This is a genomic window from Sphingobacterium corticis (assembly GCF_042684745.1).
In the GTDB taxonomy this organism is placed as follows: domain Bacteria; phylum Bacteroidota; class Bacteroidia; order Sphingobacteriales; family Sphingobacteriaceae; genus Sphingobacterium; species Sphingobacterium corticis.
Window position 1 is genome coordinate 1 of the sequence record NZ_JBHUMA010000008.1, and the last position, 57,671, is coordinate 57,671.

General features: G+C 41.7%; 42 protein-coding genes (1 of these 42 running past the window's edge). 24 read left to right on the forward strand and 18 right to left on the reverse strand.

Annotated elements, in window-relative coordinates; all coding sequences use genetic code 11:
* Positions 1-729 precede the first annotated feature (729 nt).
* The 11 genes from ACFSQ3_RS13945 (at position 730) to ACFSQ3_RS13995 (ending at position 19,146) form a co-directional block, all read left to right on the forward strand.
* Positions 730-1,746 carry a LacI family DNA-binding transcriptional regulator gene (locus tag ACFSQ3_RS13945; RefSeq protein WP_380870182.1) on the forward strand — a complete coding sequence of 339 codons (1,017 nt, stop codon included), beginning with the start codon at positions 730-732 and terminating at the stop codon, positions 1,744-1,746.
* A gap of 273 nt (positions 1,747-2,019) precedes the next feature.
* Positions 2,020-4,977: a SusC/RagA family TonB-linked outer membrane protein gene (locus ACFSQ3_RS13950; protein WP_380870183.1), complete on the forward strand. Its 2,958-nt coding sequence runs from the start codon at positions 2,020-2,022 to the stop codon at positions 4,975-4,977.
* A 22-nt stretch (positions 4,978-4,999) separates the two neighbouring features.
* The gene (locus ACFSQ3_RS13955) at positions 5,000-6,589 is read left to right on the forward strand and encodes a RagB/SusD family nutrient uptake outer membrane protein (protein WP_380870184.1); all 1,590 of its coding nucleotides are present in this window, start codon (positions 5,000-5,002) and stop codon (positions 6,587-6,589) included.
* A 34-nt stretch (positions 6,590-6,623) separates the two neighbouring features.
* Positions 6,624-7,679, forward strand: a complete 1,056-nt coding sequence (locus tag ACFSQ3_RS13960; protein WP_380870185.1) for a SusE domain-containing protein — start codon at positions 6,624-6,626, stop codon at positions 7,677-7,679.
* A 69-nt stretch (positions 7,680-7,748) separates the two neighbouring features.
* Complete coding sequence (locus ACFSQ3_RS13965) at positions 7,749-9,614, forward strand: glycoside hydrolase family 13 protein (protein WP_380870186.1); 1,866 nt, start codon at positions 7,749-7,751, stop codon at positions 9,612-9,614.
* A gap of 19 nt (positions 9,615-9,633) precedes the next feature.
* Positions 9,634-10,287 (forward strand): beta-phosphoglucomutase, encoded by a 654-nt coding sequence (gene pgmB / locus ACFSQ3_RS13970; RefSeq protein ID WP_380870187.1) that lies wholly within the window; start codon positions 9,634-9,636, stop codon positions 10,285-10,287.
* Positions 10,288-10,350: 63 nt separating this feature from the next.
* On the forward strand, positions 10,351-12,669 hold the full coding sequence (locus ACFSQ3_RS13975; protein WP_380870188.1) for a glycoside hydrolase family 65 protein: 2,319 nt from the start codon (positions 10,351-10,353) through the stop codon (positions 12,667-12,669).
* A gap of 138 nt (positions 12,670-12,807) precedes the next feature.
* Positions 12,808-14,640, forward strand: a complete 1,833-nt coding sequence (locus tag ACFSQ3_RS13980; protein WP_380870189.1) for an alpha-amylase family glycosyl hydrolase — start codon at positions 12,808-12,810, stop codon at positions 14,638-14,640.
* A gap of 17 nt (positions 14,641-14,657) precedes the next feature.
* Complete coding sequence (locus ACFSQ3_RS13985; RefSeq protein ID WP_380870190.1) at positions 14,658-16,001, forward strand: MFS transporter; 1,344 nt, start codon at positions 14,658-14,660, stop codon at positions 15,999-16,001.
* Between the two features lie 565 nt (positions 16,002-16,566).
* Positions 16,567-17,811, forward strand: coding sequence for a TlpA family protein disulfide reductase (locus ACFSQ3_RS13990; protein ID WP_380870191.1), 1,245 nt, complete (start codon positions 16,567-16,569; stop codon positions 17,809-17,811).
* A gap of 240 nt (positions 17,812-18,051) precedes the next feature.
* Positions 18,052-19,146: a thioredoxin-like domain-containing protein gene (locus tag ACFSQ3_RS13995; protein WP_380870192.1), complete on the forward strand. Its 1,095-nt coding sequence runs from the start codon at positions 18,052-18,054 to the stop codon at positions 19,144-19,146.
* Between the two features lie 399 nt (positions 19,147-19,545).
* On the opposite strand, the gene rimK is transcribed toward ACFSQ3_RS13995, so the two are convergent.
* The 5 genes from rimK to purN all read right to left on the reverse strand — a co-directional run bounded on the left by rimK (position 19,546) and on the right by purN (position 24,392).
* Positions 19,546-20,484, reverse strand: coding sequence for a 30S ribosomal protein S6--L-glutamate ligase (gene rimK / locus ACFSQ3_RS14000; RefSeq protein WP_380870193.1), 939 nt, complete (start codon positions 20,482-20,484; stop codon positions 19,546-19,548).
* A gap of 41 nt (positions 20,485-20,525) precedes the next feature.
* Positions 20,526-20,957, reverse strand: coding sequence for an ATP-dependent zinc protease family protein (locus tag ACFSQ3_RS14005; RefSeq protein WP_380870194.1), 432 nt, complete (start codon positions 20,955-20,957; stop codon positions 20,526-20,528).
* Positions 20,958-20,975: 18 nt separating this feature from the next.
* On the reverse strand, positions 20,976-22,154 hold the full coding sequence (locus tag ACFSQ3_RS14010) for an AIR synthase related protein (RefSeq protein WP_380870195.1): 1,179 nt from the start codon (positions 22,152-22,154) through the stop codon (positions 20,976-20,978).
* 90 nt (positions 22,155-22,244) lie between these two features.
* The gene (gene purH, locus ACFSQ3_RS14015) at positions 22,245-23,771 is read right to left on the reverse strand and encodes a bifunctional phosphoribosylaminoimidazolecarboxamide formyltransferase/IMP cyclohydrolase (RefSeq protein WP_380870196.1); all 1,527 of its coding nucleotides are present in this window, start codon (positions 23,769-23,771) and stop codon (positions 22,245-22,247) included.
* A gap of 45 nt (positions 23,772-23,816) precedes the next feature.
* Positions 23,817-24,392: a phosphoribosylglycinamide formyltransferase gene (gene purN, locus ACFSQ3_RS14020; RefSeq protein WP_380870197.1), complete on the reverse strand. Its 576-nt coding sequence runs from the start codon at positions 24,390-24,392 to the stop codon at positions 23,817-23,819.
* Between the two features lie 616 nt (positions 24,393-25,008).
* On the opposite strand from purN, the gene ACFSQ3_RS14025 reads away from it, so the two are divergent.
* The 5 genes from ACFSQ3_RS14025 (at position 25,009) to ACFSQ3_RS14045 (ending at position 30,650) form a co-directional block, all read left to right on the forward strand.
* Complete coding sequence (locus ACFSQ3_RS14025) at positions 25,009-26,046, forward strand: sensor histidine kinase (RefSeq protein WP_380870198.1); 1,038 nt, start codon at positions 25,009-25,011, stop codon at positions 26,044-26,046.
* A complete protein-coding gene (locus tag ACFSQ3_RS14030; RefSeq protein WP_380870199.1) occupies positions 26,036-26,734 on the forward strand; it encodes a LytR/AlgR family response regulator transcription factor in 699 nt (232 codons plus the stop codon). The genes ACFSQ3_RS14025 and ACFSQ3_RS14030 overlap by 11 nt, the downstream gene beginning before the upstream one ends.
* A gap of 152 nt (positions 26,735-26,886) precedes the next feature.
* Positions 26,887-29,484: an outer membrane beta-barrel protein gene (locus ACFSQ3_RS14035; protein WP_380870200.1), complete on the forward strand. Its 2,598-nt coding sequence runs from the start codon at positions 26,887-26,889 to the stop codon at positions 29,482-29,484.
* 215 nt (positions 29,485-29,699) lie between these two features.
* Positions 29,700-30,083 carry a VOC family protein gene (locus ACFSQ3_RS14040; RefSeq protein WP_380870201.1) on the forward strand — a complete coding sequence of 128 codons (384 nt, stop codon included), beginning with the start codon at positions 29,700-29,702 and terminating at the stop codon, positions 30,081-30,083.
* A gap of 69 nt (positions 30,084-30,152) precedes the next feature.
* Complete coding sequence (locus ACFSQ3_RS14045) at positions 30,153-30,650, forward strand: peroxiredoxin family protein (protein ID WP_380870202.1); 498 nt, start codon at positions 30,153-30,155, stop codon at positions 30,648-30,650.
* Positions 30,651-30,661: 11 nt separating this feature from the next.
* Here ACFSQ3_RS14045 and ACFSQ3_RS14050 read toward each other — a convergent pair whose 3' ends face one another.
* Genes ACFSQ3_RS14050 through ACFSQ3_RS14070 form a run of 5 tightly spaced genes read right to left on the reverse strand, consistent with a single transcriptional unit; the run spans position 30,662 to position 36,744 of the window.
* A complete protein-coding gene (locus ACFSQ3_RS14050; protein WP_380870203.1) occupies positions 30,662-32,110 on the reverse strand; it encodes a serine hydrolase in 1,449 nt (482 codons plus the stop codon).
* Between the two features lie 38 nt (positions 32,111-32,148).
* Positions 32,149-33,102: a hypothetical protein gene (locus ACFSQ3_RS14055; RefSeq protein ID WP_380870204.1), complete on the reverse strand. Its 954-nt coding sequence runs from the start codon at positions 33,100-33,102 to the stop codon at positions 32,149-32,151.
* The gene (locus tag ACFSQ3_RS14060; protein ID WP_380870205.1) at positions 33,102-34,106 is read right to left on the reverse strand and encodes an ATP-grasp domain-containing protein; all 1,005 of its coding nucleotides are present in this window, start codon (positions 34,104-34,106) and stop codon (positions 33,102-33,104) included. Before ACFSQ3_RS14060 ends, ACFSQ3_RS14055 begins: the two co-directional genes overlap by 1 nt.
* A 42-nt stretch (positions 34,107-34,148) precedes the next feature.
* Entirely contained in the window at positions 34,149-35,978 is a 1,830-nt protein-coding gene (locus ACFSQ3_RS14065; protein WP_380870206.1) for a flavohemoglobin expression-modulating QEGLA motif protein, read from the reverse strand.
* The gene (locus ACFSQ3_RS14070; RefSeq protein WP_380870207.1) at positions 35,962-36,744 is read right to left on the reverse strand and encodes an N-formylglutamate amidohydrolase; all 783 of its coding nucleotides are present in this window, start codon (positions 36,742-36,744) and stop codon (positions 35,962-35,964) included. Before ACFSQ3_RS14070 ends, ACFSQ3_RS14065 begins: the two co-directional genes overlap by 17 nt.
* Positions 36,745-36,856: 112 nt before the next feature.
* Between ACFSQ3_RS14070 and dinB the strand changes: the two genes are divergently transcribed.
* Positions 36,857-37,948 (forward strand): DNA polymerase IV, encoded by a 1,092-nt coding sequence (gene dinB / locus ACFSQ3_RS14075; RefSeq protein WP_380870208.1) that lies wholly within the window; start codon positions 36,857-36,859, stop codon positions 37,946-37,948.
* Positions 37,949-38,176: 228 nt separating this feature from the next.
* On the opposite strand, the gene ACFSQ3_RS14080 is transcribed toward dinB, so the two are convergent.
* Positions 38,177-38,596: a hypothetical protein gene (locus ACFSQ3_RS14080; protein WP_380870209.1), complete on the reverse strand. Its 420-nt coding sequence runs from the start codon at positions 38,594-38,596 to the stop codon at positions 38,177-38,179.
* 177 nt (positions 38,597-38,773) lie between these two features.
* On the opposite strand from ACFSQ3_RS14080, the gene ACFSQ3_RS14085 reads away from it, so the two are divergent.
* The 3 genes from ACFSQ3_RS14085 (at position 38,774) to ACFSQ3_RS14095 (ending at position 45,632) form a co-directional block, all read left to right on the forward strand.
* Complete coding sequence (locus ACFSQ3_RS14085; protein WP_380870210.1) at positions 38,774-40,807, forward strand: glycoside hydrolase domain-containing protein; 2,034 nt, start codon at positions 38,774-38,776, stop codon at positions 40,805-40,807.
* 169 nt (positions 40,808-40,976) lie between these two features.
* Complete coding sequence (locus ACFSQ3_RS14090; protein WP_380870211.1) at positions 40,977-44,090, forward strand: SusC/RagA family TonB-linked outer membrane protein; 3,114 nt, start codon at positions 40,977-40,979, stop codon at positions 44,088-44,090.
* 42 nt (positions 44,091-44,132) lie between these two features.
* Entirely contained in the window at positions 44,133-45,632 is a 1,500-nt protein-coding gene (locus ACFSQ3_RS14095) for a RagB/SusD family nutrient uptake outer membrane protein (protein WP_380870212.1), read from the forward strand.
* A gap of 47 nt (positions 45,633-45,679) precedes the next feature.
* On the opposite strand, the gene ACFSQ3_RS14100 is transcribed toward ACFSQ3_RS14095, so the two are convergent.
* Complete coding sequence (locus ACFSQ3_RS14100) at positions 45,680-46,786, reverse strand: pyridoxal phosphate-dependent aminotransferase (RefSeq protein WP_380870213.1); 1,107 nt, start codon at positions 46,784-46,786, stop codon at positions 45,680-45,682.
* A 183-nt stretch (positions 46,787-46,969) separates the two neighbouring features.
* Between ACFSQ3_RS14100 and ACFSQ3_RS14105 the strand changes: the two genes are divergently transcribed.
* Positions 46,970-47,671 (forward strand): hypothetical protein, encoded by a 702-nt coding sequence (locus ACFSQ3_RS14105; protein WP_380870214.1) that lies wholly within the window; start codon positions 46,970-46,972, stop codon positions 47,669-47,671.
* 78 nt (positions 47,672-47,749) lie between these two features.
* Positions 47,750-48,934, forward strand: coding sequence for a class I SAM-dependent rRNA methyltransferase (locus ACFSQ3_RS14110; RefSeq protein ID WP_380870215.1), 1,185 nt, complete (start codon positions 47,750-47,752; stop codon positions 48,932-48,934).
* Positions 48,935-48,961: 27 nt separating this feature from the next.
* Here ACFSQ3_RS14110 and ACFSQ3_RS14115 read toward each other — a convergent pair whose 3' ends face one another.
* Entirely contained in the window at positions 48,962-50,242 is a 1,281-nt protein-coding gene (locus ACFSQ3_RS14115; protein ID WP_380870216.1) for an AI-2E family transporter, read from the reverse strand.
* A gap of 62 nt (positions 50,243-50,304) precedes the next feature.
* Positions 50,305-51,060 carry a TrmH family RNA methyltransferase gene (locus ACFSQ3_RS14120; protein WP_380870217.1) on the reverse strand — a complete coding sequence of 252 codons (756 nt, stop codon included), beginning with the start codon at positions 51,058-51,060 and terminating at the stop codon, positions 50,305-50,307.
* 6 nt (positions 51,061-51,066) lie between these two features.
* On the opposite strand from ACFSQ3_RS14120, the gene tamL reads away from it, so the two are divergent.
* Positions 51,067-53,418: a translocation and assembly module lipoprotein TamL gene (gene tamL / locus ACFSQ3_RS14125; RefSeq protein WP_380870218.1), complete on the forward strand. Its 2,352-nt coding sequence runs from the start codon at positions 51,067-51,069 to the stop codon at positions 53,416-53,418.
* On the opposite strand, the gene ACFSQ3_RS14130 is transcribed toward tamL, so the two are convergent.
* Positions 53,415-53,942: a hypothetical protein gene (locus ACFSQ3_RS14130; RefSeq protein WP_380870219.1), complete on the reverse strand. Its 528-nt coding sequence runs from the start codon at positions 53,940-53,942 to the stop codon at positions 53,415-53,417. The genes tamL and ACFSQ3_RS14130 overlap by 4 nt on opposite strands.
* A 188-nt stretch (positions 53,943-54,130) precedes the next feature.
* Here ACFSQ3_RS14130 and serS point away from each other — a divergent pair, with 188 nt between their 5' ends.
* The gene (gene serS / locus ACFSQ3_RS14135) at positions 54,131-55,402 is read left to right on the forward strand and encodes a serine--tRNA ligase (RefSeq protein WP_380870220.1); all 1,272 of its coding nucleotides are present in this window, start codon (positions 54,131-54,133) and stop codon (positions 55,400-55,402) included.
* Positions 55,403-55,484: 82 nt separating this feature from the next.
* On the opposite strand, the gene ACFSQ3_RS14140 is transcribed toward serS, so the two are convergent.
* The 3 genes from ACFSQ3_RS14140 to pncB all read right to left on the reverse strand — a co-directional run.
* On the reverse strand, positions 55,485-55,823 hold the full coding sequence (locus tag ACFSQ3_RS14140) for a hypothetical protein (RefSeq protein ID WP_380870221.1): 339 nt from the start codon (positions 55,821-55,823) through the stop codon (positions 55,485-55,487).
* Between the two features lie 162 nt (positions 55,824-55,985).
* The gene (locus ACFSQ3_RS14145; RefSeq protein ID WP_380870222.1) at positions 55,986-56,696 is read right to left on the reverse strand and encodes a class I SAM-dependent methyltransferase; all 711 of its coding nucleotides are present in this window, start codon (positions 56,694-56,696) and stop codon (positions 55,986-55,988) included.
* A 12-nt stretch (positions 56,697-56,708) separates the two neighbouring features.
* A protein-coding gene (pncB, locus tag ACFSQ3_RS14150; RefSeq protein WP_380870223.1) for a nicotinate phosphoribosyltransferase crosses the window boundary here: on the reverse strand, positions 56,709-57,671 show its 3' portion. Its footprint extends 462 nt past the window's final position; 963 of the gene's 1,425 nt are visible here — the last part of the coding sequence; its start codon lies beyond the right edge, outside the window; the stop codon is at positions 56,709-56,711.

Consider the following 57,671-nt stretch of genomic DNA (forward strand, 5'->3'; position numbering starts at 1 on the left):
TAGTTAAGCCCGCCAGAGCCGATGGTATTGCCGTAACAGGTGGGAGAGTAGGTCGGTGCCTAATTTTATACTAAAAGCCCTTGCATAATCGCAAGGGCTTTTTTGTGTTTATAGGCTTACATTTCTATATTCGAATGATAGAAGTTATTCGTGACCGGCGGTAATAGTTAAAGAGGTAGACAGGTTATTTTAGCGTAGAGTAAATGCCTTTAATGCCCGTTATTATTTCAATACCTACCTTCAATAGATAGTTTCCTACTTGGCGAAGATTACCGATTTCGTAGGGAGGCAGTATTTATAAAATAAACTAACGCTTGAAGTTACTATTACTTCTTGCTATGTTGACCATGTCAATCCGTCCATTCTGATAATGGTACTTCGCGTAGCCAATGTTACTAGTCAACACCTTTTTTGTCTTAACACTTTACCAATCATCAACGCGATCAACCTTATCTGTTTTGTCGATCTATTATTTATTTTTAACGTAATTACTTAACGCGTATTAAATCGTAAATAGCTTGGCTTGATTGTTTGCCGCGTTTTGCATTTGTATACGTTTTAAAGAGAAAGCAATGCCGCATTTTTAATTGTGTTGTAATAACTATGAATTATGTTGAGGGTTTTAAATTGTTAACAGCGAATTCCTCGTGACGCAAAGGAGCTTACAGGTCCTTCAATTATATGCACAAAATCGACTTGTTTTTGATTATGTTTGTGCATTCATTTATTATGGCGAGTAACATCACAATCGTAGAATTAGCATCAGCTTTGGGGCTATCCAAATCAACGGTATCGCGCGCGTTCCGAGATAACCAAGATATCAACCCGAGGACTAAGGAGCGTATTTTGGAAAAAGCAAAGGAATTGGGCTTTTCACCGAATCTTTACGCCAGCAATCTGCGTGGAAGCAAAAGCCAAACTATTGCTATTATTATTCCCGAATTCGGAAACAAATTTTTCTCTCAAGCTATAAAAGGCATTGAATGGGTGGCACGTAGTAATGGCTACCATGTGCTTATTTATGTGACGGATCATAATGCGGTAAAAGAAGCGGAAATTATACAAACATTAGTTAATGGACGTGTCGATGGCGTAATCATGTCTGGATCTGGCGAAGGTAATAGCCATGAGTATTTGAAGCTGCTCGAATATAATAAGGTACCGATTGTATTCTTTGATCGCTATTATGAGGATGTTCCAACAGCTTGCGTTACTGGTAACGATTTTGATTCCAGCTATGAGGCCACCAAGCATTTAATCGAGAATGATGCAAAGCGAATCGCTTACTTGGCGGTTAACAAGGATGTTTCTATCGGTCGGATTCGAATGGAAGGATATAAAAAAGCTTTACACGACGCTGCTTTACCGATTGATGACCGACTGATTCTCGATACCTCAAATGAAGCGGTTATCAATTATGAAGATATTCGAGAACTCATTCTCAATGAAAAGCCAGATGCTATATTCGCATCGGTAGAACGATTGGCAATGAGCACTATTCGCGTAGCAAAGGCATTAAACCTTACGATTCCAAATGATCTTAAATTGATTTGTTTCTCTTGTTTGGATATTGCCGATATGTTGCAACCAGCTTTGAGCGTAGTAAAACAGCCAGCTTACGAAATGGGGATCCAAGCCACCACGCAACTTTTCGATATACTTTGTGGACGGAAGCAAGGAGGTGTACGGGAAATAGTGTTTTTAGATTCCGAACTAATTTTCCAAGCTTCGAGTACGAAAGCGTGAAAAATCTCAAATAGTTTTTTGGCGTAACTCGAATTTTATATTACCTTAGCTTCCGTTATGGGAACGTTCCCGGGAACGATCTCAAATTGATGATATGAGCTTAATGCTCCAATTATAAATAAACAGAATACAAACCGTGCGCGAATTTGATCGATGCTTTTTCCAAATTAGGAAAGAGCGTAGAAAGAAGTCTTCAAGATTTCATACCTGCCATGGCTTTTTGCTTTTTGAAAAACACAAACAACAAATACAAATATAAACCCAAGTAATGTTATGATGAGCAAATTTACATTGCGTGCAGCCTCGATTTTTGGCCTGCTAATGGTGCTTATGGTATCTGCTTATTCGCAAACGAGTCAATTGACTGGACGTGTAACCACACGTGGCGGAGAAGCAGTACAAGGAGCAACCGTTCGCGTTCTCGGATCTCAATCAGCTGCTTCTACGGATCAAGCGGGAGCTTATTCCATTAATTCTATTGCTACAGGAAATCGTAGCGTCAGCGTGGAGATCGTTGGTTTCGAAACCATGACCAAATCCATTTCGATTGCCGCCGGCGCTAATAATTTGGATTTTCAGTTGACGGAATCTTCCAGCGAACTGGAAGAGGTCGTTATTATCGGTTACGGTAGTCAACGCAAAGATCAATTGACTGGATCAGTAACGGCGATTGGATCAAAGGATTTCCAAAGCGGAGTTATTACCACGCCGGAACAACTTATACAAGGTAAAGCTGCTGGTGTGCAAATTACCTCCTCAGGCGGTCGTCCAGGTTCCGGAAGTACTGTGCGTATTCGGGCAGGAGCTTCCTTGAATGCAAGTAACGATCCGCTTTACGTAATTGATGGAGTGCCATTCAGCCCTACCGTGGTAAGTGGTACAGCCAGTCCCATGTCGTTAATCAATCCGAATGATATCGAATCATTTACTGTTTTGAAAGATGCCAATGCAACCGCTATTTATGGTTCTCGCGCCTCGAATGGGGTTGTTTTAATCACCACAAAAAAAGGTGCTAGCGGTGCGCCACGCATAAACTTTAGTACGGTAAATTCCTTGTCAACGATCAGTAAATATTACGACGTGATGTCGGCGGATTCGTTACGCTCCTATGTAAACACCTATGGTACTCCTGCACAAATTGCGCGTCTTGGTGAAGCAAATACAGATTGGCAAAAAGAGATTTATCGTACATCATTTACAACCGATAACAACCTAAGTATTGCTGGAGCGTACAAAGGTGTGCCGTACCGTGCGTCAGTAGGTTACCTCAATCAACAAGGTGTTTTGCTACGCGATGTGATGGATCGTACTAGCGCAAGTTTGTCGGTAACCCCTAAATTCTTTGATAAGAGTTTGAAAGTAGATGTGAACCTAAAGGGATCGTTGCAAAACGCCATGTTTGCTAACGACGGTGCGATTGGTGCAGCTATGGTTTTCGATCCTACACAGCCCGTTTATCAGGAGAATGCATATGGGAATTACTTTGAGTATATGCAAGGAGATGTGCCACATCCATTAGCACCTCGTAATCCCGTGGCAATGCTTCAACTTAAAGACGACAACTCAAAGGTTGCGCGCAGTTTTGGTAACGTACAGCTCGACTATTCCATGCCTTTCGTTTCCGGTTTGCGAGCAAACTTGAATTTGGGTTACGATGTGTCTCGTGGAAAAGGTAATGTATTTGTTCCTGCATTTGCGGCGCTCGAAAATAGCACGCAAGGTCTACAGACGCGTTACATGAACGATTACACAAATTTGGTTGGTGAGTTCTACTTAAACTATAACAAACACTTCTCCAATATCAATGGTCATTTGGATGCTACCGCTGGATATGGATATTACGATTACAAAACACTTACCAGAAATTACGACAGATTAAGAGCAGACGGCTCTGTGCTCACTGAGCCAGTATTTCCTCGTGATATCCAACAGAATCGCTTAATTTCCTATTTCGGACGTGCAACATATACAGCGAATGAGAAATACATTCTTTCTGGAACATTACGTGCAGATGGTTCATCTCGTTACAGCCCAGAAAATCGTTGGGGCTTTTTTCCATCAGCAGGTGTTACTTGGAGAGTAAATAAGGAATCTTTCTTGGAAGATGTTGCGACACTGTCAAAACTTAACCTTCGTTTGAGTTATGGAGTTACCGGGCAACAAGATGGTATCGCCAACTACTCGTACTTGCCAAATTATTACATCAGTGTAAATGAGGCACAATATCAATTTAGTGATGAGTTTTATCGCACGTACACACCAATCGCCTACGATAGCGACCTTCGTTGGGAAAGTACAGCTACTTATAATGCTGGTATAGATTTCGGAATTCTTGGCGACCGTATCGATGGTAGCGTTGATATTTATCGCAAGAAAACGAGCGATTTATTAAGTACTATTCCAATTCCCATCGGTACCAACTTTAGCAACTTCTTGTTGACAAATGTGGGTAATATGGAGAACACGGGTGTCGAGTTTAATTTGAATGCCATTCCTGTCCGTCGTGATGATTTCAGCTGGAATGTGAATTTCAACTTTACCTATAATACCAATAAAGTGACCAATCTGACTGCAGTGCCAGACCCCAACTATTTTGTAGAAGTGGGTGGTATTACCGGAGGAACTGGACAGAATGTACAAGCACACGTTGTTGGTCACACCCCATTTACCTATCGATTGCAACAACAAGTTTATGATGCGGACGGACGTCCTTTGGAAGGTGTTTACGCAGATTTAAATGGTGATGGTGTCGGTAACGATGCCGATCGAAAATTATTCGGATCACCACTTCCGCGCTATTTGTTAGGTTTTTCTACCGGCATCGATTACAAAAATTGGACATTCAGCACGGTACTACGCGCAAATCTTGGACAACGTATTTATGATAACATCGGCTCTAATTTAGGTATTAAAACCAATGTGTTGAGTCCGATTGGAATCATCAATAATGCGCCGAACAACATCACAAATAGCAATTTTGCCACAAATAGAGCACTTAGTGATTTCTATTTGCATGACGGATCATTCTTACGTATGGATAACATTTCGGTAGGATACAACTTCCAAGATGCTTTGGGACAAGGACGAAACATTCGTGTTTCTGGAAATGTACAGAATGTTTTTGTGCTAAGTGGTTATCACGGGATTGATCCTGAAGTACAAAAAGGTATCGACAATAACCTTTACCCACGTCCGCGCACTTTTGTATTAGGGGTTAACCTTGATTTTTAATCGTATTAAAAAAGAAGAAATTATGAAACGCAATTTTCTAAAATATATAGTAGCAGTTTCCATATTATTAAGTGCATCTGCATGTCACGATAAATTGGATTTAGTGCCACTGAATGATGTTACATCAGATGTAGTTTATCAAACCGTCGGCGGATACAAGCAATCTTTGGCTAAAGTTTATGGAAGTATGGCTATGGGTGGCGGTAAAGGTATTTCTGATGACACAGGTGCAGATATTAAAGGTATCGATCAAGGAGCTTCTGACTTTCTGCGTTTGTATTTTAACTTACAGGAAGTGGCTTCAGATAATGCTATTTGTGCTTGGGTACAAGATCCAGGAGTTTCGGAAATCAACAATTTGACGTGGTCGTCCAATAACGTTATTCTTTTGGGTATGTATGCTCGTTCAATGTATCAAATTACTGTTGCGAACGACTTTATCAGAGAAAGTGCTGATGAGAAGCTTGCAGCTCGTGGTATTGTTGGCGAGGACGCAGATGCTGTACGTGCTTTTCGTGCGGAAGCACGTTTCTTGCGTGCTTTCCAATATTGGGTGATGATGGATTTGTTCGGAAATCCGCCGTTCGTTACCGAAGAAAATGCGATTGGAAAAACGCCGCCAACGCAAATTTCTCGCGGTGAATTGTTTCAATATGTAGAATCGGAATTGTTAGCTGTGCAAGAAGAATTGGTTGCTCCACGCCAAAACGAATATGGTCGTGCAGATCAAGCTGCAGCATGGATGTTGCTATCCAAACTTTATCTGAATGCTGAAGTGTACACAGGAACAGGTCGTTATGCAGATGCGTTGACTTATGCATCTCGCGTGATCAACTCTGCTTACACGTTGAAAACAAACTATGCGCATCTTTTCTTAGCCGACAATAATATCGGACAAGATGAGGTTATTCTGTCGATCAATTATGATGCGATTAGAACGCAGAATTTTGGCGGTACAACTTTCTTGGTAAACTCCTCCAGCGGTGCAGGAATGGATATGGCAGCATTGGGTATTCCGCGTGGCGGATGGGGTGGAAACCGTAGTCGCCGTACTTTACCAGCCAAATTTTCTGACCCAAGCGGACGCACAGATCGCCGTGCAATGTTCTTTGGCGAGAATCCAGCGATCAGCGACCCGAGCATATTTCAACAAGGATTGGCAGTTACAAAGTTTAAAAATATAGACCGTGCGGGCCAAGCGGCTCCATCGAACGATGGTACACAAGTTTCTATCGATTTTCCTTTAATGCGTTTAGCGGATGCTTATTTAATTTATGCTGAAGCCGTACTACGGGGTGGCGGTGGCAATATGGGCGAGGCTATCAATTATGTAAATGAAGTTCGTCGTCGTGCATACGGCAACGATTCCGGAAACGTGAGCAGCATCGACTTGAATTTTATTTTGGATGAGCGTGCGCGCGAATTCTATTGGGAAGGTTATCGCCGTACAGACTTGATTCGCTTTGGTCGATATACCGGCAATGCATACTCATGGCCTTTCAAAGGTGGAACTGCTGCGGGAACATCGATTCCTGAATTTAGAAGTATTTATCCATTACCAGCATCTGATGTTATCGCGAATCCAAACCTAACACAGAATCCAGGCTATTAATCAACCATATTTGAAATTTTAGGAATAAATAAACATGAGATTCACACCATATTTAGCTGTAGCTATTGCCAGTATGGCGATATTCAGCGCTTGTGAAAAAGATAGTGAGATGGTTACTGTCAATATCGGAGAATTGCCGACATTGACCGCTTCGACAGATTCGTTGATCTTACTACAGGAAAACGCAGCGGATACAGCGGTGATTTTTAACTGGTCGCCATTGGATGTCAATTGGTCGAATAATGAAGTCAGTACAAATATTTTAACTTACGCAGTCCAAATCAGTACGAAAGAGCGTAATTTTCAAGGTGCACCTATCTTGACGATCGACGCGCAAGGTACCACAGCGGCAGCGACGGTTCAACAACTAAATACAGCGATGATTGAAGCTAAACTTCCATTGGAAGAACAGTCCAATCTCGTTGCTCGGTTGGCGTTAACATTGGCGCCTAATAAGGTTCAATATTCCAATGTATTGGAGTTGAAGGTTACACCTTACGAAGATGTGGTTATGCTTCCGTCGTTATTTATCGCTGGAGCGTTAAATAATTGGGTACATAGTAACGATTTTCGCGTCGGATCGATCAATAGCGATACGAAGTATGAAGGCTACGCGAACTTTACTGCAGGAAATTTAGCATTCAAATTCTCTAGTCAGGCGAATTGGGGTGGTACGAACTACGGAGGAACAACCGGAAAGTTAAGTAATGCTGGCAACGCAGATAATTTAGAAGTACCCGCAGGTGGTTATTACTTGTTGAAAGCGGATACTGAAGCTTTAACATGGACTGCTACTCCAGTAACTTGGGGGATCATTGGTGCCGCAGCGAAGGGTTGGGGCGATAACGATGATGTTGCTCTAACATACGATGAAAAGGAAAACGTTTGGACGGCCACTGTAGATTTCTCGGCCGGACCTTTCAAATTCCGTGCTAATAAAGCATGGACTATAAGCTTTGGAGCTGGAGCACGAGCTGGCGTTCTAAGTTACGGCGGGGGCGATTTGCAAATTACCGAAGCCGGGCGCTATCTAGTAACGCTCGATCTACGAAATGCGGGATACTACACCTACACGATCGAAGCACAATAATTAATAATTTCATGGTGTCCTCGCAGCGATAGCAAGGGCACCTTTTTTTAGCTATAAAACGATAGAAATATGAAGTTAACGAAATTCTTTGCCGCTGCTGCAATCATAGGAAGCACTTGGCATGCTGCAAGTGCGCAGGAAATGCGCGCTAGCGATGCGCCACGTATTGCGCCGATAAGCTGGTGGGTGGGCATGAATAATCCCAACGTACAGCTTATGGTTTTTCATCCCGATCTAAATGGTCGTACGCCGAAGATCGATTACAAAGGCGTTGAGCTGTTGAAAGTAAATCGCGTAGACAGTCCGAATTATTTGTTTTTGGACATTAAAATCGATCCAAGTGCAAAAGCTGGTGATGTTAAAATTACGTTTTCTGCAAAAGGGAAAAAGGATTTGGTAATGCCATATACATTGGCTGCTCGCGATGCTAAACAGAAAAAAGCACAAGGCGTAACCAACGAAGATTTTATTTATCTGATTATGCCCGATCGTTTTTCGAACGGCGATCCAAACAACGATGTGATCAAAAACGCGCGCGAAACGGCCATGAATCGCGATTCAATGTATTATCGTCACGGAGGCGACATTCAAGGTGTAATCAACAAGTTGGATTATCTAAAAGATATGGGAGTAACCGCCGTTTGGTTGAATCCAGTGTTGACCAATGACATGGAAAAAGCATCATATCACGGTTATGCCGCAACGGAATTTTATCAGGTTGATCCACGTTTAGGCACCAACGAATTATACCGCAAACTGGCAGATGAATTGCACAAACGCGACATGAAATTGATTCAAGATTTGGTGCATAACCACGTCGGATCGGAACATTGGACCGTGAAATCGCAACCTACAAAAGATTGGTTGAACCACTGGGATGAGTACACTAATACGACCTATAAAGATCAGGTTTTGTTCGATCCATACGCATCACAATCCGATAAGTTGAAAATGACCGATGGATGGTTTGTTCCATCGATGCCAGACCTCAATCAGCGCACCGAATTTATGCAAAATTATATCACGCAAAGCCATATTTGGTGGATCGAGTATGCGGGTGTAGATGGATTTCGGTTGGATACGTATGCTTATAACGATGCCGATTACATGGCGAAATGGGCGCAGGATATTACTGCAGAATATCCGAGCATGACTTATTTCGGGGAAACTTGGGTGCACGGTATTGCTAATCAGGCAGCATTTACCGAAGGTAAAACGATCAACCAACCTTTTGATACACATCTTCAGGCGGTGACGGATTTTCAAACCTATCATGCTATCAACAAAACCTTCAATGAACCATTCGGATGGACAGCGGGCGTGAATAGTTTGTATAGCGTTTTGGCCAATGATTTTGTCTACAAAGACCCAACACGCAATGTGGTCTTTCTAGATAACCACGATGTGAGTCGCTTTTTATCGGTCGTCGATGAAGATATCGATAAATACAAATCGGGATTAACTTGGTTACTGACCACACGCGGAATTCCTCAACTTTACTACGGAGCGGAGATCGCGATGAAAAATTTTGCCGATCCTGACGGTAAAGTGCGAGAAGATTTCCCAGGCGGTTGGGAAGGTGATAAGCAGGATAAATTTGTTGCAGATGGTCGAAATGATGTCGAGAATGACGTATTCGATTTGGTGAAAAACCTTGCTGTATATCGTCGAGAAAATGCCGTTTTACAAACCGGAAAAATGATGCAGTTCGTGCCGGAAGATGGCGTTTATGTGTATTTCCGCTACAATGATGAAAAAACGGTCATGATTGTGATGAACACAAACGAAAGTGAAAAATCCATCAAAACAAATCGTTTCGCAGAACGCATTCAAAAATATACCAAAGGATGGAACATCGTTTCGGAAGACGAAATGGATATCACCAACGAAATCACAATTGCGGGTCATTCGGCGGTGGCATTGGAATTAAAATAGCGAAAGAAACAACACAACAATGAGTTTAGGAACTACAACAATATTAAATCGTCCAGCCTACATTTTCGATTTGGACGGCGTGCTGGTCGATACAGCGGTTTTCCATTATGAAGCTTGGAAACGTTTAGCAAATGAATTGGGATTCGATTTTACGGTGGCTCAAAACGAGCAGTTGAAAGGCGTCAGTCGCGTAGAATCGTTGGAGAAAATTTTAGCGTGGGGTGGCGTTGAAAAAACAGATGCCGAGAAGTTGGAATTGGCGAAAAAGAAGAACGACTGGTATTTGGAAATGGTGGCTAAAATGACGGCTTCCGATCTGCTGCCGGGTGTTTTGGCATTCTTGGAACAAGCGCGCGCTGAAGGTAAGAAAATCGCTTTGGGATCCGCCAGTAAGAATGCGCCGCTGATTCTTGATAAGACAGGGATCGCTCGTTTTTTTGATGCGATCGTCGATGGGAACGAAGTGAGTTTATCGAAACCGAATCCAGAAGTTTTCCTTTGCGCAGCAAGAAAATTGGAGGTTCAACCTGCCGATTGCTTAGTATTTGAAGATGCAGAAGCAGGCGTTGCTGCGGCAATCGCTGGCGGAATGGCCGTAGTTGGAATTGGTGAAGAGGGCGCCTTGCCGGACGCCGACGCATTGGTCGCCAATTTAGGGAAATTAGTCAAGTAAGCATGCCATTATCATCGGCGATTTCGTGCCGTAAATGATGCGATATTAACAAGCACAAAACGAATGAAAGATTATATAGTTAAAGATTCTTGGCAAATTATCGAAGATCAATTCCGCCCAGAGTACAATGAGATTTCGGAAAGTATTTTCTCCATCGGAAACGGCCGAATGGGGCAGCGCGCTAATTTCGAAGAGGATTATTCAGGTAAATCATTGCAAGGAAGCTACATTGCAGGGGTTTACTATCCAGATAAAACACGCGTAGGTTGGTGGAAAAACGGTTACCCAGAATATTTTGCGAAAGTGATCAATTCTACGAATTGGATTGGTTTGCACCTGACGGTAAATGGACAGCTTGTCGATTTAGCGCAAGCAAAAGTTACGCGTTTCGAACGCCGTTTGGATATGAAATCCGGCGTGTTACATCGTCAAGTTGAATTGACGTTGGCCGACAACACCGAACTGGCGATTACTTCTCGTCGGTTATACAGCGTCCATGAATCGCAAACTGCCGCTTTGGCTTACGAAATAAAGGTGCTTCGTGGCCGCGCAGAAATTCAATTGGAATCGGGTTTGGATGGCGATATTAGCAATCGGGACTCGAATTACGAGGAGAAGTTTTGGGATGAGGTTTCGCGTTCCGCGGATGATCAACACATCGCTTTGCAACTTCGCACCAAGAAAACTGGGTTTGAGGTGCTTTCTCGTGTTTCACAAAATCTGGTTTCGGCTGATCAAAACATCGTAGTAAGCCAAGTCATCAATCAGGAAAAATATGTAGCGCAACAATTTGATTTCCATCTTAACGAAGGACAAACGGCGACATTATATAAAAAGGTGGCGATTGTTACCAGCGAAAATCATCCGATTGAAAACCTGTTAAAAGAAGCGACTGCATTATCTGAAAATTTCAATGCGCAAAGTTTTGCCGATTTGCTGGCGAAACAGGAAGAAGGTTGGTCGAAAATTTGGAAGGATAGTGATATTCAGATCGATGGTGACGTCGCTGCGCAACAAGCCATCCGTTTTAATATCTTTCAATTGTATCAAACCTACACGGGAGAAGATGCGCGCTTAAATATCGGTCCGAAAGGATTTACCGGCGAAAAATACGGCGGTGTCACTTATTGGGATACCGAAGCATATTGTTTGCCGTTTTACATGGCGACTACAAAACCGGAAATCGCTCGCAATTTGTTGGTTTATCGCCACAAGCATTTGCAAAAAGCGATCGAAAATGCAGAAAAGCTAGGTTTCAAAAATGGCGCAGCGCTGTATCCAATGGTAACGATCAACGGTGAGGAATGCCACAACGAATGGGAAATTACCTTCGAAGAAATCCACAGAAATGGTGCAATCGCATTCGCCATTTATAATTATGTGCGTTATACGGGTGACAGTAGTTATTTGCAAGAATACGGTTTGGACGTACTGATCGGCATTGCTCGCTTTTGGGCACAACGTGTTAATTGGAGCGAGCAAAAGCAACAATATGTGATGCTTGGCGTAACCGGACCAAACGAATATGAAAACAACGTCAACAATAATTGGTACACCAATCGTATTGCCAGTTGGTGTTTGAAATACACGCTGCAAGCTATTCAGCATGTGGAATCTGAAGATGTGAACCGATTGGAAGACATTTTCAAAACATTAAACTTCGATGCTTCGGAGAAAGACAAATGGCAACATATCATCGATAATATGTACTATCCGGAGGATGCGGAGCGCGGCGTGTACTTGCAGCAGGACGGATTTTTGGATAAAGAATTAATTCCGGTGAGTGAATTGCCGGCATCCGAGCGACCATTGAATCAAAAATGGAGCTGGGATCGTATTTTGCGTTCTTGTTATATCAAACAAGCGGACGTATTGCAGGGGCTTTACTTTTTGGAAGATCAATATGATTTGGAAACCATCCGTCGCAACTACGATTTCTACGAACCATTAACTGTGCATGAAAGTTCTTTATCGCCATGCGTGCATGCGATCATGGCAGCGAAGCTCGGTAAGGAAGATAAGGCTTATGAATTCTATTTGCGTACGTCGAGATTAGATTTAGACGATTATAACAACGACACGGAAGATGGATTGCATATCACTTCCATGGCCGGAACGTGGATGACGATTGTTGAGGGATTTGCCGGATTGCGTGTGCGCGATGGCAAATTACATTTCCAACCGATTCTGCCAAAAGAATGGAATGGTTACAACTTCCGTATTCATTTCCGCGGTGCGGATTTGCAGGTTGCTGTTAGCAAAAACCAACTGAAATTCAAAAATTCGGGAGATTCAACAGCTAATTTGGTTGTAAACGGCCAATCGCAGAATGTAGAAGCTAATGGAGAAATTACGTTGGAAAACATAGCGATTTCGGAATAATAAAATGGTCTAAAAAGGTTATCATCGCGAATGGTAACCTTTTTTTGCTGTTGCATAAATTGAACAGCAAATACAGAAGTGCCAAGGTAAAACAAAGGTCGACCGCCGGAAGGTTGTCCATCTTACATAAAAGCAGAAATGAAGTATATTGCAAAAGGTGGCGGATATTGGCCGTTGCTATTTACATTAATAATGGGATCATCCTGTGCCTCGCATATGAACAAATTAGAATTGCTCGATAAAAATAATACGCTAAACGAACCTACCGAGAATAACAAGTTGGTTATTTATCAATCCATGGTTCGTCATTTCGGTAATCAAAATACGACTAACGCGTACTACGGTTCTCTGGAACAAAATGGCGTCGGAAAATTCAATGATTATTCGGAAAAGGCATTGCGAGAATTGAAAGATCTTGGGATTACGCATATGTGGTACACGGGCGTTTTGGAGCATGCAACCATGACGGATTACAACGGTATCAAAATGGATGATCCGGATGTGGTAAAAGGTCGTGCAGGTTCGCCGTACGCGATCAAAGATTATTACGACGTGAATCCGGATTTTGCGACAAATGTCGATAATCGGATGCAGGAGTTCGAAGCGTTGATTAAACGCACGCATCAATCGGACATGAAAGTGCTTATGGACTTTGTGCCGAACCATGTCGCGCGTTCCTATCATTCCGATCAAAAGCCGGAAGGCGTTCGCGATTTGGGCGCCGATGATAATACATCCGTTGCTTTCTCCGCGAACAATGATTTCTATTATCTGCCGGATCAGCATTTGCAGGTTCCACATGGTTATAATCCGGGAGGAGACGATTTTCATGCGCCGAACAAAGATGGCCAATTCGATGAGTTTCCGGCAAAAGCAACCGGAAACAATGTGTTTTCCGCTACGCCATCTAAAGATGACTGGTTCGAAACGATCAAGCTAAATTACGGCGTAGATTTTCAGCAAAATGGCAACAAACATTTTGAACCAATTCCACCGCTGTGGAATAAAATGCGCGATATCCTATTGTTTTGGGCGGCGAAAGGCGTGGATGGTTTCCGTTGCGATATGGTGGAAATGGTGCCAGTAGAATTTTGGAGTTGGGTAGTTCAAGAAGTGAAAACGCAATATCCGAATGTGTTATTTATCGGGGAAGCCTATAACAAAAACGAATATGCCTCTTTTTATGACGTAGGTAAATTTGATTTCTTATATGATAAAGTAGGACTTTATGATACGCTGAAAGTGCTGACACGCCATGAGGATCATGCCGGCTCGCAAGGTATTCAGGATGTTTGGCGTCATGAAGTAAAAGGATATTCATCGAAGATGTTGCGATTTTTAGAGAATCACGACGAGCAACGAATCGCTTCGCCTAATTTTGCAGGAAATGCATGGAAAATCGTTCCCGCCATGGTTGTTACAGCAACGTTGTCGACCAGTCCGGTGATGATTTATAGCGGGCAAGAAGTTGGCGAACCGGGAGCGGGGAATTCTGGCTTCAGCGGAGAAGATGGACGTACCACGATTTTCGATTATTGGGGCGTGCCACAGCATCAGAAATGGATGAACGGCGGTGCTTTCGATGGCGGAAAATTGAACGATTCGGAGAAGGATTTACGTCAGTTTTACAAAACATTGTTACGTTTAGTACGCGAAGAAAAAGCGATTAGTGAAGGTGGATTCTATGATTTGATGTCTGCGCAGTACGGTAATGATCAGATGCCACGACGCGTGTATGCATATATTCGTTTCACCGAAAAGGAGCAGGTTTTGATCGTCAACAATTTCGAAAAAAACGAACAACATGTTCGTATTAATCTGCCGGAAGATGTGCGCCAAGCTTTTCATTTACAAGGAAAATCGTTACAAATGAAAGATTTGTTGAGCGGACAGGAAATAACCACTTCAGCGATTGAAGATCATATTTCAGTACATCTGCCAGCGAATCAATCGCTGATTCTAAAGTTTTAAAGTAGATCGATAATAGCATGGAAACGACGATAAAGAAACCTAGATTGACCATTGCGGAAATCTTTCACATGAGCTTCGGCTTTCTAGGTATTCAAATGGGTTTTGCATTGCAAAACGGAAATGCTTCACGCATTTTGCAAACCTTCGGCGCAGATGTAGAACATTTGTCGCTCTTTTGGCTGGCTGCGCCTTTAACGGGGATGATTGTACAGCCGATTATTGGGCATTATAGCGATCGTACTTGGAATCGCTTAGGTCGACGTCGACCATATTTTTTTGGTGGTGCGCTGTTCACAGCCATCGCATTGATATTTATGCCGAATTCTGCCGTTTTGGCTGCGATGTTACCGCCCTTGTTAATCGGTGCGGGGATGTTGATGATTATGGATGCATCCATCAATGTCACCATGGAACCTTTTCGTGCATTAATAGCTGATAATTTACCCAGCGAACAGCGAAGTTTGGGATTTTCCATGCAAACTTTCCTGATCGGATTGGGTGCGGTTTTGGGATCCTGGTTTCCTTATATTCTTGCTGAATATGGAGGCGTTTCCAAGGTAGCAGAAACAGGCTTTGTGCCGAATAATGTAATTTATTCTTTTTACGTTGGTGCGGCGGTTTTGCTGATTAGCGTGCTATGGACGGTATTCACAACGAAGGAATATTCTCCCGAAGAATTGGAACGTTTTGAATCCGGCGAAGGGCAAGCAGAAATGGATAATACAGTTAAACGCGGATTTTTCGTTGGGTTAGCAGAAGATATTAAAAACATGCCAACTGCTATGCGCCAACTCGGCGTGGTGCAATTTTGTTCTTGGTTTGCGTTATTTCTGATGTGGGTTTTTTCTACGCCAGCAATTGCTGAACATATCTACAATGTGCCTGCCGGAGATACTACTTCGGTTGGTTATGCGGATGCGGGTAATTGGGTTGGTGTTTTGTTTGGGATTTATAATGCGGTATCGGCGGTGTATGCTTTGTGCTTGCCGAGCATTACGCGAAAGATCGGTAGAAAAGCTACGCATGCATTGTCATTAACGATCGGAGGATTAGCGCTCGGCTCCATTTACTTTATGAGCACACCGGAAATGCTGATTCTTTCTATGGTTGGAATTGGAATTGCTTGGGGAAGTATTTTGGCAATGCCGTATGCGATATTGAGCGATAGTTTGCCGGCGCGGAAGATGGGCTTGTATATGGGCTTGTTTAATTTCTTTATCACCTTTCCACAAATCGTTAGTGGATTAACCAGTGGATATTTAATCAAATATGTGTTTCAAGGGCAAGCCATTTATGCATTGCTTGGGGCAGGATGTTTGATGATTATCGGAGCGATCAGCGTACGAAGGATTAAGGCGTAAAATAGGAAATCAGAACAAAATTTGGTAGATGATACCGCATTCGCTTGAGTAATAGCAAAGGATCGAAATTTACTAAAAATTTCGATCCTTTGCTATCTGGTTAGTTTAGATTTGAAAACCAAATTGTTATGAAATAGCTAAAATTGATTTTTGAGATAGATGCTTTTTGAAGGGTAGTTGTAATTCTGATGATGATTTACACATGCCTATATGGTTAGAAATTGAAATGTATTTATTCGTTATTAACTTGTTCTGTTTTTATATTCTTATAATTATGAAAAAATACAATGAGATGCCGATAAGTATATTATTGATTACAGATGGCAGTAGAGTCGGTGTAAAGTACATGAACAGATTACTGAGATATTAAATGACAGTTAAAAATGTTATTTCAAGTACAAATTTATGCTCCGATTTTACTTTTTAAATTTCCACTATTTGATTAATAGAAGTATAATTAAGGTTTTATAAAATCTAAATTTTGTGAAGTCTAGATGAAAAAAAATATTTAACGATAATTTTCTCTATATTGTGCTATAATGAATAAGCCACAAACCTTTATACTGTGAAAATTATATTGATACCAATTCGTACAACTACAATTATTAAAGTAATTCCCTACTTATTATTAGTTATCACAACAGCAATATGCATGAACACTAGTTTTGCATGTGACAAAGAGATCCGTAACGAAGGGGATTCAGGACTCTTTGAATTGACAATTGATATTAATCAACTGAAAAATCGTTCTGGTAAATTCTTGATAATGATTGGAGGAAATTTAATCTTACCAGAAGCTGAAAATAACGTCATAAAAATAACCACACAATTAAACGAACCGCGTAGGTCATTTTTGACGTTTTATCCGGATGATGTAATTAGTAAAAACCCCAGCAAAGGTCTGAATGAAATTGCAGCAGAATTGGATGATTTTTACAATTTCATGGCTGAGGCAAGTCAATGTCATATTATAACCGATAGTGTTATTGCAAAAAGCAATATTATTAATCCCACAAATGCTCAAAAGGAATATGCACTACTCTTAAAATTAAAAAATGGTTTTCAAGAAGTCATCGAAGAAAAATATATACAACTACTTAATGAGTATCCGGAAATCGATGACAAAAAATATAAAGACTCCATCGTACGACCGATTGTGATGGATTTTGCGCGTAAGCAATATCCAGTTTATTATAACGATAAAATTCTGAACTTTATAAAGGATCATCCCGGCTCTCCGGCATCAACTGTAGAACTTGAAGAATATTGTTATAGTCCGGGAATGGATATACAAACCCTTAATATCCTATACAACAATCTTTCAAAAAGGATAAAAAATCTACCAACAGGACGGAGAATTAACAATTTTATAACCTCGAAAGTATTTGGTACAGATATCCTTGGTATGGAAGCGATAGATTTCACTCAAACAGATTGGAATGGAAATCAACGAACATTATCTCAACTTAGGGGAAAAACTTTACTAATTGAATTTTGGGCTAGTTGGTGTGGCGCTTGTTTGGCAGATTTGCCTTCCCTTAAAAATATTTACAATAAGCATAAAGGTGAAAATTTTGAAATTATCGGCATATCTCTAGACACGGATCGTGAAAATTGGATAAAAGCTATTCAGAGGGAAAATTTAAAATGGTTAAATGTTTCGGATTTGCAAGGATGGAATAATGTCGTAGCGAAACAATACAAAATTTCCGGAATACCATCAAACTTCTTGATCGATGAAAAGGGCGCGGTCGTAGGATTCAATCTTAGTGAGGAAGAGCTAGATCGTCAATTAAGCAAGGCGAAATAGTTTTTAAATTCTCTCTATGTCAATAATAATAATAATAATAATAATAATAATAATAATAATAATAATAATAATAATAATAATCGATTCAACAGGATAACGAAATGATAGCAAATANTTATTTCATATTACTAGATTCTTTTTAGAAAGCCACTTCAATCTTTTCATTATCTATAGTGGTCATGTTCTTGACATATATCGTTGCACGTGCTTCTCATATCTCGAAAAATTAAAATAAAAGCAATGTTTAAAATAATACACGATCAACAAATAAAACTCATTAAGGCTATTTCACTATTAACCCTTATTATTTGTCCCTTAATATCTTGCGGTCAAAAGATTGAATTTCGGGTTGAGGGCAAATTTGATAAACCATTCCGCGGAACCCTTTATCTATTCTATAATTCTATAATTGATAGTGTTTTGGTGAACGGCTTGGAATATGCGTTTACAGGTGCTATCTCAGGGCCCACGGAGGCTTCATTAAGAACAAAAAATGGATTTTCTTCAGGATATTTATATCTTGATAAAGGTATTACTAAAATCGTTTCAACTATAGATTCTTTAGAAAACGGACCTGTTCTAACTTCCGTTAAGCATGTTTCGGGCAATGAAACACACGACGTAGTAATACCAAAGATGCTTAATGCAATGGATCAAACTAAATTGGAAATGTTACTTGATGTCGGCAAGACGGAAGAGATTGTCAATACAACACGTGAGTTATTAGAGGAGTTTCCTAATCATCCCCTATCAGCTGAAATACTTTCCAGCTTTGCAAGCATGGATTTTATCACTATATATGAAATTGAATCTCTTCTTGGTATATTAAATAAAGAAGCAATACCCCAAAAAAGTTTGGAGGAGATTAATCAAGCGATTGAAAAAAAGAAAATATATCGGGTTGGCTCCCAACTGTTCGACTTTGGGTTTACCGATAAAAATAATAGACTATATTCTATAAACGACTTTAAGGGAAAGTATCTTTTAATAGAATTTTGGAGCGCAGGTTGTGATCCCTGTAGGGCTGAGCATCCGTTTTTAATTAATACTCGCGAGCAGTACAGTGAAAAATTCGAAATTTTAGGTGTATCATTCGATACAAATGACGGCGTTTGGCATCAAGCTGTTTTAGAGGATCAACTCACTTGGGTAAACACTCGTATTAAAAATGAGGTTGACAAAGCTGTAATTGAGAAACTTGGTATATATTTTATCCCTTCGAATTTTCTATTAGACCCAAGCGGTCGTATACTTGCTGTGAATATAAAAGCTAGACAATTGAAATCACGTTTAGACACGGAATTAAATAGCAAAGTGAACGGCGAAAAGTTATGAAATTACAATCTTAAAATGGTGTATTTTGTCGACCTGACCATCGGCTAGGGTTTCATTGATCAGTGCTTTGCTGAAATTGCTGGTAAAACTATTCAATAATATACAAAATATCACTGATTCTATTGAAGTTGTTTATGGTGAGTATTTGTTTTAAAAATCTGATGTTAAATTAATTGTCTTTGCGTATTACAGATGCTATTTTTTGAATAATTTAACCTTAGTATTAATCGAACTCAGGTTGTTCGTATGATCTTTAGCCTTTATAAAGTTGATGATCGAAAGAGCCGATGATTTGTTTGTTTATCTTCTGCTTTGCTTCGCCGAAGCCATTTTCTAAGAATTGTCACCTTATTTTTGCCACTGATTATTTGGCTGCTACAAAAAAGAGAAAGCAAACTTTTAAAGTTTGCTTTCTCTTTTTACAGTGCGTTTCACCCGAACGGCTGGCTTAAGTGCAAGCTTTGTTTCGTGCTGCCGTTCTAAATATTGTATAATTTCGCTAGCAATATCTTTTCCAGTTGCAGTTTCAATCCCTTCTAATCCCGGAGAAGAATTCACTTCCAGAATGAGCGGTCCGCGATCAGATGCCAACATATCCACTCCTGCTACGGTCAATCCCATCGCTTTCGCTGCAGATATTGCTGTTTCTTTCTCTTTTCGCGTAAGCTTAATCACTTCCGCACTTCCACCACGATGCAAGTTTGAACGAAATTCACCTTCCTTCGCTGTACGTTTCATAGCTCCGACCACTTTTCCGTCTACCACGAATGCACGAATATCCGAACCTTTCGATTCTTTAATGTATTCTTGAATTAAGATATTATTTCCCAATCCGTAGAAAGCTTCAATAACAGATGATGCTGCTTTTTTAGTTTCCGCCAAAACAACACCAATTCCTTGAGTACCTTCCAATAACTTGATTACCAGCGGAGCGCCTCCAACCATGCTAATCAAATCATCTACATCCGATGCGGTACGTGCAAAACCCGTAATCGGCAAACCAAGTCCGGCGCCCGAAAGGATCTGCATACAGCGCAGTTTATCGCGCGAACGCGTGATAGCTTGACTCGGATTTGCAGAAATAACGTCCATCACTTCGAATTGACGAACAATAGCCGATCCATAGAAAGTGACAGAAGAACCAATACGCGGAACGATCGCGTCAATCCCGGCAATATCTTGACCTTTGTAGTGAATGCTCGGCTTATCCTGTTGGATACCGACATAACATTTACTGTGATCGATTACGACGCATTCATGACCGCGAAGTTCTGCGGCCTCCACCAAACGTCGTGTGGAATACAAATTTTTATTTGTAGATAAAATGGCGATTTTCAAAACGTACTTTTTTTAGAAAACAAAGAATGGGTGGATTAGTTTTATCGGGTATTCTTGCCTAAGTTTCTTTTAGATACATCTACCAAAAACTTTCCGGTGATGAAGTTCCGCCCCAATAACATGGGATAAGTCATCGCAGAACGATCACGAAATGATAGCTTGATATCGTATAATTCGTTGAACAATTTAATTTTCGTGAGAAAGATATGTCGGGTTTCCGATTGTCCGAAAGAACTTTTTACCGTTCGCTCTCGATGTACAGGCAATCGAATTTCCAATGTTTCGTCGGAATCTTCAGATGTCGCAATATGCGCCACAATAAACGCGTGCCCATTTTGCTCAATCACCTCCATGTCCTCACAATGCACTACCGAGGTTTCCGCTCCAGTGTCGATCTTCGCAGGCAGATTATAAAGCCCCAACTCGGGTAGATCAACAATTTCCGTACGTCCTATGGTCTTTTTTTCTCTCACTTCACGAATTTAAGTCCGTTAATGATATATAAATTCGCCGTATGGCGATTGAATAGTTACTTGTTTTTGTTCTGAAGATTCTACGCGACCGATGATTTGCGCATCGATGCCAAATGATTCAGAAATAGCGATAATGTCCGCAGCAATAGCTTCCGGCACATACAATTCCATGCGGTGCCCCATGTTGAATACTTTGTACATTTCTTGCCAATCTGTTCCAGATTCTTTTTGAATCAATTCAAAAAGCGGAGGAATAGGGAAGAGGTTATCTTTGATTACATGCACCTTGTCCACGAAATGCAATACTTTCGTTTGCGCACCGCCGGAGCAATGCACCATGCCATGAATTTGAGCGCGATGCTGATCCAATATTTGTTTGATCACAGGAGCATAAGTACGCGTCGGCGATAAAACCAATTTTCCGGCTGTGATTTCCTGACCATCGCCAATAGCAATGTTTTCTGTCAAGGAGCGGCTGCCGCTAAACACCAGATCATAAGGAACTGCCGGATCAAAGCTTTCTGCGAATTTTTCAGCGATTGCTTTATTAAACACATCGTGGCGTGCAGAAGTTAGTCCGTTTGAACCCATTCCACCGTTGTATTCCTTTTCGTAGGTTGCTTTTCCATACGAAGCTAATCCAACAATCACATCACCGGATTGAATGTTGTGATTAGAAATCACTTCCTCGCGTTTCATCCGGCAAGTTACCGTGCTATCCACGATAATTGTACGTACGATATCGCCCACATCAGCTGTTTCGCCACCTGTAGAGTAGATGCCGATTCCCATTTCGCGAAGTTCCGCCAAAATTTCTTCTGTTCCGTTGATGATTTCCGCAATCACTTCGCCCGGAATTAAGTTTTTGTTGCGACCAATGGTCGATGAAAGTAAGATGTTATCTGTCGCGCCAACGCATAACAAATCATCCAAATTCATGATGATTGCATCTTGCGCAATACCACGCCAAACGGATGCGTCGCCAGTTTCTTTCCAATACACATACGCTAAGGAAGATTTCGTCCCCGCGCCATCTGCGTGCATGATGTTGCACCAAGCATCGTCACCGCCCAATATATCGGGAATGATTTTGCAGAAAGCTTGTGGATAGAGTCCTTTATCAATGTTTTTGATAGCATTGTGTACGTCCTCTTTTCCGGCCGAGACACCTCGTTGATTGTATTTTAAGTCTGACATGTTAAGGGCAAAAATAGGGAATAGGAAAGTAAAATAAAAATCCCTTTCCGCGTAAGAAAGGGATTCCTGTATGATTTAAAACGTATGTGTTTAGTGTTTGAAATGTCTAACGCCAGTAATGACCATCGCGACGCCTTTTTCATTAGCCATATCTACCGATAATTGATCTTTAATTGATCCGCCCGGTTGCAATACTGCCGCAACACCGTTCTCGCCAGCGATTTCCACGCAATCTGGGAAAGGGAAGAACGCGTCAGAAGCCATAGCACTTCCGTTGACATCAAAACCGAAAGATTTTGCTTTTTCGATTGCCTGTTTCAACGCATCCACACGCGAAGTTTGTCCAACACCGGAAGCAATCAACGTATTATCTTTTGCAAAAACAATGGTGTTCGATTTGGTATGTTTTACGATTTTATTCGCGAAGTGCAAATCCGCCAATTGAGATTCCGTCGGTTTGATTTCCGTAACGGTGGTCATTTGATCCGGACCTTCCAATGTGTTGTCTTTATCTTGCAAAATCACGCCGTTCAACAAGGTTTTGAACTGCTGTTCCGGCAATTTCACTTCGTTGCGTTTCAGGATAATACGGTTTTTCTTAGCAGTCAAGATCGTTAACGCATCAGCATCATAAGCTGGTGCGATCAATACCTCAAAGAAAAGATTGTTGATTTCCGTTGCAGTCGCCGCATCGATTGTTGCGTTGGTAATTAAAACGCCACCAAAAGCCGAAACCGGATCACATGCCAAAGCTGCTGTCCATGCTTCTTTCACGGTCGGGCGAGATGCAACACCGCACGCGTTTGTATGTTTTAAGATTGCAAATGTAGGATCTTGAAATTCATCAATAATTGCTACCGCTGCATCTACATCAACCAAGTTGTTGTAAGAAAGTTCTTTACCATTCAACTTCTCGAACATTTTATCTAAATCGCCAAAGAAAACACCTTTTTGATGTGGGTTTTCACCGTAACGTAATACTTGGCTTTGTTGTGTAGATTGTTTGAAGACTGGAAGTGGATCTTCTTGATTGAAGTAATTGAAGATCGCCGTGTCGTAGTGCGATGAAGTATTGAAAGCGCGTTTCGCAAACGACTTACGTTGTTCCAACGATGTTTCGCCCGCTTGTGCGGCCAGGATTTCCTCTAATTCTTTGTAATCGTTTTTCGAAGAAATGATCACAACATCATTGAAGTTTTTCGCTGCTGCGCGGATTAAAGAAATACCACCAATGTCGATTTTCTCGATAATATCCTGCTCCGAAGCGCCTGAAGCTACCGTTTCTTCGAACGGATATAAGTCCACGATTACCAAGTCAATTTCCGGGATTTCGTATTGCTCCAATTGCTCTTTATCGCTTTCCAACGGACGACGAGAAAGAATTCCGCCAAATACTTTTGGGTGTAAAGTTTTTACACGGCCACCTAAAATCGATGGATAGGAAGTCAAATCTTCTACACGTTCTACGCCGATACCTAAATCCTTGATAAAGGATTCCGTACCGCCGGTAGAGTAGAAAGTTACTCCATATTTGTTCAATAATTCAATTAGAGGAGCCAATCCGTCTTTGTAGTAGACAGATACCAAGGCATTTTTGATCTTTACGGCGTGGGTCATTATCTTCTTACTTATGAAGCCGCAAAGGTAATAATTACGACGGATTTAGTTGTATTTCTTGAGCAAGTTTTCGATGACCTTCGGATAATGCACGTGTTCCAACTGCTGACCCTTAAATTTGATGACTTCCAGCGTGTCGTTTTCTTCCACAGTGAAGCGCGCTTGATAAATATGTTCACCTTCATCAAAATGTTCGTTGACGAAATGAATGGTGATACCGTGTTCTTTTTCGCCTGCCGACAAAACCGCCTTATGCACGCGATCTCCGTACATGCCTTTTCCACCGAATTTTGGCAATAGAGCGGGATGGATGTTGATGATTTTGTTAGGAAATGCGCGCAATAAATTGTCGGGAACCAACAGCAAAAATCCGGCAAGCACCACCAAGTCAATTTCCAAACGTTTTAATAGGTCAACTACTTCGTCGGTTTCGTAAAACGCTGTTTTATCAAATAAATGGGAGGGAATTTCAAAATTGTCCGCTCGTTGTAGCACATAAGCGTCCGGATTGTTACTTAATACAATAGCCACCTCCGCGTGGTCTGCATATTTGAAATGTTCCATGATTTTTTGAGCGTTGGAACCTGATCCGGAGGCAAAAATAGCAATACGTTTTTTCACGAAAATCAATAATAATAGATACCGAAAATCTTGTTATATCCAAATATAGGTTTTTTTTGACCCAAAAACCTCATATTCTCTATTAATAACGGACTAAGCCAATAAAAGAATGGAATCGCTAAAAATCATTTTTACTACAGTAAGCTTTTCTGTAATCCCGAATTGTTGTTTCCAATTGGTCTAATATTTGCCGAAATGCGTAATATGGGAAAAAGAATAATAACAATGATCTTGGTTGCTTGCACGATGTTGTTCAGCTTTTCGTCGTGCTACACACACGGCCCTAGACATGGACGTGGACCAAGACACGGTCACGCAAAAGTGCACAAAGGAAAACATCATGGGGCAAGATATCATAAAAAGGGGAAGGGAAAAAAATGGCGTGCACCTGGTGGGAATGAACGTCTAGCACCTAGACGACGGTAAATGTCTTATTCTTAAATTATTTAAACGCGCTCCATCATATTTCGGAGCGCGTTTTTGCTGTAAAAGATAAGTGCGTACGGAATTTTATGGCTGAAGAGAGCTTAATAATGTTACTTTATTATGCATAAATATTCATTTGGGACAAAAATATTTTTAGATTACACCCGATAGCTCACATAGCGTCCAACTTATGATTGCAACTTTCTTCCGAAACTACTACGTACACATCTTCGTATGGTTCATGATATTTACGCTTCCCTTTGTAAATCTTCTGTATGAACCTGAAAAGATGCAAGATTTCGATCCGTACCTTCTCAAATCGCATACGTTGAATGTATGCTTTCTTTGCTCAGCGTTTTATTTACTGAGTAAATACCTAGCTCCGAAATTTTTCTTCCACCAGCGCGCTAAGTTTATTCTATTTACGATAGCTGGTTTGCTCTGCTATATCGCGATAAACTACCTTTTGATAGCTGGCAATCCGAATGGCGACTTTGCCAAAATGGAACGGGAAGGTTTAGTGGTCGTTCGATTGTTTGTCGGTCCTAGTATCATTTATTTTCTGTGTGTTATTATCGGCAACATGCTGTTTTTTTACAATGAACAAGACCGTCAAAAAGAACTGAATAAGCAAATTCAGTTACAGAAAACCACCGCAGAACTTAACTTGTTGAAATTGCAGATCAGCCCGCACTTTTTATTTAATACCCTCAACAATATTAGGTGGCAAGTGCGGAAGCAACCGTTGGAATCGGAAGATTCTATCTTCAAGTTGTCCGAAATACTGCGCTATATTCTCTATGATGTGGGCGATAATCGGGTTGAGTTGCAAATGGAGATTCAGCACATCAAAAATTTTATGGAGCTGCAAAGATTAAGGTTCCCCGTTGAAGGTCGAGCCGAACTATCCGTTGCACCGGATCTCCAAAATCATTGGGTTCATCCGTTACTATTCATTCATTTCATAGAGAATTCCTTTAAATTTGGTGTCGACAGCGAGACGCCACCGGATATCTATTTCCATTTTGAAACAACGCCTGATCGAATTATCTTTCAGTCTAGGAATAAAATTTTGATACAAGCTAGCAGAGAAGATAGCACAGGTATTGGACTGAATAATGTCAAGAGACGGTTGGAGTTGTTATATCCGGATAAACATGAGCTTATTATCTCTAAAGAGAATGGATTTTTTGATGTATTGCTGAATATAAAATGCCATGGTAATTAGGTGTATATTGATAGACGATGAGCCGTTTGCGCTGAATCTCTTAGAAGATGATCTATCCATGTTTCCGAATGTTGAGGTGTTAGCCAAATTTACGAGTACGTTACCTGTTCGGGAATATTTGCGTGCGCATGAGGTGGATTTGATATTTACGGATATCCAAATGCCCGAAATATTGGGTACCCAATTTATCCGAAGCCTAGAAACTATTCCTTTGGTCATATTTACAACCGCTTATCATCAATACGCCGTCGAAGGTTTTGAATTAAACGTGGTCGACTATCTTACCAAACCGATCCGCAGAGAGCGATTGGGCATCGCGTTGGAGAAGGTGTCTGCGCGATTGGAAATCGCCAAGAATGCATTGCATAACCAAGTGAGCGATTACTTTACCATTAACGTAGAGTATCAAAAAGTGAAGATTTTGGTGGATGACGTTAGTTATGTCGAAGGGCTGAAAGATTATGTGAAGATTCACTTGTTGAGTCGAGCGCAACCACTTTTGACGCGAATGAATCTGCGCGGAATGGAGGAGGTGCTTTCCAAGTATGCTTTTGTTCGCATTCATAATTCATTCATTGTAAATACCAGCAAGGTTTCGGCTATTCACAACAGCAAATTATATATAGGAGAAACGTGTTTGCCCATCGGTAAAAAGTATGCGGAATCCATCCGACATTTCAATTCTTGATCAAATGCCATCCCCTCGAACGCATAAAGGTCTACAGATACCCGTCGTTTGTCTACAGATTGTTGCGGAAGTATCTAATCCTGGCAATCTTTGTATAGATTCTGATTTACCAATTGATGGATAGCAGAAACTGACAGATATTTCCACATCACATGAAGAAAATTTTATCACTCCTTGTCCTGACATTTTCCCTTTACGCGGCACATGCTCAACATCCATTTGCAAATAAATCCGGCGGAAAGCCCGAAGGTACCTTGACCGGAAAAATCCTAAATGACACCAACGAATCATTAGCGCAAATCTCGGTTGTACTGCTTAAAGTTATCCATGATAGCACGAGTGGTGCCAGCAAAGAGGTCTTGGTGCAGTCGACTGTATCTAACGCTGCCGGCGTTTTCAAGTTTGAGCAAGTACCCTTAAGCGAAAAACTGAAGGTAAAAATCAGTGCCATCGGCTACTCTACGGTCGAAATGCTGGTGGAGTATGAAATGCCGAAGCGCGACAGCATTGCAGGACCTCCAGCAGGTGGTAAGCCCGATGCAGCTACAATCGCCAAATTTATGGCAGCATTCAATAAAGACTTAGGCACGATCATCTTATTGGGCGATGCAACTGATATAGCCGCTGTAAGCGTAACAGGGCGAAAGAAATTGTTGGAAATCGATATGGAAAAGAAGGTGTTCAACGTAGAGAAAAATATTGTGTCTACCGGAGGTACAGCCATTGATGTTTTAAGAAACATGCCCTCCATTCAAGTCGATATTGATGGCAATGTAAAGCTGAGAAATGCTGCACCAACACTTTTTGTAGATGGTAGGCCAACGACTTTGACACTCGACCAGATACCAGCGGACGTGATCGAAAAGGTGGAAATCATTACCAATCCATCAGCGAAGTATGATGCATCCGGCAGTATGGCAGGAATTCTGAATATCGTTCTCAAGAAAAACAAAAAAACAGGCTATAATGGTATGGTCAATGCCGGCATCGATCGTTTAGGCGGTTCTAATTTTATGGGTAGTTTCAATGCTAGACAAGGTAAATTCAATCTTTCCTTGACTGCTATGAACATGCGTATACGTAATAACATAGAAGGAAATAGCGATCGGTCGAGCGTATTGGATGGGACGAGTTCTCAGGTGATGCAAGACATTGAAAGCAAGACAAAAGGGATGATCACGTTTGGAAGATTAGGTTTGGATTACGACCTCAGTGATAAGACGACGCTTTCTGTAGCAGGTATCATGGGTGGCGGAAATTTTAAGCCGGTAGAAAACACACGTATTACCAATTTTTCTTCTAGGATATCATCGGTGAGTGACCGTATCGCTGAATCAGAAAGAAGTTTTAAGCCACGCGGATTTCAAGCTGGTTTGATTCAAAAATTTGCCACAGAAGGCGAGGAGCTTACCGCCGACGTTAATTACTTTGGTGGACGTAACGAGACGGATGGTTTGTTTACCACCAACTATCTTAACACTGTTGGACAGATCGGTGGCACGCAAATACAACGTAACTTCGGTAATGGCGATAACGAAAATTTTACCTTTCAGCTCGATTATGTAAAGCCATTTGCTAACGGCATGAAATTAGAAACTGGGCTTCGTGCTCAGATTAATAATGTGGCAAATAACAATCAAAACTTGTTGCAACGCGTCGGCGAAACCGAATTTGAAAATATCGAAGCCGCATCAGCAAACTATGATAGCAAAAACAGCGTGTACGCAGCATATGCATCTCTTGGCGGGAAAGTTAAGGATCTATTTTCCTACAAAGTTGGCCTTAGAACGGAAAGCTCTGCTTACGATGGTCGCTTGATCAACACCGGAGAAGAATTTAGCAACCGCTTTCCGTTAAATCTTTTTCCGTCTTTGTTTTTAAGTAAAAAGCTATCCGACAAAGATGAAATTCAAATCAGCGGAACGCGTAGAGTCAATCGACCGAATTTCTTTCAACTCATTCCATTTGTAGATTATACAGATAGTTTAAACATTACGCGAGGTAACGCCGATCTAGTTCCCGAATTTACCAACTCCGGCGAATTAAGCTACAGCCGGAGCAGCAACAAAAGTACATTTATTGCTACTTTTTATTACAAGCATACGAGCAACCTGATTACCCGTTTCTTAGCACAGGAAACCAATCCCATTACTGGAAACCTTGACCTCATCAATACCTATATCAACGCAAATTCTGGACAGAATTATGGAACCGAGTTTACGTATACAAACAATATAAAATCATGGTGGGACTTAACGGCTGATTTGAACTTTTACAATTCAAAAATCACGGTTAGTGATGGTGTAAATGCGCAAGATCCACTATGGACGGTGTTTGGTAAGCTAAATAACAATTTTACGCTCAAAAAGCACTGGACTATACAACTTGCGTTTGAATATCAAGGTAAAACAAACATGCCGATTAATCAAGGTCAAAGCTTCGGGCCTCCGTCTCTTGCGCAGAGCTCATCTCAAGGCTATATTGAACCATATCACGGCGTAGATTTAGCGATCAAAAAGGATTTCTTGAAAAATCAGGTCGCTTCCCTTACCTTATCGGCTAATGATATTTTTGCAACGCGAGGCAACACGATCGTATCGTTTGGGGAAGGCTTCTCTCAAAGCTACTATCGCTTGTCCAATCCGCGGATGATTAAGTTGAACTTCTCCTATCGCTTCGGTAAAATGGATATGAATCTTTTCAAAAGAAACAGGAATGCGAATCCGATGGGCGATATGCAAATGCAATAATCCAACAATTAATATCATGCTCATCAGCTAATAGTTAGCGGCTGATTGTATCAACGCCTGAGGTTCTGTACTTCAGGCGTTGTCTTTTTCCGATCGTTAACTATCCGTATTTACGTATTCAAACAGATATCCTACGAACGACATCTTTACGAATTGAAACGCATATCTTTGCCATTAGCGCCTTAAGCAAGATGTTGAAAGCCTTTTTTACCGCTATGATAAAATCAAATCCTGTCATTTATTTTGAAATTCCTGTTTTGGATATGGATAGAGCTATACATTTCTATGGAAGCGTGTTCGATTTTACCTTGGAGAGAGAAATCCTTGACGGTTACGAAATGGCTTTTATTTATTTTGATAGCGATTTGGAGGGAATTGCGGGATCATTGGTAAAGGGAGATATCTATCAGCCGACGAAAAATGGCGCAATATTATATTTTCATACCAATAATATCAACGAGACTATCGAGCGCGCAATGCAGTTTGATATTGAAATTCTTTATCCTAAAACCATTAATAAGCAACTTGGTTATGCAATTGCCGAGATCGGTGACACGGAAGGAAATCGTATCGCGCTAAAGCAGGTAATTACGCAGTAGCTTACAAAATGAGATTATAGCCTTTAACGGTATTAATAGTACTTTAATGAATACTTAACTCGAATGACAATGAATTTTAAGCTAATATGGGTTATCTTTCTAATTACACTGGTAGGTCAAGCTTCAAGTTTCGCGCAAGAAAGTTCCGGCATTCCGGCGTTTAAAACTTTTACGCGATACGACAACGGGAATTCATTTACGGTGGATTCTTTGTCGAAGCAAGGTATAAATGTGTTGATTTTTTATGATCCCGGTTGCGGACATTGCCAGGAACTTGGGTTTGATATCTCGCAGAATTTCGAATCGTGGTCGAAAAATACATCGTTCTATTTCATTTCGATGTTAGAGAAAGCAGATGTAGATAACTACATCAATCGCTTCGCAAAGAACTTGTGCGATCAACCGAATGTGCTATTTCTGCGCGATTCTATTGGAGAATTCATTACCTTGTTCGACCCAAAAACGTTTCCATCAACCTATATCTACTCTGCCGAAAGCGGTAAATTGATCGAAAGCTACGATGGAGCAAATGCCACCGACAAGATGCGAAAACATCTTGTCCCGTAAAGGAATCGGAACTACTTTTTCTTGATTACTTGGCGGATAATTTCTTGAGCAGTATCATCCAACGGCACGTTGCTATTAGAAAGAATAACCACGGCAGAACGCTCGTCCGGAATTAATCCGATGTACGAATAACTGCCAGCTGTAGCACCATTGTGCCAATAATAACTAATATCTTCTAACAAATTCGTATGCCAGCCTAAGCCGATATCCATATTAGGTGGAATAAAGAAGGTGAACAATTTCGTTGCCGACATGGCACGTTGAATGTCATTTTCTGGCACGGCAAGTTGTGTGATAGCATAGCGAAGCATATCGTTCAGCGTAGATTTCAATGCGCCAGCACCTGCCAATGCTTGAAAACTCCATTTCGGAACTTCTTCTCCGTCTTTAAAAACTTTTAGAATGTTCTCGTTTTTAGGATCGATGGTGATGTCCGTTGTTCGCATGTGTAAAGGCAGCGCAATCAACTCCTTCACGCACGCCGCATAAGGTTTCTTGGAGATAATCGAAATCAATTCGCCCAATAAACCAAAACCTAGATTGCTATAAACGTATTCCGTTTCAGGATCATGCTCCAGCTTCACGTTTTTCAAATAAGCGAATAACGCTTTACGATCGTACGTAGCGTATGGATCAGTTCTTTTGTAACCATTCACTTTCGTAAAATTATCTGGAAGACCCGGTAAACCAGAGGTATGATTGGCTAAACTGCGGAAAGTAATTTTTTGTAAATCAGGATTCTGTGCCAAAGAATCAGGCAAGAATTTCGTGATGCTATCGTCCAAAGAAACGATTTGCTTTTCCACTAAATCGGCTAATAACGTGGCGGTAAATGTTTTGGTAATCGATCCAATTTCGTACACGCTATTTTCAGTGGGTAGTGTTTCGTTTCCATCATCGGTTTCTCCGAAGAAGAAAGTTTGTATCTGTCCTTGATGAATAATGCCAATGGATAGGGAACGCGCATTCGTTTTCTGCGTATAGCTTTTTGCAATTTTTTCAATCTTAGACTCGAAAGTTTCGCCTTCGCTAACCGGTGTCGCCACTTTCTGCTCAACAGATTTTTCTTCTTCTGCTTTCGGGGTTTGCTCCTTATATTGTTGGAATAAAATGCTATGGAAATGGTGGGTGCTATCAACACCCAAAACGAGCATCAGACGTTCTGTATCAAAATCCAAACGATATCCCGCCATTCCTTTTTCGAACTTTACCAATTCCGCATTACGGATGGTCCCTAATGCATATAACTGTTGCAATGTTCCGCTCAATTGTTCCTGACTGATTTGATCCTTAAAGGAATCGCTCGCCAAATTGTAAATAGAATCTGGTTGTTGACTATTAAAGAAATATTCAATCCGGTTATACACCGCTCTATTCAAACGTTCGTCTGCAGATTGCGCTTTTGTTGTGAATATAGGAGCGATAAGTAAAAGAAAAATGAAAGCAAATGTCTGATGCATACTGCGAAATTACGGAAAGAATTGTGTAGAATACAATTTTATAAAATCTCCAAGCTACGCGCGATGGTTTTCATCTCTTCCATTGCTGTAGCATCTACATTGTAGCCGATCATAGAATAGGCGCGATTTTCACCGAATAGCGTGATGAAATATGCTTGGGTAATTTGTCCGGTCTTCTTGCTGCGCAAGTCAGCGAAAACTTCGTGCGCGGTTATACCTTGAGGAACTTGCAAATCGCGAGAGAATAATGTGCTATCTAATTCAAAGAGCGCGTCCACCTGCCGAAGCATGAATGTTGCTTTATCGCTCACTTCGCTTGTTAGTGATTTGCGGTCGATGAAAAATGCTGCGGGCGACCAGTTGTTTTTTTGTTGTTGTACGAATTGTAATGCAGAACCTGTTTTCCTGGTAAACTGAAAGGATGTTCCGGCCGTATTAATGCGGAAACCCATATTTGCTTGCGGGTCGATGGTTAATTCTGGGTGGTAGCGGACAGAAAGAATGGTTTCCAGTATGCCATTATCGCCACCATCCCGATCTGCTTTCTGGGGATAATGACAATTTAAAGCGATCGTTTCCGTTTCATTGCCTAAAACCAAAAAGATGCGGTTAAATACCAAGCTATCGCTATCGCCTTTTTGCGTACCAACGAATAATTTAGCAGGAAGTCCATTGATGTTGTACGAAGCACGTTCCGTCATTTTTGATCGTGTGTTATTCGTGATTATTGGGATGGCTTGATTGATGTACTCGGTATAGGGTGTGCTTACCTGCATAACCATGATGGTGCTTTGCGATGATAGGTTTTGTAATCCAGTAAAGCTTTCCGCAATAGAAAAACCCGGCGAAGGGATCATGCTGACCTTTGCGCCGGGGATTATTTGATGTTTTTCGGATTCTTCGTTGGTGATTAACGTTTGTGCTATCAGCTCGTTTGTCAAAGAAATAAACGACAATATGCTGATCATCAGCCAACCAAGTTTACCCATCATTATTTTTTACGTTCGTGTATTTTGTGTTCGATATCTTGAATAACCGCAGCCATGAAATCCACTCCATTAATTTCGGATGCCTGCTGCAATGCGCCTGGGCTAAACACGTTGATTTCCATGATTTTGCTACCAACGATATCCAGTCCAACTAGGTACATGCCGTCTTTGACTAACTGCTCGGATACAAGTTTAACCACCTTCAATGTTTCCTCGTCGATATCTGCCACCTGAATTGTAGCTCCCTGATGCACATTGCTACGGATTTCGTTTTCGGGTTGTACGCGACGAACGGCCGCATACTTTCCATCGATTTCGATCGGCTGACCATCTAAAAGGAAAAAGCGTAAATCGCCTTTGCTTGCTTCAGGTAAGTATTCCTGCGCAATGATATATCCATCACGTGCAATCGCTTCAACCGTTTGCTTTAGGTTCTGCGCACTTTCTTTATTGATCAAAAATACGTTTTTACCACCTGATCCTTTTAAAGGTTTTAGAATAATCTTCTCGTCATTTTTATCAAAGAAGTTTTGCACGTCCGTGTAGTTTCTCGTAACGATGGTTTTCGGTCGAATACTTTCATCGAAATTCTCTAAATACAATTTATTGCTCGCTCGTGTGAGTGCTTCCGGGTTATTAATGACCCAAACGCCTTCGCGCTGTGCTAATTCCGCAAATTGCAAACCTGCTGATGCCGCCCATGGACGACCGATCATTTCTGATGCCGCATCAAAGCGAAGCCAAAGCACATCCAAGTGTTTTAGATTCACTAAACTTTTTTCCGTTTCGCGCATTACGTGCAACAAATCGGACTCATCTTGTATGTTCTCATGTGGAGAAACCTGTCGCGCATGTGCACCGACTACAATCTCTGGATCATAATAGAAATCAGCTAAGCCGATGTAAAACACTTCGTGTCCGCGCTTTAAGGCTTTTAGTGCCAGCGACGTGGTCGTGAAGTATGCTTCTTCCTTGTGTGTCTGGTTGATGACAAATGCTATTTTCATAGTTTTTTCGCTGTTTATATTTATAAAGCCTTTACTTAATTTTTACTGGATCATTTGAAAGATTCCGGAGCTTTTTCGCAAAGATTCCAATTGATCGATATAAGGTTTTTCCAAATATCGAGGCTGTAATGCCGGTGGTTTCACAATGCCTTTTAACATCAATTCTTGAATGATTGGAATGTATTCTTTCCTGATTTTGCCCATGGTGAGCAGCGCAATGTCGTTGTCTTCTTTGATATATTTAACCATATCGATTAGTCCTTGTAGGTATAGGGCATCTTTCGTTAATCCGCCGCTTCGGTAAACGCGCATGGTCATGTGAAATGCCGTGTGATGATCGAAATGGTAATGCTCCGAGAGCAAATCGAAGGTGTCTAAAAAATCGTTGCCTGCAATCATGTTATGAACCGCAATCACGCGTGCGGCCAAAGTGCGTAAGCGGTCGTTGGTTAATTCGCCAACCAAATATTCTGATAAAACCGCCAAACCTTCCTGCAACTTTTCATATCCTGGAACGCCAAGTTTAAACAAGTTGAAAGGTTGCTGCTTGCCATTGAAAAAGGTAACAATATGCGTGCCTACCTCATGCTGAATCAATGCCTTTGCACGATTTCTCGGTAGGCTGTATTGTTTGCTGATATTCAGAACGCCATTATTTACCATAATGCCGGAAACATCGTCGCGCAAGCGAACCGTACTGCTAAATTCGGGATGTTGCGCTTTGAGGTATTTTATCTCTTGCTCGGCCAATGCGGCGAACTCCTCGGCGTCCATAATGTCTTCGGTATTGCCTTTCCAAACCGCTTCATCTTCTGTAATTGTTAAAATCGCTTTTGCCTTTTCTAACAACCGCTCACTAACATTGCCAAAAATTTGCAAACTCCCCAACATGAAGCCCTCTTTGCCGCGCTCGCTCAACATGGTCATCATAGCGTCCAGTTCGCGACGTTTGTCGCGAAATAGATAAGCGATCGTCGGATCATATAAATCCTCAATCGGTAGATTGTAGAGATTTCTTTTGATAATATCCGGATCAATCGGCATCGGACGATATTGAAACGTTGGTGTTTTTCTGAAATTATCTTTCTTAAATTGCAACCAAGCATCGTGCGCATTGATGGGAGTTACCAGCAGAAGAAAATCAAAGCGCTGACTTTCTTTCGCTAACTTTTGATCAATATCCCAAACTTGCGGCGCTAGCTCGCTTGGATGTGTGATTTTAAATGCTGTCGGCTTTGCTGTGGTATGGATACGGATAAATTCGAAAAAGGTACGCGATAAACTTTTTGATAATGTTTCCCGAAACTGTCGTAGCAGAATGGGCAGTACTTCATGATCACTATGTAAATACGTGTCTTTCACACGAATTCCAATGTATTGCACCTGACTATTTTTCTTTTCTTTGAAATCGATAAGCATCGACGTGTCCGTCGGACCTACGGATTTCGTGCTACTTATTACTTCAGCAGACATGGCCGAATGCTCCGCTTGTATATGTTTTAATAGGTACTGCGCTACGCTTTGAATGTTTTTTCGATTAATGATAATGTCAATGTCATTTCGCTGCGTGGGTGGAGCCACCCAAGCTTCGACAATCAGGCAACCTCCAAACTCCTCGACCAATTTTTGCGCTATGGGTTCTACCCATTGCTGAGCCGGAAATGATTCATCATGGATCGCCAAATGTGCATATTCCGTTTTTACCAATTCCGCAAGCATCGGGTCGCGGTGGTCGTTTTGGCGATACACAAATAGGTAAGGAACTACTTTATTAAAAACCAACTTATTTTTCACGGGCAGTTGTACGTGAAAAGGTTTTTTCATGTGGATATCTTGGAGGATGCTCTCCAGTATGCTATTTTCTTTCTTCATGGGCAAAAAAATCGGGAAGGGAATCAGCGGTATGCAATAGCAACTGCTTGTAGCTCTGTAACTTTTCCGGGTAAAGCTGTCCCGTCCATTCGTCCATAAAATCTTTTCGGAATTCAATCGAAAGCACACACCCGTAAGCGCCGTAACGATCGGTAATATATTTGGCAAGGTAACCGCCACGGAATTTTACATTTTCACGAATATCAATCGGTGGTAGACCAACGTTCTGATCGCGTACAGATTGTATGAAATGATCAATAAAAGGACGCCATTTCGGATGATTATGTGCTGTGCCTAAATTGATTTCCGGATTGGTTTCTGTATCTACCGATTCAAATTGATCTTGTCGCTTCGCATTGTAACTGTGGATATCGTATACTACAAAGTAGCCGTGATCTTGAATCGTAGATTGGATCAATTCATCGATTTTCGCAAAGGTTTGATCGTGGATTTCGTAGAGTTGTTCGACATGTTCGCGTGGCAAATCTTCGTTCCAAACAGAAAGGCCCCAAGCTTGCTCCGGCTGTAAATACACCGAATCTTTCCGAATGCGATTCAAATCTAATTGAAAGCGCGATGTCGCAACAATAAATCGGTTAAAAGGCAATTCCGCAAAACTGCCCGTATAGGGATCTTCTTCACGCAACCGCGTTGCATCGTCAGCAATTAAATAAGGATGCAAATCTTTATCAATATCATGGCCGTCGTGTACAGCGAATGCCCAGAAAGGACTGTTTGTTGTTTCAATAAGGTAGTTGAACTCCATAGCATATTTTTTTTTGGATTTCTTGACTCCCTCTATTAACTGACGAAATGGTAAAAAGTTTGCGCAAGTACAAGTTGACATAGGTTTTCAAATTTTGCCGTACATTTGAATTATGCAGTCCGCAACGGAAGTTTTACGCAAAATCATACATATCGATATGGATGCTTTTTATGCATCGGTGGAGCAACGTGATTTCCCGGAATTGGCAGGTAAACCGTTGGCGGTGGGCGGCTCGCCCGACGGCCGCGGCGTGGTCGCAACAGCAAGTTACGAAGCGCGGAAGTACGGTGTACGATCTGCCATGTCGTCCCGACAAGCATTGCAATTGTGTCCGCATTTGCTGTTTACCAAACCTAGATTTGAAGTGTACAAGCAGGTTTCGGATCACATTCGTTCGATTTTTCGGCGCTATACGGAATTGATTGAGCCTTTGTCCTTGGATGAAGCTTTTTTGGATGTTACGGAGGATAAAGCGGGAATAGGTTCGGCCATTGAAATCGCGCAAGCGATTAAGGATGCGATCAAAGATGAACTGAACTTGACTGCATCCGCGGGTGTTTCAATCAATAAGTTCATTGCTAAAATTGCTTCTGATTATCAAAAGCCGAATGGATTGACCTTTATTGGCCCTTCGAAGGTGATTCCGTTTTTAGAAAATCTACCTATTGATAAGTTTTTTGGCGTAGGAAAAGTGACGGCACAAAAGATGAAAGGATTGGGCATACATACGGGTGCGGATTTGAAGCGTTTTTCGGAAGATGAATTAAGAAGATATTTTGGTAAGTCGGGCAAGTTTTTCTACCACATGGTGCGAGGTGAGGATCAGCGTCCCGTTCGTCCGAATCGAATTTCCAAGTCAATCGGTATTGAGGATACTTTTTCAGCCGATATTGCAGACAGAGACGAAATGATGTTGGAATTTAAAACGCTCTGTGATAAATTGGAAAAAAGGTTGGAGAATAAATCTAAGTCAGGAAGAACGATTACTATAAAAGTGAAATTCTCCGATTTTACGCAAATCACGCGAAGCAAAACCAATTTTTACGACATACATCGGGGAAACGATATGTATCTTGTTGTGCAAGAGCTAATGGAAAAAGTAAATGTGGAAAATCTCAGAGTACGTCTTCTTGGTGTTACCATGTCCAATTTTAAAGGTCCGGATTATATACCAAAAGAAGGTCGGCAGCTAAGTTTGTTTTAAAAATCTTCGGAATTAACTTCGTTCACGAACAAATCTTTCTAAACAATTATTGTCTTGATGAAATGAAAAATATAGCAGTAATTTTTGTTATTGCGCTCGCTGTCTGGGCTGGTCTACAAAATTGCACTTACTGGCGAGCGATGGGCATTAAATAGCCATGTGAAAGATCCTAAAAGTCGAAAGTTATTTGATTAACTCCTTTTTCTTCTCAACCCGATGATTCCTAAATCACGCTAAGTATTCCGCGATATCAATCTTATTATTAACGCCGGCGTTCAAACTGATATCTACCAACGCCAGTTCTTTGGCTAAGCCACTTTGTTTGATGATCTCTAATGTTACATCCTGTTTCGTTGATGTCATCTTTGTTGCCAAAATATATTCATCTGCCAACTTTTCGTATCCATTGCTATTAATATTTCGAACAAGGAAATTACGGTTCTTAGAATCAAAAATTTGTAGATTATATAAAGCGTTTTGGAAGGTATTGGTGTTCGCGGCTTGTTCTGCCTCTAATCGATTAAGGATAGCGCTTTGAAACTTGCTTTGTTTTAATAGTTCTTTCTTTATTGCTGCTACATGATAACATAGCACAATCAGGCAAACTACGACAATAATAACAGATGGAAATGTAATTAGTTCTGGCATAGATTCATGGTTAGATCATCAAATATAATTAAATAAAACTTTCTGTGATCAGGGAAATAATTATTTGTTTATCGGTATTGTAAAGAATGTGTTTTTAAATACCTCCTTTAGCTTTCATTAACATCTTGTTAATAGGCGTTTTTTATATTTGCGAATATACTTTCGACTAAGTTACCCATGAAAAAAATCTTCTTGCTATATCTCATTTTTTGTGCGCATACCTTATTTGCGCAAGTGGAAAAGGTTAATGTGTTTTTAGGATCGTCTGGCGATCATGGACAAATGTCGCCTGCGGCATCCTCCGCGTTCCATCAGTTGAGCATCGTGCCATTGACTAATCCGACTACGCATACCGGTTACGAGTATTTGGCCAAAGAAGTTCGCGGATTTACGCACAATCGTATGGAAGGCGTAGGTTGTCAGGGAGCTGGCGGCGTATTATTGGTGCAACCTTATTTGGGATCCGGCCAAGAAATTCCGGTTTTACATAAGGAAGTCGAAAACGCTGGGCCAGGTTTTTACGAGATTAAAACGAAAGAAGGAGTTTCTGCTAAAATCGCATCCTACCAAGATTATGGGAAAGAAGTATTCACTTTTCCTGCTGGAAAGAAGGGCTTTTACCTAGATTTATCACATACATTCAACAACGCATTCGTCGATAATCATTTTGAACGCCAAGGCGACCGTTTGGTAGGCGCGGTGCGAGCAAAAACGACATGCCATGTCGGAACATACACCATTTATTATGCGATCGAAATTCCGCTGGCATTCGAATGGCGCATCGAAGGAAACAAAGTTTGGGTTTCACTTCCTGAAGATACGGAGGAAGCGGAGCTAAATATTGCATTCTCAGCGGTGGATTCACTTTCAGCCTTAGCGCGTTTAGAGCGGAATCTGCAATCTTCCTACACCGAATTAAAACAGAAAGCACAAGAAGATTGGAATACTTGGCTTGGAGCAATCCAAGTAAAAGGCGATCTAGAAAAAGAAAAGCTGTTTTATTCCTTGTTTTACCGCGCATTGCAATCGCCTTACCGAATTAGTGAAGCCGATGGAAGTTATCGGGCAACAAATGGAGAACTTCAAAATAGTAAAACGCCACGTTTGCATGGTTGGGCAATTTGGGATAATTACAAAACGCAGCTTCCGCTGTTGGAATTGGCTTTTCCAAAAATGTACCAGCAGGTGGCTTCTTCCATTTCTGATTTGTATCGATTCGGTAAATTCGATTTTGCAGGGCCCTCTGAGCCCGCCAATTCCGTACGCACCGAACACGCTGCGGTTGTTCTGTTGGATGCACAGCGAAAAGGATATGATATTCATTTCAAAGCTATTCGTGATTCTTTGATTCGCGATACAGCACGTTTTGATTTTGCAAAACCGGATAAGGCACTGGAAGCAGCGTATGATATGTGGGCAATGGATCAATTGTTCGACGGCAAAAACTCAACGTATAAAGATCGTGCGATGAGTTATAAAGCAGTTTGGGAGAAGGAATTCAAAGATTTGACGAAGCGTGATGTCGATCGGATGTCTGCACGAAATATGTATCAAGGTACCATTCGTCAATATCGTTGGAACGTGCCGTTCGATATAGCAGGTTTAACGGAATTAGCTGGAGGAAAAAATGCGTTTACCGAGCAGTTAGACGATTTTTATGATAATTATTATTTCAACCGCGCGAATGAGCCGGATTTACAGTCATTCACGCTGTATCACGCCAGCGCAAAACCTTGGCGCTATCAAGAATGGGTGCATAGGCTGGCGCTAGATACGGTCGTACAATATTATTTCAACGACAATAGCCGCGGAATCGGCGCACATATTGATCGTATTTACAAAAATGAACCAAAAGCATTTGTGCGTACGATGGATGATGATGCGGGTGCCATGTCGGGTTGGTGGGTGCTCTCTGCCATAGGTCTGCATCAGCCGCTGATTGGCGAACCAATCTATTACCTTTCTGTGCCGTTCTTTGAAGAAGTACGTGTTCAGCAAGTAAAGAAAGTGCTTACCATCCGAAAGAAAGGGAACTCAGCCGATCGTTACATTGCAAAGGTGCAATTAAATGGAAAGACGCTAAATCGCGTTTGGGTAACTCGGGAAGAATTGGCAAACGGTGGCGAATTGCTTATTACCACCTCCGCGGAACCGACCGAATTCGGCTTTGATCAACCTTGGATATCTAACTACAGCAACCCTTCTGATTAGGGGTTGCTTTCAATCAAAAAAATAAACCATTGAAAAATAGATGATAGTGTAATTTTTACACTACAAAGACTACTAATTAGGTAGATTATATATTATATTTGCACCCATATTTAACGGCAGCACGAGTTTGGGCGCAGCTGTCGAATACTAACTTTAAATTTTTGGGTGTATGCAAAAGAAAATTACTACAAACATCTTGCTTTCAAGCATCTTGTTTACACTGCTATTGTCGCCGTTTACCTCTGCTTTCGCACAACAACGTGTGGTGCAGGGTGTGGTAACCGAAGCATTAAGTGGCAAACCGCTTGCTGGAGTGAGTGTGCAAGTAACTGGGCAACAGTTTGGCGTGTCTACGCAGGAAGATGGAAGCTATCGCATTGAAGTTTCGCAACCAGACGCAAAATTGATATTCACTTATGTGGGGTACGAAACTATTGAACGTGCAATAAGTAACGATCAAATCAATGTGGCATTGGAGGCTGCCAGCAGGGATTTAGGCGAAGTGGTTGTCGTTGCATACGGAACATCACGTCGGGAAAACATTACTGGATCGGTGAGTACGATCAGCAACAAACAATTAGAAAATCGCCAAGTGTCTAACATTACGAAAGCGTTGGAAGGGCAAGTTCCGGGATTAACCGCCGTTTCTGCATCCGGCCAACCCGGCACAAATGCAACCGTTCGTATTCGTGGTATTGGCTCGATCAATGCATCCAGCAATCCATTATATGTGGTCGATGGAAATCCATATTCTGGCGATATTAACGCGATCAACCAAAACGATATAGAATCTATCAGCGTATTGAAAGATGCCGCTTCGAGTGCTCTGTATGGTTCTCGCGGAGCAAATGGTGTTATTATTATTACGACGAAGAAAGGGCGTGCTGGCGAGCAAGCACTCATTAACTTGAACGTTACCAAAGGGATTTCCAACAGAGCGGTAAGCGACTATGCGCAGCTGTCGACCGACGATTATTTTCAATTGTATTGGGAGGCGTTGCGTAATAAGAATCTATCTTCTGGCTTAGCACCAGATGTAGCGGCAAGAAATGCAAGTGCGAATCTCATTACTGATTTGGGCATCAATCCGTACGGCGCAAACTATGCACAACCCGTCGGATTGGATGGGAGATTGCAAGCAGGAGCAACGCCACTTTGGGGTGGCAGCTGGACGGACGTTTTGCAACGCACCGGGCAACGTACGCAGGCAGATCTTAACATCAGCGGAGGCGGAGAGAAGCACAGTTATTTCATATCAGGTGGTTATTTAGACGATCAGGGTATTGCCATTTCATCATCCTTCCGAAGATATAACGTGCGCGCTAATATTGAAGCGAAAGCACGCGAATGGTTGAACGTTGGTTTGAGTGCAGGAGCTTCAAGTGGACTACAGCGCTATCCGCAATCGGAAGATAGTAATACGGCAAACATCATCAATTTTACAAGATTGACGCCATCCTTTTACCCATATTACGAGCGCGAAGCGGATGGATCATACCGATTGGATGCAAATGGAGATCGAATTTGGGATTTTGGTGAATATCGCCCAAGTGCGGCGATTCCTCGCTCCAATTTAGCGGCATCATTGCCATTAAACAAAAATGATATTCAACAAGAGAATGCGTCAATACGCGCTTATTTGGAAGCAGTTATACGCCCGGATTTGAAATTCCGTTCTACGTACAGTGTGGATTACACCAATGGAAACGAACATTTCTATGTGAATCCATCGGTGGGCGCTGGAGTAGAATACTTAGGCTCCGTAACGAAACGAAATGCACGTACGGTTGGGCAGACATGGAATAATATTTTAACGTTTGACAAGCAATTCGATCTGCATCATATCAATATTTTAGCTGGGCAAGAATACTATCAATTTAATACCAGCAATACAAGCGGAAGTCGTCAGCGTTTTGTATTGCCCGGATTTGATGAACCAATTGCAGCGTCGCAACTCAATTCATTTACCGGATTGAGTCAGGATTACAAACTGTTGAGTTTCCTAGGTCGTGCCGAATATGGCTATGACGATCGTTATTTGATTTCAGGATCAATTCGTACAGACGGATCATCACGATTTGCAGCGGGTACGCGTTGGGGAACTTTTTGGTCGTTGGGTGCCGCTTGGAAATTATCGAATGAGGAATTTTTGAAAGATCAATCTTGGTTAAGTCAGTTGACATGGCGAGCAAGCTATGGTGGGCAGGGTAATGATAATTTAGGAACTTACTATGCACATCAAGGTTTATATGCTATTCTGAACAGCTTAGGCGAAGGCGGAACAATTACTAATCGTTTGGCAACACCGGAGTTGAAATGGGAAACTAATTTGAATTTCAATACGGGATTGGATATTGCAATTTTGAATAACCGATTGGCGCTATCGGTGGAATATTTCAACCGCCAAAGTAAAGATTTGTTATTCACTATGCCGATGGCACTTTCTACCGGTTATACGGGTTATGATGCCAATATCGGCACCATGCGCAATCGGGGTGTTGATGTGGACGTTCGCACTATTCCCGTTAGAAACGAAAACCTACGTTGGAATCTAGATTTCAATTTCTCTCATTTTAAGAATAAAATTACCGAATTACCACAGGAGGAAGGAATTCCACGTGGGAATAAAATGTTGCGCGTCGGCGGATCTTTGTATGATTTCTATCTACCAACGTGGGCGGGAGTAAATCCGGAAAATGGCTCGCCGCAATGGTATTTAGCCGATGACGATGGAAATCAATTGGAAGAAACCACTTCCGTTTACGGAAGCGCAGGACGGTTTATTCAAGGTAGTTCTTTGCCGAAATTGGTTGGTGGTATCAATAACAGCGTAACGTATAGAAATTTCGATTTCAATGCTTTGCTGAGTTATAGCATTGGTGGACAAATTTTAGATAACGATTACACGCAATTGATGCACAATGGAAATAACCCAGGGCGTGCCTGGAGTCAGGAAATGTTGGAACGTTGGACACCGGAAAATACCAATACGGACGTGCCACGTCTGACGACCGACAACTTAAATTGGACGTCGGCTTCCACTCGATTTCTATATAGCGGTACTTACGCGCGATTGAAAAACGTAAGCGTCGGATACACATTCCCGCAAACAAGTATGAGTCGTATCGGCATTAGTCGCCTCCGTATTTTCTTACAAGGAGAAAACTTATTGACTTTCTACGGCCATAAAGGTATGGATCCGGAACAAACGGTGGAAGGCGCTACCTATTTCCGCTATCCCGCTATTCGCACGTTTTCTGCTGGATTGCAGCTTGGATTGTAACACGGAGCTATTAACAGAATGCATATTTTGATTCGAAATAACATGAAGATAATTTCTATAAAACATAAAATATACGCGGTAAGTTTCATTCTTCTGGGATTGCTCTCTTGCGAGAACGGACTAGACACCTTGCCGACCAATGCAGTGGCTGACACAGAAATTTATAAGTCGACGAGCAACATACAAACGGTCGTAAATGGAACTTGGCGTTATCTAAACGATACCTATTTCACGTTCGCTAATCCGGGTTATTCCGCTATTATGCGTACGAGTGATGCTATGGCAAATGATGTTGCGGTAACTACTAAATATGGTTACCGAGATTCGTACACATTTAGCGATACGTTCGATAAAACAACGAATCGCGTCAATGCTTTTTGGACCTTACTATATAAGGTAATCGATAACGCCAACAATATAATTGAGAAAACGCCGGCGGCAGAAGGTGCTCAAGAAGAAAAAGATCAACTGATCGGGCAAGCCAAAACGTTGCGTGCGTTTGCTTATCTAAACTTAGCGACCTATTACCAGTTCAGTTACCTGAAAGACAAAAGCGCGCTGGCGGTGCCAATCTATACCGAAGCAAGTACAACGGCAACCGAAGGAAAACCGAAAGCAAGTTTAGAAGAAATATACGCGTTAATCACGGCAGATTTAACGGATGCAGTAGCCAAACTACAAAGTTACAACCGTCCTAACACGCTAAAATACCGTATTGATAAGCATGTAGCTAATGGTCTTTTAGCACGCGCTTATTTGAATATGGGTGAATGGACGCGTGCGGCGGAAGTTGCTGCGTTGGCAGCCGAAGGTTTTCCGTTGATGAATGCAGAAACGTATTATGCCGGATTTAATGATGTGCAAAATCCAGAATGGATTTGGGGGCATGTTCAAACGACAGATCAAAGTACGGCGAGTTATACCTTTCATTATTTAGATGTTTCTTCGTCCGGATCGTATTATTTCAGCTTTATGGCCGATCCGTATTTCAAAAACCTATTCGATACGCAGGATATTCGCCATGCGCTGTTCGAGTGGGATGGCTTACCTAGTCGAGAAGGATTTCTACGGTACAAAAAGTTTAAGTTTAAGCAAAATCTGATCGGGGATATTGTGTACATGCGTTCTTCGGAAATGTGGCTGATTCAAGCGGAAGGCCTTGCACGTGGTGGAAATTCGGCTGGTGCAATTACAGCATTAAATACGTTGCGTGAAGCACGAAATGCTGTTCCATATACCGCTGCTGAAGGCGATTTAGTAGAGGCGATTCTGCTCGAAAGGAGAAAAGAACTGTGGGGCGAGGGCTTCGGATTATCCGATATCCTCAGAAATCAAAAATCTGTAGAACGTCGAGCGTTTGTGGATGATATTGGAAGCCCGATTAAGGTAACGGTAACCATTCCTTCCGGCGAAACCAAGCTAGTAAATGGTCAAGGACATCGTGTAATACGATTTGGTGATGGTCAACCATTTACGGCAAATAGCCGTTATTATTTGTTTGCTATTCCATTAGTGGAGGAGCAGCAAAATCCGAATTTATAAGTTCGGGCTATTTAGTTTGAGTAAATATTTGCTAAGCGGGACGTCAACTACGATGTCCCGCTTTTTAGTGTACGTACCACTTCGGTCATTTCTGCAACTGTACCGACACTCAATCGCATCCATGTGCTATCTTTTTCAAAACTGCGTGCACCTACAATATTTCGATCTTCCAAAACTTTCGAAAAATTACCGCTGTAATTGGCTGTGTCAAAATAGGTAAAACTGGTAATCGATGGCGTATGTTTTAACCCTAAATCTTTCAAACCTTCGTGATAAATTGCTCGGCTTTTTGCATTTTCCGACTTGCAATACGCAATGAACTCCAAATCTTGAATAGATGCCAATGCCGCTGCGACGCTGATGGCGCTTGCGCTTGCATTTTTCCAAGGTTGTAGTCCGCTGAGCTTTTCGATGATCGATTCGTGCGCTAGCACATAGCCAACCCGCGCTCCAGCCAAACCGTACACTTTCGAGAAGGTTTTTGCAATGACCAAGTTTGGATATTCTCCGATCATATCCACCGTGCTCGGCGTATCCTCAAATTCCGTGTATGCTTCATCCATCAAAATCGTGATGTGCTTTGGAATCTCTTTTATAAACGCTCGAAGTTCGACATCCGGAATTGGGATTCCGGTAGGATTATTCGGGTTACAAACATATACCATGCTCGTTTTCTCGTCAATTGCGGCGAGCATAGCCTTTAAATCAGTATCCTTGGCAGCTGTTAGCGGAATCCATTTTATAGATAAATTCATTTTTTCGGCCGCCGCTGTCCAAATGCGAAAAGTTGGATCCGGAGCGATGATGTGACCTTTACGAAATGAAGCGTAATGTGAAGTTAATCCCAGTAATTCGGAAGATCCTGCACCGAGCAGAACATTCTTTTCCGTCACCTTATAGCATTTCGCAATAGCACTTACGAGCTTTCCGGTTTCTGCCCATTGATATCTGTTTGTAGTCAACACGGCATCGAGCATTGCTTTTTGTGCAGATTTAGATGGTCCATAAGGATTTTCGTTGGATTGCAAGTAAATCAGATTGTGCTTTTGGGCCGATGGAGCAAGAATGCCTGCAGTTTCCGCGAAAAGATCTCTGCTCATAGCAAATGCAGCCATACTTAGTCCGGCTTGTTTGATTAGTGCTCGTCGATTCATAATTATTTTTTAGCTTTTGGAAGTTTTATGTTAGCCTAATATAGGTAATAAATGTGGTTATGCGGGAATGGGTTATAAACCACATCATAATTTTGCTATTTATGTTTGAAAATGTTTTTTGAAAAGCGAATTGTTCTAAGAAGTTGCTTGAAAAGAAGTAATTTTGAGACAAATCGTATAGCAATGAGAAAGTTAAGTGAGGTGTTTTTGATGTTCGCCGTGATGATGTTGGCTTGTCCTGGATTTGGACAGAAAAATTTAGCTGTGCTGGAATTTGCAGACGAACTATGCACGTATAAAGGATATTATGATGCCGATAAATACTCGGAAGCTATTTTGAAGGATACGTATAAGCTAACCCAATCGCAATTGTTCTTCGATGGAGATGACGAAGAAAGTCTTCAGGAAAGTTATGAAGCGATAAAACAACGATTGTCAGCCCTAAAGATTGTTCCAAATTCTTCCTTTTCTGTGGCGCGGGATTCCATGTTAAGGTACGTGGAAGAATCTTATGCTATTCAAAAAATTCGCGTGAAAGCGACGGATAATCCGGAAGTCTTAAAGCGTAAGTTTATGGACGATAAGCTGGTAAAAAGCTATGTGGAAGCGCTGGTAAAAGGAGGAGATTTGCTTTTGGCTGCCTATGCAGACGTTGTGAAGCGACAAATGGAAAACAATGGAATCCCAGAATCCCTTTGGGCAAAATATGAAGCCAACATGCAATTGGATCATCGAGAAGAAATTGCGTTTGATTACGTGCTGACTTACGGTTGGTGGAATCGCGTGAATAATTTGATTTACCATTTTAACTTTGATGGCTCGTTGAATAATGAATTCAATGGACTGTTTGTGCGTGTTGTTACCATAGATTGCGACGAGGCGTAAAAATCCCTACCTTTGCCCACTCCAAATTCGCTTCGCCATAACGGGCTGAGGTTCTGGATCGGCAAATACTCCACAATAATGAAAAAAGTTATACTTCATAAAGGGAAAGACAAATCAGCATGGCAACTTCATCCGTGGGTGTTCTCAGGCGCTATTAAGCATAAGGATGATGGTTTACTGTCGGGGGATTTGATTGAAGTGTACAACGTTGATCAGGAATTCATTGCTTTCGGCGCATATAATCCGCATTCTCGCGTGGCGGTGCGTCTGTTGGAATGGCATCCCGATCGCCGGCCGGATGAACAATGGTGGAGAAATCGCGTGCGCAAAGCCGTGGAAGCGCGCCGTCATCTGATCCACGAATCGAATACGACCTGTCGTTTGATCTTCGCGGAAGCGGATTTTGTGCCCGGATTGATTGCCGATTTGTATGGAGATTTTATCTCTATACAAGTGCATGCAGCAATCGTAGATCGTGTCAAAGACGTGTTAGTTGACGAATTGGTGCAGTTGCTGAAGCCGAAAGGCGTTTATGAGCGTAGCGATCTAAAATCGCGCGAATACGAGCAGCTTCCAGACGATAATGGTTTACGCTACGGAGAAACGCCACCCGAATATGTGGAAGTGGTGGAGAATGGAATACGTTATCATATCAACATAGTAGAAGGTCAAAAATCGGGATTTTATTGCGACCAACGTGATAACCGCCGACTGGTTGCAGCTTATGTGAAAGGTAAGAACGTATTGGATTGTTTCTGCTATTCAGGCGGATTCACTTTAAACGCTTTTCAAACTGACGCAGCACACGTAACCTCGGTGGATAGCTCGGCACTAGCTATATCTACCTTACAACAGAACATCACTTTAAATCAATTCGATTCTTCGCGCCATACAGCCGTGCAATCGGACGTAAATAAATATTTGCGTCAATTAGGCGAGGAGGGAAAGCAGTTCGACCTAATCATCTTGGATCCGCCGAAATACGCGCCTTCACGTTCTTCCTTGGAAAAAGCTTCTCGCGCTTATAAAGATTTAAATCGTCGTGGATTGCTTTTGTTAGCAAGCGGAGGTTTGTTGGCTACGTTCTCTTGTTCGGGTGCAATGGATATCGATACATTTAAGCAAGTTATTGCTTGGGCGGCGTTAGATGCAGGTAAAGAAATTCAATTCATCCATCAATTTCACCAACCTGAAGATCATCCTGTTCGCGCATCGTTCTCAGAAGGGGAATATTTAAAAGGCGTATTGGTTCGGGTGCTTTAATATTTAAAACACCCGACCGCAACTTATTTAGTCCTTTGGAGTATTTTGGTCACTATCTTTAGGGTTTTGGATAACCTTTTGATCTATTTCTGTGATTTTCGGCTCAGATTGCTCCGTGATTTCCTTACGCTCGTCCACGATAACTTCCGCAACTTCGGTTTCGATGACGACTTTTTTCTTTTTCACTTTCGGTTCGCGAACAATTCCCCATTTCATCAAAAGTTGTTGGGTAGAATTCCGCTGTAAATGGACTTTTTCAGGTTCGCCAATTAGGAAACCGTATGCTTCCATGGATGGGATCGCATCGAAAACTACTTTTATGGTTGCTACAATTGGTAAAGCTAAAATCAATCCAGCAAGGCCAAACAACATACCGCCAAGAAGAATAGCGATTATGGCCATTAATGGATTAATACTAACCTTGCTGCCCACAATATTCGGCGTGATGATATTTCCCTCCAAAAATTGCACAACTTGAAACCAAGCAATAACACCAACGGCATACCACGCGCTGTCTTTTACTGCCAAAGCAAATAGCGCTGGCAAAATGGAGCCAATCGCAATACCAATGTATGGAAGCAACATCAGCAAGGAAGCTAACGTACCAAAGAACCAAGCGTAGTCAATACCCATCACCATCAATCCGATTGTGTTTAAAACAGCAACTATTCCCATTACCGTAATCAATCCCAACAAATAGCTTTGTACGACGTCGTAGATACGCTCCAATGTGTCATGGATCTTTTGTTTTGGTACCGAATGAAATGCTTTGAAGAAAAATTCTCGGAAAAACACACGGTAGTACAATAGGAAAAAAGAAAATAGTGGAACCAAAACAGCTGCCGCAAGCATACTACCAATCGAGCCGAAAGTAGAGGACAATACGCCTCCAACGTTATTGAGGGCTTTGTTACCTTGCTCACGCAATTGCGCTACAACCTGATTGCGTTCGATACCGAAGGATTCTTGTAGCCAAGCTTCCGAGTTCTCCAATACCGACATTACTTTGCCGGTAATAGCCGACGCATCCCGACCAATAATGATACTCTCGTAAACAATAAACCAACCTAATCCGGACAAAATGACAATAGCAACGATCACCGAAAGTATAGCTGAAAACGCTTTTCCTAACCGTAACTTCTCAAAAAATCGAGCTAAAGGATACAGCATAATCGATATAAGAATCGAAAATAGCAAAGGCAAAACGACGCTGCTTGTGTACGCCAAGATCACAATGATTAGGATCAAAGCTAGTAAGCTACTTGCCAAAGTTATGGAGTATGCTCTTGGTTCTTGTTGAATTTTCATATTGAATTATAGGTTTTAAACGCTAGCGTGGATTTGAATCATTAATCTTGTTAACTATAGATTTAGATATTTGTTTTTCTTCCTCTAGCAATTTCCGTGCAAAATACGGTGGCAGCAACTGCTACATTTAAGGATTCAGCTTTACCAAATGAAGGAATGGTAACGGAGTAATCCAATTTCTCAATAATTTCAGGACGAATGCCATTCCCTTCATTACCTAAAACCACCAACCCTTCTTTGCCAAAATTGGTTTCAAAAATGGATTGACCATTTAATAACGCCCCAAAACTTGGAACAGAAATTTGGTCCAACAAAGCGGAAATATCAAGGTAATCAACGCGTATTCGCGACAACGAACCCATCGTCGCCTGTACAACCTTTGCGTTGTAAACGTCTACAGTATCCAACGAGCAAATAATTCGTTCAAAACCAAACCATTCTGCCGTTCTGATAATCGTTCCCAAATTGCCTGGATCTTGTACGTCATCCAAAACTAAAGTGTGTGTCCCCAAGAAATCATTCAAATGTGGCGGATCCGATTCCGGGATTTTTACCAAAGCCAACGCGCCCTGTGGATTATTTAATGATGTTAGTTTTTTAAATTCCTCATCGCTAACTGATACAAGCTTTATATTCTGAGGGATTTTGTTCAATTTTGCAACGGCACGAGGCGTGGCATAAATCGTTTCTACGATGTAGTGGGATTCTGTGAATTCTGAAATCGACTTGATGCCCTCTACGCAAAATAAACCATGTTGTTTACGAAACTTTTTGTGTTGCAGCGAAGTAATAAGACGAATGAGCGATTTTGATAACATAGCAGGATGATTAGGTACCAAACGTGTATTTTAGGTGCAATTATAACGCTTTTCGCTATTATTTCCGCATCTTGTCGTTCTGCTAAATATCTTGAAGACGATCAAGCACTCGTGAAAGATATCGATGTGGTTGGCGTTTCTCCTAATTTACGCGAATCTGCGTCGACATACATTAGCAACGAAATTCGACCAAATTCGCCGCTATATCTCAGTATTTACAATTTCTTCAACACCAAAAATGGTAGGTATAAAGAGGAAGGGATTAAAAGTGTTGGAGAGGCACCGCATTTACTTGATTCGGCTATGGTCGATTTGTCGGCAAACCAAATGGAGCGTTTCTTTAAAACGTATGGTTATTTCGATGTCAAGGTCAATCCACAGATCGATATTCGCAGAAAGAAAGCGTGGATTGATTTTCAGGTGGATACGGGCGCTCGCTATCGAATTTCAGAGATTGATCGGCAATTTGCAGATAGTCGTGTAGAAGAAATTTACCGCAATGAGGTGCTTCCGTTTACGCGTGTGCGTGTAGGCCAATCGTATCAAGAGCGCCGTCTGTTCGATGAACGAGAGCGTATGTATGTCGCCATGAAAAATGCCGGATATTACGAATACCTTCGACAATATATGCGCGTAGGCGTGGATACAATCGGTAGAAATAAGCACGCCAAACTGCTGGTGGATGTAGCCAATCCGGATTCTTCACAACATCGAATTTTCGATATCAATAATGTATATCTACATATCCGCAAACCGGGATCTCCAACAAATGGAACAGTATCGGCACGCTACAGCGAATCGCTGAATATGTATTTTCAGGATGAAACGCGTAAATATCGTTTACGTCCGCTTGCGCGATATACGTTTTTGAAGAAAGGCATGCACTACAGCCTCCAGCAGGAAGAGCAATCGTACTATCGTCTTTTCGAAACGAACGGTTTCCGCTCCGTGAAAATTAGCTACGACAAGGTAGATTCTACGAAATTAGATGTGCATTACGAACTCACACCACGCCCTGCAATGAGCAATCAGGTAGAAGGAGAGTTTGTATTTAGTTCGGGAATGAGTGGTTTCAACGTAGCTAATACCTATTCGCATCGGAATATTTTCGGCGGTGCCGAGCTATTAGAAATTCGGGCGCGCTACGGAATTTTGTTCGATCCGAGATTGCCTGGAAGTATAGGGAATAAGATTTTTAATAACGATTTTCAAATCGGGGCGAGTTTGGTTTTCCCGAGAATTCTCACGCCATTTCGTGTTCGAAGCGTCGGTTGGTATGGATTACCAAAAACGACGATTTCGTCCAGTTTGCAATTGTTCTTCCAAGATCAAACCTATTCAAATCGTTATTGGTTGAACACGCTGAATTATTCTTGGCATCAATCGGAAAACATTTTGCACAGCTACACGCCAATCGTATTAGAATATCGAGAAGGTAGGCTGAACGAAAGCTTCAAGCAACGCATGGAGAATGAAGGTTACCGCTTATATGTGGAAACCAACGATCGTCAGTATTTTGGTTTAGGTTCTCAATATACGATTACATATAACGGCAATCGATTGAACCGCTTGGAAAACTTTTCTTTCCTACGCGGAATGGTGGACGTGAGCGGAAATACTTTGGGCATTTTCAGTAATCTATTTAATTTTTCGAAGGATGATTTGGGACAGCGCACGGTTTTGGGTGTTCCTTATCTGCAATATATTAAAGGGGAGGTCGATTACCGTTGGTATAAACATCTCGGCGGAAACCGTCAGTTTGTCTGGCGTTTCAATGGCGGTGTTGCGGTGCCTTATGGGAACAATTCGGAATTGCTGATTTTTGAGAAGAGCTTTTTTGCAGGCGGAATGAACGGTATTCGTGCTTGGCAAGCTCGTACGTTGGGACCTGGAAATTACAACCGATCGGGTTTGACAGAAGATTTGCGACTGAACCTGCGTAACCTCGATCAGTTGGGTGAAGTTAAATTGGAAACCAATGCAGAGTTTCGCTTTCGGATCCTAAATAAGTTTCTTGGTGCGCGATTGAATGGTGCTACATTTTTAGACGCCGGAAATATTTGGCGCTTGCGCGAAACATCAGAAAATCCCAACCCCGGCGGCGTAATCCGCGCGGATCAATTCTTTAATCAAATTGCCTTAGGAACAGGTTTCGGATTGCGGTTCGATATGAACTATTTCACCATTCGTCTGGACGCAGGTTTGAAGGTCAAAGATCCTCAGTTTACGGGTTCGGATCAGTGGGTGATTCAACATTTATTCAAATCACGCGCCTTCAAAGCGAATTATTTCGAAACACACCGTCCCGATCGATACAGCTTTATCCAATATAATTTTGGGGTTGGAATGCCTTTCTAGAGCAATCCTTTCAGGCCGAAAAAGAAGCTTTCAAACAGTTGCGATAAATCCAATCCTTTGGAGAAATGCAGATAGCCATAAACTAGAGCAATCAACACGAAAACAACTAAAAGCCTTTTGAATGCGTAAGCAATTAGCAAAATAATAATCGGTATCAACACCAATGTCAATCCATTCACTTTGTATGGGCTCAATCCGCCATCCGTTTTGCGGATAAAATAGAATTTGCCCACTTCATTTTCGATATTTTTATGTTTGAAAAATACAAAAGTGGAAGATTCGACCGGATCGGAGATCACGGCAACGCCGTCTTGAAATGCCAAGTTCTGCTGGAAACCATTCACGCTAAATAGAAATGTTCCTCGGATACGATCGTTCGCCTTTTCCGTGCTATCCACCGCAATAATCGCCAACTTACCATTCTGAGAAAGATTTTCTTTGACAATAAAGTCGCTGATCATTTGCGTTTGAGCCGTGGATGTCAAACAAGTAATGAAGAAAAGGAAACCGTAAATATAACGCATGCCGTACAGATCGTTTGGTAGTGCAAGTATACAAAAAAGCGGAATATGCCGATCGAATTTATAGCATACTTGCCTTTATTCGATACTTATCTACGATAAATTTAAAAAATGCCAGTTTATTTTAGACATTTGTAGTCCGATCAGGTTGGTATATTTGATACGAGAAAATCAATTTATTTTAAATTTTTATGTTGCAGATAAGTTATATCCGTGAAAACAAGGACAAGGTAATTGCCGGATTGCAGAAGAAACACTTTAAAGAGTTGAATTTGGTGGACGAGATCATCGCCTTAGATGAATCGCGTCGTTCGCTACAGAGCAATTCGGAGTCCATCGCTGCGGAGGCTAACTCCAGTGCCAAGCAAATCGGAGACTTAATGCGTCAGGGAAAGAAAGAAGAAGCCGAAGCGATCAAAGCGAAAACTTCGGGTTTCAAAGCGCAATTGAAAGAGTTCGGGGATGAGTTGGTGCGCGTAGAGCAAGACCTACATGATAAATTGGTGCAGTTGCCAAATCTTCCGCACGAATCGGTTCCAACTGGAGTTTCTGCTGATGATAATGAAGTAGTTTTGGAACACGGCGACATTCCTAATTTAGGCGAACATGCATTGCCACATTGGGAATTGGCTGCGAAATATAAACTGATCGATTTTGAATTGGGAACCAAAATTGCAGGCGCTGGTTTTCCGGTTTATACGGGAAAAGGTGCTCGTTTGCAACGCGGTTTAATCAATTTCTTCTTGGACGAAGCCATTAAAGCGGGTTACGAAGAAGTGCAGGTGCCACATGCTGTCAACGAAGCATCGGCGTATGCCACCGGGCAATTGCCGGACAAGGAAGGACAGATGTATCATGTTACTAATGATGATATGTACCTGATTCCAACTGCGGAAGTTCCCGTTACTAATCTTTATCGCGATGAAATCGTGAAAGAAGAACAATTTCCGATTAAACATTGTGCGTACACGCCCTGTTTCCGTCGTGAAGCTGGATCGTATGGCGCGCATGTTCGCGGACTGAACCGCCTGCATCAATTCGACAAAGTAGAAACGGTGCAAATTGTTCATCCGGATAAATCATACGACACATTGGAGGAAATGAGTACATACGTGCAATCCTTGTTGCAAAAGTTAGAATTGCCTTATCGCGTGTTGCGGTTATGTTCCGGCGATATGAGTTTCGGTTCAGCATTGACATACGATATGGAAACGTATAGTACAGCACAAGAACGTTGGTTGGAAGTTTCTTCCGTTTCGAACTTCGAAACATTTCAATCGAATCGTTTGAAAGTGCGTTTTCGCAACGAAGATGGAAAAATGACTTTGGCACATACCTTAAACGGATCGGCTTTGGCCTTGCCGCGTATTGTTGCTACGTTGTTGGAAAATAACCAAACAGAAAAAGGAATTCGCATTCCAGCGGTTTTGGTTCCTTATGTCGGATTTGAATACATCGATTAAGCACAATCGCTGAACATACAAAAGGCATGTAATTTTATGGATTACATGCCTTTTATTGTTGTATAGGGTTGCTGGAAAGAAACTAATCTTTGTCTTTTTCCTTAGCCCAAGCTTCGTACTGTACGCGTTGCTCTTCGGTCAATAAAGCTTTCAATTTTTCATGTTTCTCCAATTTACTGGTCTTCAGACGTTCTTTTTTAGCTTCGTCCGTCAACGTTTTGTCTTCTTTTAAAGCATGTTTTTCCTGAATACCCGCTAGGACAATTTGATATACAGGTGCTTGCTGCTCTGGTGTCAATATTAGTTTTTCCGTCAGCTCTGCTGTTTTCTCTTTTGCTTTTTCTTCGGGGTTCACCTGTTGAGCGAATGTCAATGTTACGGCGAACAATAAACTAACTCCTGTTAAAAATAGCTTTTTCATATTTCCTCCTTTTGTTATTTGTGTGTGTTTACTAATCTTTATTACTTCGACGTCGTTTGTAAAATAATAACATCCTTAGCACAAAAAAGTTAGGCACGAGTTTTAGTAAACAGTGATTTTTAACAGTAATTAACGAGTTGCGTTTCTGAAAGCAAGCGAGATTTATGCTGATTCTGCTCGCGGTTCCATGCGAACCAAGTACTGATCATTCTCATCTTCGAAAAGGATCTGAACAACCCAGCCTTCTTCATTCGCTATTTCGACCAACTTTTCTTGATCTAAGTAAAGCCATGGAAATTCTGAACCTTTCTTGTTGCGGTATTCGTATTGATAACGAATTTCTCCGAAATAATGATCGGGTTTTTCGATGTCAAACTCTTCGTACAAATAGGAGATATTCGATGTGTCAAACAGCAATTGTCCGCGCTCGCTCAATAATTTTTTGCTGTGTTGCAGAAGTCTACGAAATCCTGCTATATCACCAGCAAGCCCGATTCCATTCATCAGAAACAACAACGTATCGTATTTACTGTCTTCGTGCTCGAAGAAATCGCCCTGAATGACATCATCCACACCGCGCTGCAGCAGAATGCTGGCTACAGTCGGCGAGATTTCCAATCCGGTCACAGCAAATCCTTTGTTTTGTAAATACAAGGTATGTGCGCCTGCACCGGCTCCAACGTCCATCACGCGGCCATCGCAAAGTGCTAGCGCGATATGCTCCAACTCCGAAAAATCATCTTCATCGCGAAAGAATACATCCACCGGCATTTCGTCTGTGTCGCCGTAGCTCGTGTGTAAATAAAGTGGTTCCGCTGTTGCGGATTGATGAAAAATATCAAGTAAGGCCTCGCCGTAGGGATCAGCTTGCATAAAATAAAAAGGTTAATGGATGTTTAAAACGTGTTTCGCTAGTGTAATTTCTTCGTCGTCGCCCGTGTGTTTGAAAGGTTCGTCGGATAGTTTGATAACTGGTGTCCATTCGCCTTCATCGGGAAATGCTTCGGTCATTTTCAGTACAATATTCATCCTCGGAAGACCAACATCATTAGTGAAATCCGTCCCAATTCCAAACGAATGCCCAATTTTGCCTTTGCAGAAATTGACAATGTGAGCTACTTTATCGTAATCCAATCCGTCGCTAAATATGATGGTTTTAGATAATGGATCAATGCCCTTGCTTACGTAATGTTGAATGGTCTTGTTGGCAAATTCAATCGCATCGCCGCTATCATGGCGAACGCCATCAAACAATTTTGTCAATTTTTTATCGAATTGTTTGAAGAATACTTCCGTGGTATAGGTGTCCGACAGAGCAATCCCTAAATCGCCACGATACACTTCCGACCAATGCTCCAAGCCCAAAAGGTTAGCCATCTTGTAGCCATATTTTGCGGCATGAAACATAAACCATTCATGTGCGTGTGTTCCGATTGGTCGCGTTTCGTATTTCATGGCAAAATGCACGTTGCTTGTGCCGATAAATGTTTTGGATGGATGACCTTGTAAAGTTTTAATGACCAAATCATGGACATCGTAGGAGTGGCGACGGCGCGTGCCGAAATCCGCAATGGTGATATTTAGCGCGTCATACTTCGTAATCTTATCTTTCACAATGCTCACAACCTCTTCATCGGATATACGCTTTTGATCAGTCAGCTCATAGTACAACTCACAGATCATAGACATAATTGGCACTTCCCAAAGAATCGTCCTGTACCAATAACCTTCAATATGAATTTCCAATTCTCCGCCGATTTGCTGGATGCGTACTTCCTCTGGATCATATCGATAACCTTGCAGAAAATCAAAATATACGGGATCAATATATGGACATCGGGATGCGAA

Excerpts from the sequence above, each read along its gene's own strand:
- ACFSQ3_RS14045 (WP_380870202.1), top strand. The coding sequence starts at position 30,153 with ATGAATTTTAAGCTAATATGGGTTATCTTTCTAATTACACTGGTAGGT.
- ACFSQ3_RS13960 (WP_380870185.1), top strand. The coding sequence starts at position 6,624 with ATGAGATTCACACCATATTTAGCTGTAGCTATTGCCAGTATGGCGATA.
- ACFSQ3_RS14050 (WP_380870203.1), bottom strand. The coding sequence starts at position 32,110 with ATGCATCAGACATTTGCTTTCATTTTTCTTTTACTTATCGCTCCTATA.
- ACFSQ3_RS13980 (WP_380870189.1), top strand. The coding sequence starts at position 12,808 with ATGAAGTATATTGCAAAAGGTGGCGGATATTGGCCGTTGCTATTTACA.
- ACFSQ3_RS13955 (WP_380870184.1), top strand. The coding sequence starts at position 5,000 with ATGAAACGCAATTTTCTAAAATATATAGTAGCAGTTTCCATATTATTA.
- ACFSQ3_RS13950 (WP_380870183.1), top strand. The coding sequence starts at position 2,020 with ATGATGAGCAAATTTACATTGCGTGCAGCCTCGATTTTTGGCCTGCTA.
- ACFSQ3_RS14010 (WP_380870195.1), bottom strand. The coding sequence starts at position 22,154 with ATGTCAGACTTAAAATACAATCAACGAGGTGTCTCGGCCGGAAAAGAG.
- ACFSQ3_RS14040 (WP_380870201.1), top strand. The coding sequence starts at position 29,700 with ATGATAAAATCAAATCCTGTCATTTATTTTGAAATTCCTGTTTTGGAT.
- ACFSQ3_RS14095 (WP_380870212.1), top strand. The coding sequence starts at position 44,133 with ATGAAGATAATTTCTATAAAACATAAAATATACGCGGTAAGTTTCATT.
- ACFSQ3_RS14145 (WP_380870222.1), bottom strand. The coding sequence starts at position 56,696 with ATGCAAGCTGATCCCTACGGCGAGGCCTTACTTGATATTTTTCATCAA.
- ACFSQ3_RS14080 (WP_380870209.1), bottom strand. The coding sequence starts at position 38,596 with ATGCCAGAACTAATTACATTTCCATCTGTTATTATTGTCGTAGTTTGC.
- ACFSQ3_RS13945 (WP_380870182.1), top strand. The coding sequence starts at position 730 with ATGGCGAGTAACATCACAATCGTAGAATTAGCATCAGCTTTGGGGCTA.
- ACFSQ3_RS14025 (WP_380870198.1), top strand. The coding sequence starts at position 25,009 with ATGATTGCAACTTTCTTCCGAAACTACTACGTACACATCTTCGTATGG.
- ACFSQ3_RS14065 (WP_380870206.1), bottom strand. The coding sequence starts at position 35,978 with ATGAAGAAAGAAAATAGCATACTGGAGAGCATCCTCCAAGATATCCAC.
- ACFSQ3_RS14100 (WP_380870213.1), bottom strand. The coding sequence starts at position 46,786 with ATGAATCGACGAGCACTAATCAAACAAGCCGGACTAAGTATGGCTGCA.
- ACFSQ3_RS14140 (WP_380870221.1), bottom strand. The coding sequence starts at position 55,823 with ATGAAAAAGCTATTTTTAACAGGAGTTAGTTTATTGTTCGCCGTAACA.
- ACFSQ3_RS13985 (WP_380870190.1), top strand. The coding sequence starts at position 14,658 with ATGGAAACGACGATAAAGAAACCTAGATTGACCATTGCGGAAATCTTT.
- purH (WP_380870196.1), bottom strand. The coding sequence starts at position 23,771 with ATGACCCACGCCGTAAAGATCAAAAATGCCTTGGTATCTGTCTACTAC.
- ACFSQ3_RS14055 (WP_380870204.1), bottom strand. The coding sequence starts at position 33,102 with ATGATGGGTAAACTTGGTTGGCTGATGATCAGCATATTGTCGTTTATT.
- tamL (WP_380870218.1), top strand. The coding sequence starts at position 51,067 with ATGATTAGGTACCAAACGTGTATTTTAGGTGCAATTATAACGCTTTTC.
- ACFSQ3_RS14035 (WP_380870200.1), top strand. The coding sequence starts at position 26,887 with ATGAAGAAAATTTTATCACTCCTTGTCCTGACATTTTCCCTTTACGCG.
- ACFSQ3_RS14130 (WP_380870219.1), bottom strand. The coding sequence starts at position 53,942 with ATGCGTTATATTTACGGTTTCCTTTTCTTCATTACTTGTTTGACATCC.
- ACFSQ3_RS14120 (WP_380870217.1), bottom strand. The coding sequence starts at position 51,060 with ATGTTATCAAAATCGCTCATTCGTCTTATTACTTCGCTGCAACACAAA.
- ACFSQ3_RS14085 (WP_380870210.1), top strand. The coding sequence starts at position 38,774 with ATGAAAAAAATCTTCTTGCTATATCTCATTTTTTGTGCGCATACCTTA.
- ACFSQ3_RS14030 (WP_380870199.1), top strand. The coding sequence starts at position 26,036 with ATGGTAATTAGGTGTATATTGATAGACGATGAGCCGTTTGCGCTGAAT.
- ACFSQ3_RS13995 (WP_380870192.1), top strand. The coding sequence starts at position 18,052 with ATGTTTAAAATAATACACGATCAACAAATAAAACTCATTAAGGCTATT.
- ACFSQ3_RS14115 (WP_380870216.1), bottom strand. The coding sequence starts at position 50,242 with ATGAAAATTCAACAAGAACCAAGAGCATACTCCATAACTTTGGCAAGT.
- ACFSQ3_RS13975 (WP_380870188.1), top strand. The coding sequence starts at position 10,351 with ATGAAAGATTATATAGTTAAAGATTCTTGGCAAATTATCGAAGATCAA.
- ACFSQ3_RS14090 (WP_380870211.1), top strand. The coding sequence starts at position 40,977 with ATGCAAAAGAAAATTACTACAAACATCTTGCTTTCAAGCATCTTGTTT.
- ACFSQ3_RS14060 (WP_380870205.1), bottom strand. The coding sequence starts at position 34,106 with ATGAAAATAGCATTTGTCATCAACCAGACACACAAGGAAGAAGCATAC.
- serS (WP_380870220.1), top strand. The coding sequence starts at position 54,131 with ATGTTGCAGATAAGTTATATCCGTGAAAACAAGGACAAGGTAATTGCC.
- ACFSQ3_RS14110 (WP_380870215.1), top strand. The coding sequence starts at position 47,750 with ATGAAAAAAGTTATACTTCATAAAGGGAAAGACAAATCAGCATGGCAA.
- pgmB (WP_380870187.1), top strand. The coding sequence starts at position 9,634 with ATGAGTTTAGGAACTACAACAATATTAAATCGTCCAGCCTACATTTTC.
- dinB (WP_380870208.1), top strand. The coding sequence starts at position 36,857 with ATGCAGTCCGCAACGGAAGTTTTACGCAAAATCATACATATCGATATG.
- ACFSQ3_RS14070 (WP_380870207.1), bottom strand. The coding sequence starts at position 36,744 with ATGGAGTTCAACTACCTTATTGAAACAACAAACAGTCCTTTCTGGGCA.
- ACFSQ3_RS14105 (WP_380870214.1), top strand. The coding sequence starts at position 46,970 with ATGAGAAAGTTAAGTGAGGTGTTTTTGATGTTCGCCGTGATGATGTTG.
- ACFSQ3_RS13965 (WP_380870186.1), top strand. The coding sequence starts at position 7,749 with ATGAAGTTAACGAAATTCTTTGCCGCTGCTGCAATCATAGGAAGCACT.